The sequence below is a fragment of the Vibrio sp. YQ_11 genome (assembly GCF_043103065.1).
GTDB lineage: Bacteria > Pseudomonadota > Gammaproteobacteria > Enterobacterales > Vibrionaceae > Vibrio > Vibrio parahaemolyticus.
The window spans coordinates 1-57288 of record NZ_JBICJM010000009.1 but is presented as its reverse complement, the minus strand read 5'-3'; the positions used below and the strand labels follow the sequence as shown (position 1 = coordinate 57288).

General features: G+C 45.9%; 58 protein-coding genes and 1 pseudogene (1 of these 59 only partly in view). 37 read left to right on the top strand and 22 right to left on the bottom strand.

Annotated features, from left to right (window positions below):
• Positions 1-62 carry the start of a type I methionyl aminopeptidase gene (gene map / locus ACF8EG_RS06045; protein ID WP_005456732.1) on the bottom strand. Its footprint begins 817 nt before the window's first position, so only the first 62 of its 879 coding nucleotides appear in the window; its start codon is at positions 60-62; the stop codon falls past the left edge of the window.
• A gap of 397 nt (positions 63-459) precedes the next feature.
• On the opposite strand from map, the gene rpsB reads away from it, so the two are divergent.
• The 21 genes from rpsB (at position 460) to ACF8EG_RS05940 (ending at position 23141) form a co-directional block, all read left to right on the top strand.
• The gene (rpsB, locus tag ACF8EG_RS06040) at positions 460-1188 is read left to right on the top strand and encodes a 30S ribosomal protein S2 (protein WP_005456727.1); all 729 of its coding nucleotides are present in this window, start codon (positions 460-462) and stop codon (positions 1186-1188) included.
• Positions 1189-1319: 131 nt separating this feature from the next.
• Complete coding sequence (gene tsf / locus ACF8EG_RS06035) at positions 1320-2165, top strand: translation elongation factor Ts (RefSeq protein WP_005456729.1); 846 nt, start codon at positions 1320-1322, stop codon at positions 2163-2165.
• Positions 2166-2313: 148 nt separating this feature from the next.
• Entirely contained in the window at positions 2314-3045 is a 732-nt protein-coding gene (gene pyrH, locus ACF8EG_RS06030) for a UMP kinase (RefSeq protein ID WP_005484104.1), read from the top strand.
• A gap of 96 nt (positions 3046-3141) precedes the next feature.
• The gene (gene frr, locus ACF8EG_RS06025; RefSeq protein WP_005456723.1) at positions 3142-3699 is read left to right on the top strand and encodes a ribosome recycling factor; all 558 of its coding nucleotides are present in this window, start codon (positions 3142-3144) and stop codon (positions 3697-3699) included.
• Between the two features lie 96 nt (positions 3700-3795).
• Complete coding sequence (locus tag ACF8EG_RS06020) at positions 3796-4551, top strand: isoprenyl transferase (RefSeq protein WP_069507359.1); 756 nt, start codon at positions 3796-3798, stop codon at positions 4549-4551.
• 12 nt (positions 4552-4563) lie between these two features.
• On the top strand, positions 4564-5406 hold the full coding sequence (locus ACF8EG_RS06015) for a phosphatidate cytidylyltransferase (protein WP_005480977.1): 843 nt from the start codon (positions 4564-4566) through the stop codon (positions 5404-5406).
• A gap of 51 nt (positions 5407-5457) precedes the next feature.
• Positions 5458-6663 (top strand): 1-deoxy-D-xylulose-5-phosphate reductoisomerase, encoded by a 1206-nt coding sequence (gene ispC, locus ACF8EG_RS06010; protein ID WP_005456710.1) that lies wholly within the window; start codon positions 5458-5460, stop codon positions 6661-6663.
• Positions 6663-8021: a sigma E protease regulator RseP gene (gene rseP, locus ACF8EG_RS06005; protein ID WP_069507357.1), complete on the top strand. Its 1359-nt coding sequence runs from the start codon at positions 6663-6665 to the stop codon at positions 8019-8021. Before ispC ends, rseP begins: the two co-directional genes overlap by 1 nt.
• Before the next feature lie 44 nt (positions 8022-8065).
• Entirely contained in the window at positions 8066-10480 is a 2415-nt protein-coding gene (gene bamA / locus ACF8EG_RS06000; RefSeq protein WP_005456717.1) for an outer membrane protein assembly factor BamA, read from the top strand.
• A gap of 13 nt (positions 10481-10493) precedes the next feature.
• Positions 10494-11003, top strand: coding sequence for an OmpH family outer membrane protein (locus ACF8EG_RS05995; protein WP_005456715.1), 510 nt, complete (start codon positions 10494-10496; stop codon positions 11001-11003).
• Positions 11004-11009: 6 nt separating this feature from the next.
• Positions 11010-12041: a UDP-3-O-(3-hydroxymyristoyl)glucosamine N-acyltransferase gene (lpxD, locus tag ACF8EG_RS05990; RefSeq protein ID WP_015297139.1), complete on the top strand. Its 1032-nt coding sequence runs from the start codon at positions 11010-11012 to the stop codon at positions 12039-12041.
• Positions 12042-12212: 171 nt separating this feature from the next.
• A complete protein-coding gene (fabZ, locus tag ACF8EG_RS05985) occupies positions 12213-12665 on the top strand; it encodes a 3-hydroxyacyl-ACP dehydratase FabZ (protein WP_005456699.1) in 453 nt (150 codons plus the stop codon).
• A 1-nt stretch (position 12666) separates the two neighbouring features.
• Positions 12667-13455 carry an acyl-ACP--UDP-N-acetylglucosamine O-acyltransferase gene (gene lpxA, locus ACF8EG_RS05980; RefSeq protein WP_069507355.1) on the top strand — a complete coding sequence of 263 codons (789 nt, stop codon included), beginning with the start codon at positions 12667-12669 and terminating at the stop codon, positions 13453-13455.
• Between the two features lie 110 nt (positions 13456-13565).
• Positions 13566-14705 carry a lipid-A-disaccharide synthase gene (gene lpxB / locus ACF8EG_RS05975; RefSeq protein WP_069507353.1) on the top strand — a complete coding sequence of 380 codons (1140 nt, stop codon included), beginning with the start codon at positions 13566-13568 and terminating at the stop codon, positions 14703-14705.
• A 9-nt stretch (positions 14706-14714) separates the two neighbouring features.
• Positions 14715-15350 (top strand): ribonuclease HII, encoded by a 636-nt coding sequence (gene rnhB / locus ACF8EG_RS05970; RefSeq protein ID WP_020841167.1) that lies wholly within the window; start codon positions 14715-14717, stop codon positions 15348-15350.
• 82 nt (positions 15351-15432) lie between these two features.
• The gene (gene dnaE, locus ACF8EG_RS05965) at positions 15433-18912 is read left to right on the top strand and encodes a DNA polymerase III subunit alpha (RefSeq protein WP_005456698.1); all 3480 of its coding nucleotides are present in this window, start codon (positions 15433-15435) and stop codon (positions 18910-18912) included.
• A gap of 47 nt (positions 18913-18959) precedes the next feature.
• Positions 18960-19919 (top strand): acetyl-CoA carboxylase carboxyl transferase subunit alpha, encoded by a 960-nt coding sequence (gene accA / locus ACF8EG_RS05960; protein ID WP_005480969.1) that lies wholly within the window; start codon positions 18960-18962, stop codon positions 19917-19919.
• 76 nt (positions 19920-19995) lie between these two features.
• Entirely contained in the window at positions 19996-21312 is a 1317-nt protein-coding gene (gene tilS, locus ACF8EG_RS05955; protein ID WP_069507351.1) for a tRNA lysidine(34) synthetase TilS, read from the top strand.
• Between the two features lie 57 nt (positions 21313-21369).
• Entirely contained in the window at positions 21370-21681 is a 312-nt protein-coding gene (locus ACF8EG_RS05950) for a cytochrome c (protein ID WP_046265019.1), read from the top strand.
• 189 nt (positions 21682-21870) lie between these two features.
• Complete coding sequence (gene glnB / locus ACF8EG_RS05945; RefSeq protein ID WP_005436810.1) at positions 21871-22209, top strand: nitrogen regulatory protein P-II; 339 nt, start codon at positions 21871-21873, stop codon at positions 22207-22209.
• A gap of 86 nt (positions 22210-22295) precedes the next feature.
• Entirely contained in the window at positions 22296-23141 is an 846-nt protein-coding gene (locus ACF8EG_RS05940) for an endonuclease/exonuclease/phosphatase family protein (protein ID WP_021453177.1), read from the top strand.
• Positions 23142-23152: 11 nt separating this feature from the next.
• Here ACF8EG_RS05940 and ACF8EG_RS05935 read toward each other — a convergent pair whose 3' ends face one another.
• The 3 genes from ACF8EG_RS05935 to gloB form a co-directional block, all read right to left on the bottom strand.
• On the bottom strand, positions 23153-23839 hold the full coding sequence (locus ACF8EG_RS05935) for a YIP1 family protein (protein ID WP_005494291.1): 687 nt from the start codon (positions 23837-23839) through the stop codon (positions 23153-23155).
• On the bottom strand, positions 23836-25422 hold the full coding sequence (locus ACF8EG_RS05930; RefSeq protein WP_069507350.1) for a LysM peptidoglycan-binding domain-containing protein: 1587 nt from the start codon (positions 25420-25422) through the stop codon (positions 23836-23838). The genes ACF8EG_RS05935 and ACF8EG_RS05930 overlap by 4 nt, the downstream gene beginning before the upstream one ends.
• A 258-nt stretch (positions 25423-25680) precedes the next feature.
• Positions 25681-26439, bottom strand: a complete 759-nt coding sequence (gene gloB / locus ACF8EG_RS05925) for a hydroxyacylglutathione hydrolase (RefSeq protein WP_005456739.1) — start codon at positions 26437-26439, stop codon at positions 25681-25683.
• A gap of 38 nt (positions 26440-26477) precedes the next feature.
• Here gloB and ACF8EG_RS05920 point away from each other — a divergent pair, with 38 nt between their 5' ends.
• Positions 26478-27233, top strand: a complete 756-nt coding sequence (locus ACF8EG_RS05920; RefSeq protein WP_005481108.1) for a class I SAM-dependent methyltransferase — start codon at positions 26478-26480, stop codon at positions 27231-27233.
• A 4-nt stretch (positions 27234-27237) separates the two neighbouring features.
• Here ACF8EG_RS05920 and rnhA read toward each other — a convergent pair whose 3' ends face one another.
• On the bottom strand, positions 27238-27702 hold the full coding sequence (gene rnhA, locus ACF8EG_RS05915) for a ribonuclease HI (RefSeq protein WP_005484436.1): 465 nt from the start codon (positions 27700-27702) through the stop codon (positions 27238-27240).
• A 58-nt stretch (positions 27703-27760) separates the two neighbouring features.
• Between rnhA and dnaQ the strand changes: the two genes are divergently transcribed.
• Both dnaQ and ACF8EG_RS05905 read left to right on the top strand, forming a co-directional pair.
• Entirely contained in the window at positions 27761-28483 is a 723-nt protein-coding gene (gene dnaQ, locus ACF8EG_RS05910) for a DNA polymerase III subunit epsilon (RefSeq protein WP_005457782.1), read from the top strand.
• Positions 28484-28491: 8 nt separating this feature from the next.
• Positions 28492-29742: a TIGR03503 family protein gene (locus ACF8EG_RS05905; protein ID WP_069507348.1), complete on the top strand. Its 1251-nt coding sequence runs from the start codon at positions 28492-28494 to the stop codon at positions 29740-29742.
• 65 nt (positions 29743-29807) lie between these two features.
• Here the strand turns inward: ACF8EG_RS05905 and ACF8EG_RS05900 are convergent, their stop codons facing one another.
• Together ACF8EG_RS05900 and fadE are read right to left on the bottom strand one after the other, a co-directional pair.
• Positions 29808-31583, bottom strand: a complete 1776-nt coding sequence (locus ACF8EG_RS05900; RefSeq protein ID WP_020841162.1) for a SulP family inorganic anion transporter — start codon at positions 31581-31583, stop codon at positions 29808-29810.
• Positions 31584-31796: 213 nt separating this feature from the next.
• Positions 31797-34241, bottom strand: coding sequence for an acyl-CoA dehydrogenase FadE (gene fadE / locus ACF8EG_RS05895; RefSeq protein WP_069507346.1), 2445 nt, complete (start codon positions 34239-34241; stop codon positions 31797-31799).
• Between the two features lie 356 nt (positions 34242-34597).
• Between fadE and lpcA the strand changes: the two genes are divergently transcribed.
• On the top strand, positions 34598-35173 hold the full coding sequence (gene lpcA, locus ACF8EG_RS05890; RefSeq protein WP_005457680.1) for a D-sedoheptulose 7-phosphate isomerase: 576 nt from the start codon (positions 34598-34600) through the stop codon (positions 35171-35173).
• Positions 35174-35225: 52 nt separating this feature from the next.
• A complete protein-coding gene (locus ACF8EG_RS05885) occupies positions 35226-36071 on the top strand; it encodes a class II glutamine amidotransferase (protein WP_053343291.1) in 846 nt (281 codons plus the stop codon).
• A 79-nt stretch (positions 36072-36150) separates the two neighbouring features.
• Here ACF8EG_RS05885 and purN read toward each other — a convergent pair whose 3' ends face one another.
• The gene (purN, locus tag ACF8EG_RS05880) at positions 36151-36798 is read right to left on the bottom strand and encodes a phosphoribosylglycinamide formyltransferase (RefSeq protein WP_025506507.1); all 648 of its coding nucleotides are present in this window, start codon (positions 36796-36798) and stop codon (positions 36151-36153) included.
• A gap of 129 nt (positions 36799-36927) precedes the next feature.
• Complete coding sequence (gene purM, locus ACF8EG_RS05875; RefSeq protein ID WP_005457724.1) at positions 36928-37968, bottom strand: phosphoribosylformylglycinamidine cyclo-ligase; 1041 nt, start codon at positions 37966-37968, stop codon at positions 36928-36930.
• Between the two features lie 180 nt (positions 37969-38148).
• Between purM and upp the strand changes: the two genes are divergently transcribed.
• Positions 38149-38775 carry a uracil phosphoribosyltransferase gene (upp, locus tag ACF8EG_RS05870; RefSeq protein ID WP_005457783.1) on the top strand — a complete coding sequence of 209 codons (627 nt, stop codon included), beginning with the start codon at positions 38149-38151 and terminating at the stop codon, positions 38773-38775.
• 108 nt (positions 38776-38883) lie between these two features.
• On the opposite strand, the gene ACF8EG_RS05865 is transcribed toward upp, so the two are convergent.
• Complete coding sequence (locus ACF8EG_RS05865) at positions 38884-40137, bottom strand: uracil-xanthine permease family protein (RefSeq protein ID WP_005457676.1); 1254 nt, start codon at positions 40135-40137, stop codon at positions 38884-38886.
• Positions 40138-40566: 429 nt separating this feature from the next.
• Here ACF8EG_RS05865 and ACF8EG_RS05860 point away from each other — a divergent pair, with 429 nt between their 5' ends.
• Positions 40567-41769, top strand: coding sequence for a DUF2066 domain-containing protein (locus tag ACF8EG_RS05860; RefSeq protein ID WP_025795078.1), 1203 nt, complete (start codon positions 40567-40569; stop codon positions 41767-41769).
• 68 nt (positions 41770-41837) lie between these two features.
• On the opposite strand, the gene ACF8EG_RS05855 is transcribed toward ACF8EG_RS05860, so the two are convergent.
• Genes ACF8EG_RS05855 through ACF8EG_RS05840 form a run of 4 tightly spaced genes read right to left on the bottom strand, consistent with a single transcriptional unit; the run spans position 41838 to position 44725 of the window.
• Positions 41838-42281: a DUF2069 domain-containing protein gene (locus ACF8EG_RS05855; RefSeq protein WP_005457718.1), complete on the bottom strand. Its 444-nt coding sequence runs from the start codon at positions 42279-42281 to the stop codon at positions 41838-41840.
• 40 nt (positions 42282-42321) lie between these two features.
• Positions 42322-42906, bottom strand: coding sequence for an NAD(P)H:quinone oxidoreductase (wrbA, locus tag ACF8EG_RS05850; RefSeq protein WP_025795076.1), 585 nt, complete (start codon positions 42904-42906; stop codon positions 42322-42324).
• Positions 42907-43257 carry an arsenate reductase (glutaredoxin) gene (arsC, locus tag ACF8EG_RS05845; RefSeq protein WP_005457719.1) on the bottom strand — a complete coding sequence of 117 codons (351 nt, stop codon included), beginning with the start codon at positions 43255-43257 and terminating at the stop codon, positions 42907-42909.
• A gap of 16 nt (positions 43258-43273) precedes the next feature.
• Positions 43274-44725 carry a M48 family metallopeptidase gene (locus ACF8EG_RS05840; protein WP_005457720.1) on the bottom strand — a complete coding sequence of 484 codons (1452 nt, stop codon included), beginning with the start codon at positions 44723-44725 and terminating at the stop codon, positions 43274-43276.
• Between the two features lie 260 nt (positions 44726-44985).
• Between ACF8EG_RS05840 and ACF8EG_RS05835 the strand changes: the two genes are divergently transcribed.
• On the top strand, positions 44986-45222 hold the full coding sequence (locus ACF8EG_RS05835; protein WP_023624344.1) for a sulfurtransferase TusA family protein: 237 nt from the start codon (positions 44986-44988) through the stop codon (positions 45220-45222).
• Position 45223: 1 nt separating this feature from the next.
• Complete coding sequence (locus tag ACF8EG_RS05830; protein WP_025795075.1) at positions 45224-46294, top strand: AI-2E family transporter; 1071 nt, start codon at positions 45224-45226, stop codon at positions 46292-46294.
• Positions 46295-46417: 123 nt separating this feature from the next.
• Here the strand turns inward: ACF8EG_RS05830 and bcp are convergent, their stop codons facing one another.
• Both bcp and ACF8EG_RS05820 read right to left on the bottom strand, forming a co-directional pair.
• The gene (gene bcp / locus ACF8EG_RS05825) at positions 46418-46888 is read right to left on the bottom strand and encodes a thioredoxin-dependent thiol peroxidase (protein ID WP_005481097.1); all 471 of its coding nucleotides are present in this window, start codon (positions 46886-46888) and stop codon (positions 46418-46420) included.
• A gap of 16 nt (positions 46889-46904) precedes the next feature.
• Positions 46905-47447, bottom strand: coding sequence for a glycine cleavage system protein R (locus ACF8EG_RS05820; protein WP_005465166.1), 543 nt, complete (start codon positions 47445-47447; stop codon positions 46905-46907).
• 610 nt (positions 47448-48057) lie between these two features.
• On the opposite strand from ACF8EG_RS05820, the gene dapA reads away from it, so the two are divergent.
• Both dapA and bamC read left to right on the top strand, forming a co-directional pair.
• Complete coding sequence (gene dapA / locus ACF8EG_RS05815; RefSeq protein WP_005457716.1) at positions 48058-48936, top strand: 4-hydroxy-tetrahydrodipicolinate synthase; 879 nt, start codon at positions 48058-48060, stop codon at positions 48934-48936.
• Positions 48937-48988: 52 nt separating this feature from the next.
• Complete coding sequence (gene bamC / locus ACF8EG_RS05810; RefSeq protein WP_025795074.1) at positions 48989-50008, top strand: outer membrane protein assembly factor BamC; 1020 nt, start codon at positions 48989-48991, stop codon at positions 50006-50008.
• Positions 50009-50135: 127 nt separating this feature from the next.
• Here the strand turns inward: bamC and ACF8EG_RS05805 are convergent, their stop codons facing one another.
• Genes ACF8EG_RS05805 through ACF8EG_RS05790 form a run of 4 tightly spaced genes read right to left on the bottom strand, consistent with a single transcriptional unit; the run spans position 50136 to position 52576 of the window.
• Positions 50136-50339 carry a DUF2897 family protein gene (locus tag ACF8EG_RS05805; RefSeq protein WP_005494327.1) on the bottom strand — a complete coding sequence of 68 codons (204 nt, stop codon included), beginning with the start codon at positions 50337-50339 and terminating at the stop codon, positions 50136-50138.
• Positions 50336-51037 (bottom strand): M15 family metallopeptidase, encoded by a 702-nt coding sequence (locus ACF8EG_RS05800; RefSeq protein ID WP_020838652.1) that lies wholly within the window; start codon positions 51035-51037, stop codon positions 50336-50338. Before ACF8EG_RS05800 ends, ACF8EG_RS05805 begins: the two co-directional genes overlap by 4 nt.
• Before the next feature lie 32 nt (positions 51038-51069).
• Positions 51070-52206 carry a succinyl-diaminopimelate desuccinylase gene (gene dapE / locus ACF8EG_RS05795; protein WP_029829377.1) on the bottom strand — a complete coding sequence of 379 codons (1137 nt, stop codon included), beginning with the start codon at positions 52204-52206 and terminating at the stop codon, positions 51070-51072.
• A 19-nt stretch (positions 52207-52225) separates the two neighbouring features.
• Positions 52226-52576, bottom strand: coding sequence for an ArsC family reductase (locus tag ACF8EG_RS05790; protein WP_043038160.1), 351 nt, complete (start codon positions 52574-52576; stop codon positions 52226-52228).
• A gap of 294 nt (positions 52577-52870) precedes the next feature.
• Between ACF8EG_RS05790 and ACF8EG_RS05785 the strand changes: the two genes are divergently transcribed.
• The gene (locus tag ACF8EG_RS05785) at positions 52871-53158 is read left to right on the top strand and encodes a helix-turn-helix domain-containing protein (protein ID WP_005494336.1); all 288 of its coding nucleotides are present in this window, start codon (positions 52871-52873) and stop codon (positions 53156-53158) included.
• A gap of 34 nt (positions 53159-53192) precedes the next feature.
• Here the strand turns inward: ACF8EG_RS05785 and ACF8EG_RS05780 are convergent, their stop codons facing one another.
• On the bottom strand, positions 53193-53525 hold the full coding sequence (locus tag ACF8EG_RS05780) for a DUF4156 domain-containing protein (RefSeq protein WP_069507344.1): 333 nt from the start codon (positions 53523-53525) through the stop codon (positions 53193-53195).
• Between the two features lie 3 nt (positions 53526-53528).
• Positions 53529-53885, bottom strand: a complete 357-nt coding sequence (locus ACF8EG_RS05775; protein ID WP_020838654.1) for a DUF2956 domain-containing protein — start codon at positions 53883-53885, stop codon at positions 53529-53531.
• A gap of 144 nt (positions 53886-54029) precedes the next feature.
• On the opposite strand from ACF8EG_RS05775, the gene ACF8EG_RS05770 reads away from it, so the two are divergent.
• The 4 genes and pseudogenes from ACF8EG_RS05770 to ACF8EG_RS05755 form a co-directional block, all read left to right on the top strand.
• Positions 54030-54515, top strand: coding sequence for a DUF2919 domain-containing protein (locus ACF8EG_RS05770; protein ID WP_005484554.1), 486 nt, complete (start codon positions 54030-54032; stop codon positions 54513-54515).
• Positions 54516-54560: 45 nt separating this feature from the next.
• Positions 54561-55463 (top strand): Dyp-type peroxidase, encoded by a 903-nt coding sequence (locus ACF8EG_RS05765; RefSeq protein ID WP_005457759.1) that lies wholly within the window; start codon positions 54561-54563, stop codon positions 55461-55463.
• Between the two features lie 149 nt (positions 55464-55612).
• Complete coding sequence (locus tag ACF8EG_RS05760; RefSeq protein WP_020841156.1) at positions 55613-56746, top strand: flagellin; 1134 nt, start codon at positions 55613-55615, stop codon at positions 56744-56746.
• A gap of 263 nt (positions 56747-57009) precedes the next feature.
• Positions 57010-57288: pseudogene (locus ACF8EG_RS05755) on the top strand (flagellin); the annotation flags it as partial.

The following is a 57288-nucleotide window of genomic DNA, read 5'->3' as shown; positions in this document are numbered from 1 at the left end:
GCCAGCTTGCCCGCAATGCGCATGCGTTCGATTTCTTCAGCAGTTTTAATCTTGATTGACATTGGCTTTCTCTACTTATTCGTAAGCACGTAAACGTGCGAATGGCCGCATTCTATCAGACATCTGGCGGTTAACCCAAGCCAGTTAAGAATATGAGTCATTCTTACTTGAAGTGTAGTAATAGAATCTGGCCGAGAGTAGGGTAGCATTCCTGCTAATGTGACAAGTATAAGAAACAATTTTTACTAGCCATCTTGAGCTAAAATATGATATAAAGCGCGCCGGAATAGAGGACTGTTCTCTTCGCTCTGCAAAAGCTAAGCGGCGAAGCAAGCTTCATCCGATTAACCTTTTTATCTTTAAATCACACACATTCCGTCACATGTTCCGGGGTGCTGAGCAGAAGCTTGGTCGGAATTATGGGGGATGTGGAGGCCTAACCCCATAGAGGATTTTAAAATGGCAACTGTATCAATGCGCGATATGCTGAAAGCTGGTGTTCACTTCGGTCACCAAACTCGTTACTGGAACCCAAAAATGAAGCCATTCATCTTTGGTGCTCGTAACCGCGTTCACATCATCAACCTAGAAAAAACTGTACCAATGTTCAACGAAGCTCTAGCTGAACTAGCTAAAGTTGGCGAGAAAAAAGGTAAAGTTCTATTCGTAGGTACTAAGCGCGCTGCATCTGAAGCTGTTAAAGAAGCTGCAATCGCTAGCAACCAGTTCTACGTGAACAACCGTTGGTTGGGCGGTATGCTAACGAACTACAAAACTGTTCGTCAGTCAATCAAGCGTCTAAAAGAACTTGAGATTCAATCTCAAGACGGTACTTTCGACAAACTAACTAAGAAAGAAGCTCTAATGCGCACTCGTGAAATGGAGAAGCTAGAGAAATCTCTTGGTGGTATCAAAGACATGGGCGGCCTACCAGACGCTCTATTCGTAATCGACGCTGATCACGAACACATTGCAATCAAAGAAGCTAACAACCTAGGTATTCCAGTATACGCTGTGGTAGATACTAACTCTAACCCAGACGGCGTTGACTACATCATCCCAGGTAACGACGACGCGATCCGCGCAGTTCAACTATACCTAAACGCTGCTGCATCTGCAGTAACTGAAGGTCGCAACAAAGACGTTGCAGTAGTTGCTGAAAAAGACGGCTTCGTAGAAGCTGAATAATAGCGGCTCTGTGTCACACTTAGTTTATGTGAAACCTTGTTGTAGCATAGACTGAGTTATAGTTAGCATCGGGGGCCGACAATGTAGGCCCCTGTTTTTTACCTTATTTCGAATCAAACGAGGAATAGAGAATGGCAACTGTAACTGCTGCTCTAGTTAAAGAACTTCGCGAGCGCACTGGCGCTGGCATGATGGAATGTAAGAAAGCGCTTGTAGAAGCAAACGCTGACATCGAACTAGCAATTGAAAACATGCGTAAATCTGGCGCAGCGAAAGCAGCTAAGAAAGCTGGTAACGTTGCAGCTGAAGGTGCGATCATCATCAAAGAAGAAAACGGTTCAGCTGTTCTTCTTGAAGTTAACTGCCAAACTGACTTCGTTGCTAAAGACGGTAACTTCACTGCGTTTGCACAAGAAGTTGCAGCTGCAGCTCTAGCTTCAAAAGCTACAGTTGAAGAGCTACAAGCGCAATTCGAAGAAGCTCGCGTTGCTCTAGTTGCTAAAATCGGCGAAAACATCAACATCCGTCGCGTACAATACGTTGAAGGTACTGCAATCGCTTCCTACCGTCACGGTGAGAAAATCGGTGTAGTTGTTGCTGGTGAAGGCGACGCTGAAACTCTTAAGCACGTAGCAATGCACGTTGCTGCTTCTAAGCCAGAGTACGTAAACCCAGAAGACGTACCAGCTGACGTAGTTGCTAAAGAGAAAGAAGTTCAAGTTGAAATCGCTATGAACGAAGGCAAGCCAGCTGAGATCGCTGAGAAGATGGTTGTTGGCCGCATGAAGAAATTCACAGGCGAAATCTCTCTAACTGGTCAAGCATTCATCATGGAACCTAAGAAAACTGTAGGTGAAATGCTGAAAGAAAAAGGTGCTTCAGTTGCTACATTCGTTCGCCTAGAAGTTGGTGAAGGTATCGAGAAAGCAGAAGGCCTAAGCTTCGCTGAAGAAGTTGCACTAGCTCAAAAAGGTTAATCCTTAGAGACTTGTGTAAAGATTAGACCGTGGCCTTGGCTGCGGTCTTTTTATGAGCAGTAGACGATTAGCCGTGATGAATAACCATAAGCAAGCTTGTGATTATTCATGACTGTTAATCAACAACTCTCTTTGGAAGGTAAACTCCATGACTACGAACCCTAAACCAGCGTATCAACGTATTCTATTAAAACTGAGTGGTGAAGCTCTTCAAGGTGAAGACGGTTTTGGTATTGATCCTGCGATCCTTGATCGTATGGCACAAGAAGTTAAAGAACTTGTTGAACTGGGTGTTCAGGTTGGTGTAGTTATCGGTGGCGGTAACCTGTTCCGTGGCGCTGGTCTTGCAGAAGCTGGTATGAACCGTGTAGTGGGTGACCACATGGGTATGCTTGCTACAGTAATGAACGGCCTTGCGATGCGTGACGCTCTTCACCGTGCATACGTAAATGCGCGCGTAATGTCTGCAATTCCTCTTAAAGGCGTATGTGACGACTACAATTGGGCTGATGCAATTCGCGAACTTCGTCAAGGCCGCGTTGTAATCTTCTCAGCAGGTACTGGTAACCCATTCTTCACAACAGACTCTGCTGCGTGTCTACGTGGTATCGAAATCGAAGCTGACGTAGTTCTAAAAGCAACGAAAGTTGATGGCGTATTTACTGCTGACCCAGTAGCAAACCCAGACGCAGAGCTGTATGATAAGCTATCTTACGCAGAAGTTCTGGATAAAGAGCTTAAAGTAATGGATTTGGCTGCGTTCACACTTGCTCGTGACCACAAAATGCCTATCCGCGTATTTAACATGAACAAGCCAGGCGCACTACGTCGCGTGGTGATGGGCGAAGCAGAAGGCACGCTGATCAACTCTGACGCATAATTCTAATACGCCATCCAAGCAACGTTGGATGGCGTTTCGCTTTGCTCAACCCTTTTAAGCTTTCTTCAGGAAAGATGACATTTTTAAGGTGAAACCGTGATTAACGAAATCAAAAAAGACGCGCAAGAGCGCATGGACAAAAGCGTTGAAGCGCTAAAGAACAACCTTTCTAAAGTTCGTACTGGTCGTGCACACCCAAGCCTACTATCTGGTATCTCTGTTGAGTACTACGGTGCTGCTACTCCTCTTAACCAAGTAGCGAACGTTGTAGCTGAAGACGCACGTACACTAGCAATCACAGTTTTCGACAAAGAACTAACTCAAAAAGTTGAAAAAGCGATCATGATGTCTGACCTTGGTCTAAACCCAATGTCTGCTGGTACTATCATTCGCGTTCCACTTCCACCGCTAACAGAAGAGCGTCGTAAAGACCTAGTTAAGATCGTTCGTGGTGAAGCTGAAGGTGGTCGTGTTGCAGTACGTAACATCCGTCGTGACGCAAACAACGATCTAAAAGCGCTTCTAAAAGATAAAGAAATCTCTGAAGACGAAGATCGTAAAGCACAAGAAGAGATCCAAAAGCTGACTGACGTAGCAGTTAAGAAGATCGACGAAGTTCTTGCTGCAAAAGAAAAAGAGTTGATGGAAGTTTAATACTCCCACCTACATCACTGTTGGAAAACGCTGTGCTCACAGTGCAGCGTTTTTTTGTGTTAATCTATCCAACTGATGGAACTCAATTAACTCCCTATGCAAAATTCTCAAGCCTTCTCTGACTCCCTCCCTAAGCATATTGCCATCATCATGGACGGTAATGGTCGCTGGGCTAAGTCCAAAGGAAAACCTCGCGTATTTGGCCATAAAAAAGGCGTTAATGCCGTTCGTAAGACCATTGCTGCGGCTTCCAAACTTGGCATTAAAGCGATGACATTATTTGCTTTTAGTAGTGAAAACTGGCGTCGTCCGGAGGAAGAAGTTGGTCTTTTGATGGAACTGTTCATCACAGTCCTGTCTAGTGAAGTAAAAAAGCTACATAAAAACAACTTACAGTTACGTGTTATTGGTGACACAAGCCGCTTTAGTGAGCGCCTACAAAAGAAAATTGTAGAAGCGGAAAATCTAACGGCAAGCAACACTGGTATGGTGATTAACATTGCGGCCAATTATGGTGGTAAATGGGACATCACAGAAGCGGCTAAAGCACTAGCGCTTAAAGCTCGTAACGGTGAAATTCGTGTAGAGGATATTAATGAGCAGTTAATCACTGAGCATTTGACCATGGCAGACCTACCAGAGGTGGATCTTTTGATCCGTACTAGTGGCGAATGCCGCATCAGCAACTTCATGCTGTGGCAAATGGCTTATGCTGAAATGTACTTTACGCCAGAGTTTTGGCCAGAGTTTGACGAAGACAGCTTAGTTGAAGCTGTGACGTGGTTTATTAACCGTGAGCGTCGTTTTGGCTGTACTGGTGAACAAGTAAAGGCATTGATGACGGCTCAATAAGGACTAATTAGTTTGAAACAGAGAATAATAACAGCACTAATTTTAGCTCCCCTGGTTATTTTAGGTATTTTTAAGTTACCCCTAATGGGCTTTATTATCGCGTTGACGGCGATAACACTGTTAGGTTTTTGGGAGTGGACACAATTTACAGAAAGCAATTCTCGCATTGCTGCACTGATTCCGGCAGCCGTTGTTACCGGACTTAGTTTTCTCTTTATCTCACCTGACGCACATAGCTTAAACCATTTGAGTACACCTCATTATGTTGTGTTAGGGCTTGGTTTTGTGTGGTGGATTATTGCGAGCTTGATGGCAATTACTTACCCGAAAACCACAAAATCTTGGCAAGGCAATCTTGTTTTACGACATGTTTTTGGTTTTCTGACATTACTCCCTTTTCTTTGGAGTGTAATCATTCTAAGAGCCTCAGACATTTCGGTAGATCCATACCACGGTGCAAAGCTCGTAATGTACGTTTGCTTCTTGGTATGGGCTGCAGACAGCGGTGCTTACTTCGCTGGTAAAAGTTTAGGCAAGCGCAAGATGGCACCACATGTTAGCCCAAACAAAACGATTGAAGGTCTTATTGGCGGTATCATCGCGGCACTGATTGTTGGCTGGTTGTTTGCCGATTGGTTCAATATCCAGTTCACGAGCCCAATTCATATGATCATCATTACGTTGATCACGGTCGTGATTTCTGTATTAGGTGATTTAGTCGAAAGCATGTTTAAGCGTGTTTCTGGCATCAAAGACAGCAGTAACATCATTCCAGGCCACGGTGGCGTATTAGATCGCATCGATAGCCTGACTGCTGCATTTCCAGTCTTTGCTCTTCTATACTACGTATTCTAATTTATCGGGAGCGGCTTCATCGCTCCTGAATTTTTCTAACGGTCTTACATCATGCAAAAGTTAACGATTCTTGGTGCAACAGGCTCAATAGGTGCAAGCACCTTAAAAGTGGTTGAACAAAACCCAGAGCTGTTTTCTGTGGTCGCACTAGCGGCTGGCACTAACGTTGAAAAGATGGTGGCACTTTGTCGCCAATGGCAGCCTAAATTCGCAGTAATGGCGGATAAGGCTGCGGCTGTTGCTCTGCAATCAGAAATCCACACCATTTCACCAAATACAGAAGTGTTAGGTGGTGTTGATGCACTTTGTCATGTGGCTTCATTAGAAGAAGTAGATAGCGTAATGGCAGCCATCGTTGGTGCAGCGGGTTTGTTGCCAACCATGGCGGCCGTTAAAGCGGGTAAGCGCGTATTGCTGGCGAATAAAGAAGCGCTTGTCATGTCTGGACAGTTGTTTATTGATGCCGTTGAACAATACGGGGCAGAGTTGCTGCCAGTAGACAGTGAACATAATGCTATTTTCCAGTGCCTACCACAGCAAGTTCAAACCAATCTTGGCCGTTGTAACTTAGATGAGCATGGCATTTCTAGTATTCTGTTAACCGGATCTGGCGGTCCATTCCGTTACGCTGACATTGCCGATCTCGACAGCGTAACGCCAGCACAGGCAATCGCGCACCCTAACTGGTCTATGGGGCCAAAGATTTCGGTCGATTCTGCGACTATGATGAATAAAGGTCTTGAGTACATTGAAGCAAAATGGCTATTCAATGCGGCTCGTGACCAGTTAAAAGTGATTATTCACCCGCAATCCGTGATCCATTCAATGGTTCAGTATCGTGATGGTTCGGTACTGGCGCAAATGGGAGAGCCAGATATGGCAACACCAATTGCGTTGACAATGTCTTATCCTTCTCGTGTTGATGCCGGTGTAAAACCGCTAGACTTTACTCAAGTAGGTGAATTGACATTCTTGCAACCAGACTTTGCTCGTTATCCTTGTTTGAAGCTTGCGATTGACGCGTGTTACGAAGGGCAACATGCGACTACTGCTCTAAATGCAGCCAATGAAGTTGCTGTTGATGCGTTTCTAAATAATCGCCTTGGTTTTACAGATATAGCTCGCATCAATGAATTGGTTTTGCATAAAATCACCGCAAGCTGCAAACCTGAGAATGCGAATAGCTTGGAAAGCTTGCTAGAGCTAGATAGAATGTCTCGAACTATCGCCCTAGAAATTATACGCGAGCGTAGCTAATGACTGGTATTTTGTGGAATCTCGTTTCTTTTATCGTTGCACTGGGCATTCTCGTTGCCGTGCACGAGTTTGGGCACTTTTGGGTTGCTCGTCGTTGTGGCGTGAAGGTTGAAAGATTTTCCATCGGTTTTGGTAAGTCTATTTGGCGAAAAGTTGGTCAAGACGGAACCGAATACACTATCTCAATGATTCCTCTTGGTGGATACGTCAAAATGGTAGATAGCCGTGTTGACGATGTGCCAGAAAGTGAAAAACATTTAGCCTTTGATCAAAAGCCGCTTTGGAAACGAACGTCTATTGTTGCAGCTGGCCCTATCTTTAATTTCTTATTTGCTATTTTTGCTTATTGGTTGGTTTTCCTGATTGGTGTACCTGCGGTAAAACCCGTAATTGGTGAAGTTACGCCCAATTCGATTGTTGCTGAGGCAGGAATTGAATCTGGAATGGAACTAAAAGCAGTATCAGGCATCAAAACTCCGGATTGGGAATCAGTTAATATGGGATTAATTTCTCATATTGGTGATGACGCTATGACGCTAACACTGACGTCAGACTCAGAAGTTGGCGCTGAAGTGACGAAAACGCTGGACCTTCGTGACTGGAAATTTGATCCAGAAACCGAATCTGCGATGCATTCACTTGGCTTTGCTCCTTATACACCAGAAATCTATCGTGTTATTAAGCTAGTTTCTGAAGATGGTGCAGCCGAGAAAGCAGGTGTGCTTCCAGAAGATGAAATCATCGCGATTGGTGGTGAGCCTATCAATGACTGGAAACAAGTCGTAGATGCTGTACGCTCAAATCCAAATACTCCAATCGAGTTGACGGTATTACGCCGAGGCACTGAGCAATCACTAACATTAACACCAGACAGTCGTGAGCTGGCTAACAAACAAGTGGTTGGCTTTGCAGGTATCGCACCTGAAGTCGCAGAATGGCCAGAAAGTTATCGCTTCGAGCTGCAGTTTGGTGTATTCGAATCAATTGGTAAAGCGGTTGATAAGACAGGCCAAGTGATTGGTTTGACCGTCAGCATGTTGAAAAAACTGATTGTTGGTGATGTTGGTCTTAACAATCTGAGCGGCCCAATTTCGATTGCAAAAGGTGCGGGTGCGACGGCGGACTACGGTCTGGTTTACTTTTTAGGTTTTCTCGCTCTAATTAGTGTTAACCTAGGTATTATTAACCTCGTTCCGTTACCTATGTTGGATGGTGGTCATTTATTGTTCTTCGCAATTGAAGCCGTTATCCGACGCCCAGTCCCAGAAAAAGTACAGGAAATGGGCTTTAGAATTGGTGGTGCAATCATCTTCTCGCTCATGGCGTTAGCGCTATTTAATGATTTTACTCGTCTGTGATAGTTCAGAGACAAAAGCAGTAGCAAGGAATAATTAGAACAAGTATGGCGATTAAGCGAATTCTGTTTGCAAGTTTACTGGCGACCAGTGTATCTGCAAACGGAGCAGAGAACTTCGTAGTTCAAGATATTGAAATCGATGGATTGCAGCGTGTAGCACTTGGTGCGGCGTTGCTAAAAATGCCTGTACGTGTCGGTGATACCATTGACCAAGGCGATGTTGCAGAGATTATCCGCGCACTGTACGCATCTGGTAACTTCGAAGATGTTAAAGTGCTGCGTGATGGTGGCGTGTTGATGGTTCAAGTGAAAGAGCGTCCAACTATCGCAAGCATCTCATTCTCAGGCAACAAAGCGATCAAGGACGAGCAGCTACAAGAAAACCTGAATGCATCTGGCGTTCGTGAAGGTGAAGCGCTTGACCGTACTACGCTAAGTAACATCGAAAAAGGCTTGGAAGATTTTTACTACAGTGTTGGTAAGTACAACGCAACAGTGAAAGCGGTTGTGACTCCATTGCCACGTAACCGTTCTGACTTGAAATTTGTCTTCACGGAAGGCGTGTCGGCAAAAATTCAGCAAATCAACTTTATCGGTAATGAAGTCTTTTCGGATGAAGAACTTCTTTCTCGTTTCAACTTGAACGTTGATGTGCCTTGGTGGAATTTCCTCGCGGACGAAAAATACCAAAAGCAAGTGCTTGCTGGTGATATCGAAGCGCTGAAGTCATTCTATCTTGACCGCGGCTACCTGAAATTTAACGTTGATTCTACACAAGTTGCGATCTCTCCTGACAAGAAAGGGGTATACATTACTCTTGGCTTGGAAGAGGGCGAAGTGTACACCGTTAAAGATGTAAAATTCCGCGGTGACCTGATTGGTGAAGAAGCGACCTTCGAACGACTCGTTCCATTCGAAGACAATGAAACGTACAACGGTTCTCTTGTGACTTCGATGGAAGAAGGCATCAAGCGTGTGCTTGGTGAATCTGGCTACGCTTACCCTCAAGTAAACACCATCCCTGAATTTGACGATGAAAACAAACAAGTCTCCTTGGTTGTGAATGTTGATCCAGGTAATCGAATTTACGTTCGCGACATTCGTTTTACTGGTAATAACTCAACGAAAGATGAAGTGCTGCGTCGTGAAATGCGCCAAATGGAAGGTAGCTGGCTAAACTCCAAGTCGATTGAAACTGGTAAGACACGACTTAACCGTCTTGGCTATTTTGAAAACGTAGAAGTACAAACGGTTCGTGTACCAGGTAGTGATGATCAAGTTGATCTGGTTTACTCGGTTAAAGAAGCGAACTCAGGCAGTGTAAACTTTGGTGTTGGCTACGGTACCGAATCGGGCGTCAGCTTCCAAGTTGGTCTGCAACAAGACAACTTCTTAGGTAGCGGTAACCGCGTTGGTATCAACGCGATGATGAACGACTATCAAAAGAACGTGAGCTTAGACTACCGCGACCCATACTGGAACCTTGATGGTGTAAGCTTGGGCGGTAAGATTTTCTACGATGAATTTGAAGCATCGGAAGCGGGTATCGTTGACTATACCAACCAAAGTTATGGTGCAAGTTTGACATGGGGTTTCCCATTTGACGAACTGAACCGTTTTGAATTCGGCGTTGGTTATACCCACAACAAGATCGGTAACTTGTCACCTTACTTGCAGGTAGAGCAATTCTTGCAAGCTCAAGCAGACAATATCGACTCAAGCGGTGCGTTAAACACCAACGACTTTGATTTCAATATCTCTTGGACTCGTAACAACCTGAACCGAGGTTATTTCCCGACAGCGGGTAACCACCAACGTGCATTCTACAAGATGACCGTACCTGGCTCTGACGTTCAATACTTCAAAATGCAGTACGATGTGCGTCAGTACGTGCCTTTGACTAAGAAGCATGAGTTCACGCTCTTGTTCCGTGGTCGCTTAGGTTATGGTAACGGTTACGGTCAGACGGATGGCAACGATAACTTGTTCCCATTCTACGAAAACTATTACGCAGGTGGCTTTACGACACTACGTGGTTTCGGCTCTAACAGCGTAGGTCCGAAAGCGGTTTATCGTGATTACTCTGGCTCGAACAATGGTGCTGATACTGCTACAGACGATTCTGTTGGTGGTAACGCCGTAGCGCTAGCAAGTATCGAACTGATTGTTCCTACACCATTTGCGTCGGACGAAGTTCGCAACCAAATTCGAACCAGTATTTTCTTCGATATGGCAAGTATTTGGGATACCGAGTTTGACTATCGCGACTCTGGTGCAGAATATGGTGACCGTTACTACTACGATTACTCAGATCCAACCAACTACCGTTCATCTTATGGTGCGGCGTTGCAGTGGATGTCTCCAATGGGGCCTCTAGTCTTCTCACTAGCGAAACCAATTAAGAAATTTGATGGCGATGATGAAGAGTTCTTCACATTCACTATCGGTAGAACTTTCTAAAGAGGAAAATATTTTGAATAAAATGATCAAAGCGGCTGGGATTGGCCTTCTTGTACTGAGCTCTTCAATGTTTGCAAACGCAGCCGAAGCTGCACAGAAAATCGCTTACGTAAACACTGCTCAAGTTTTCCAAGCTCTTCCTCAACGTGAAGTCGTTCTACAAAAAATGCAGAAAGACTTTAAGAGCAAAGCTGATGAGCTGAAATCAATTCAAGCGCAAGCTAAAACCAAGATTGAAAAACTACAACGTGATGGTGAACTTCTAGGTCAGGAAGAAATTGAGAAATTGCGTATCGACATCGCGAAGCTAGACAGCGAATACAAAGTAAAAGCTCAAGCTCTAGAGAAAGCAAGCGCCCGTCGTGAAGCAGAAGAGAAAGCGAAGCTATTCAAAACAATCCAAGATGCTGTGAAGAAAGTAGCAGACAAAAAAGGTTACGACCTAGTTATTGATATTTCTGCACTGCAATACGGCAAACCAGAATACAATATCTCAGAAGACGTAATTAAAGCTCTAAAATAAGAAGTTATGAAAAAATTGACATTAGCCGAGTTGGCGACAATTACCGGGGGTGAGCTATTTGGTGACGAGTCACTCGTCGTTGGCCGTGTAGCTCCAATGGATAAAGCGCAAGAAGGTGACGTGACTTTCTTGTCTAACCCAAAATACGCAAAGCATCTATCTGAATGTAAAGCAACAGTGGTGATGGTGAAGGCAGAGCATAAGGACCAGTGTGCTGGTAATGCACTCGTCGTTGCTGACCCTTATGTTGCATTCGCTCGTGTTGTTCAGGCTATGGATACCACACCAAAACCTGCTGAAGACATTGCACCGAGTGCAGTGATTGCATCTGATGTGAAGATGGGTGAAAACGTTGCAATTGGCGCAAACGCGGTTATTGAAACGGGAGTTGAACTGGGTGATAACGTTGTTATCGGCGCAGGTTGCTTTATCGGTAAAAACGCGAAGCTGGGGAACAACACCAAGCTTTGGGCTAATGTGACAATTTATCATGAAGTATCATTGGGCGATGACTGTCTGGTTCAATCTGGCACAGTCATTGGCTCTGACGGTTTTGGTTATGCGAACGATAAAGGCGAGTGGATTAAAATCCCTCAGCTTGGTTCTGTGCGCATTGGTAACCGCGTCGAGATTGGTGCATGTACTACGATTGACCGTGGTGCACTTGAAGATACCATTATTGAAGATAATGTGATTCTTGATAACCAACTTCAAATCGCACATAACGTGCAGATCGGATATGGTACCGTGATGCCAGGTGGTACTATTGTCGCCGGCAGTACTAAAATTGGTAAGTACTGTCAGATCGGCGGCGCGTCGGTTCTAAATGGCCACATCACTATCGCAGATGGTGTTGCCATCACCGGTATGGGCATGGTAATGCGCAGTATCGAAGAAAAGGGTCTTTATTCATCAGGTATCCCATTACAGACGAACCGAGAATGGCGCAAGACGGCAACTCGTGTTCACCGTATTGACGAGATGAACAAACGCTTGAAAGCTGTTGAAAAACAGCTGGAGCAGAAAGAAGAATCTTAGTTCCATATTCTGAACAAAGACTCGCGAAACGCGGGTCTTTTTCTTCTATAATGACGCGCTATTAGTAGATTTATTATCAAGCTGGTATACACTTTGCAGGCATTTCCCAGTTTGCGGCCTTTGCCGCTGCCTTGCCATCTTGGTTAAGAGAATTGATATAGGAAGACGACTTTGACTACTGAAAAGAAAACGATGAACATCTCTGAAATTCAAGAGCTACTACCTCATCGCTACCCATTCTTATTGATCGACCGAGTGATTGACTTCCAAGAAGCGAAGTACCTTCACGCAATTAAAAATGTGTCGGTTAACGAACCTCAGTTCACAGGTCACTTTCCTCAACTACCAGTATTCCCAGGTGTGTTGATTCTGGAAGCTATGGCTCAGGCTACTGGCCTACTAGCATTTAAATCATTTGGTGCACCGACAGAAAACGAGTTGTACTACTTTGCGAGTGTAGACGGCGCGAAATTCCGTAAACCTGTGGTTCCTGGTGACCAAATGGTTATTGAAGTTGAATTTCTAAAAGAGCGTCGTGGCATTGCTGCATTTAGCGGTGTAGCAAAAGTTGACGGCGAAGTAGTGTGTTCAGCAGAGCTGAAGTGTGCTCGTCGAGAGTTTTAATATGATTCATGAAACCGCTAAAATCCACCCAGCTGCGGTGGTAGAAGAAGGCGCAAAAATTGGCGCTAACGTGACGGTTGGTCCTTTTACCTACATCACCTCAACGGTGGAGATTGGTGAAGGTACTGAAGTCATGTCTCACGTAGTAATCAAAGGCCATACCAAAATTGGTAAAGATAACCGTATTTTCCCACATGCAGTGATTGGTGAAGAAAACCAGGACAAGAAGTATGGTGGCGAAGATACAACCGTGGTTATCGGTGACCGTAATGTGATTCGCGAAGCGGTTCAGGTTCATCGTGGTACTGTGCAAGACAAAGCGACAACAGTGATTGGCGACGACAACCTACTGTGCGTGAATGCGCACATCGCGCATGACGTCGTAGTAGGCAACCATACTCACATTGGTAACAATGCGATTCTAGGTGGCCATGTAACAGTAGAAGATCACGCTGGTGTAATGGCACTTTCTGCTATTCACCCATTCTGTACGGTAGGCGCTTATGCATACGTTGGTGGTTGTTCTGCGGTTGTTCAGGACGTACCTGCTTACGTACTTGCTCAAGGTAACCATGCTACGCCGTTTGGTTTGAACCTAGTTGGCTTGAAGCGCAATGGTTTTGAGAAACAAGAAATTCGAGCACTACAAAAAGCGTACAAAGAAATTTACCGCTCTGGTAAAACGCTAGAAGAAGTGAAACCGATTCTTGCAGAAATGGCACAAGAATGGCCTGCAGTGAAGCGTTTTTCTGACATTCTAGAAACAACGGAACGTGGTATCATTCGTTAATTCACGAATGAATCAATAAGTGGAAAAGATCGCGCCCAATTAGGGCTGCGGTCTTTTTGTGTTTTATGGATAAGGAATCCCTTATCCATAGTACATAGGGCGAAATCGATATGGAAAAACCATTACGTATTGGCATCATTGCTGGCGAGTTATCTGGTGACACGCTAGGGGAAGGCTTTATCAAGGCAGTGAAAGAACGATACCCGAATGCAGAGTTTGTCGGCATCGGTGGGCCAAAAATGATCGAGCAAGGCTGTGAATCTCTTTTTGATATGGAAGAGTTAGCTGTAATGGGCTTAGTTGAAGTGCTTGGACGATTACCTCGTTTGTTAAAAATAAAAGCTGAGCTTGTTAAGTACTTCACCCAGAACCCGCCAGATGTTTTTGTCGGAATTGATGCGCCAGATTTTAACTTGCGTATAGAGTTAGATTTAAAGCAAGCAGGCATTAAAACCGTGCACTACGTGAGCCCTTCAGTATGGGCGTGGCGTCAAAAGCGTATCTTCAAAATCGAGGCAGCGACCAACCTGGTACTGGCTTTTCTACCGTTTGAAAAGGCGTTTTACGATAAATTTAAAGTGCCTTGTGAGTTTATCGGCCACACCTTAGCGGACTCTATCCCTTTGCAATCTGAGCAAGCGCCTGCGCGAGATCTGCTAGGGCTTGAACAAGACAAAAAATGGTTAGCAGTTTTACCGGGTAGCCGTGGTAGTGAGCTCAAGATGCTCTCTCAACCATTCATTGAGACGTGCAAGCTTCTGCACCAAAAATACCCAGGTTTGGGCTTTGTAGTTGCGCTAGTTAATCAAAAACGTCGAGAGCAATTTGAGCAAGCGTGGAAAGAGCATGCGCCCGAGCTTGATTTCAAATTGGTGGATGATACGGCTCGCAATGTTATTACAGCCTCTGATGCGGTAATGCTAGCATCTGGAACGGTAGCGTTAGAGTGCATGTTGCTTAAACGTCCTATGGTTGTTGGCTATCGCGTCAATGCCTTTACCGCCTTTCTGGCCAAGCGCCTATTGAAAACTAAGTACGTGTCACTACCCAATATTCTCGCAGATGACGAACTGGTTAAAGAGTATCTTCAAGACGATTGCACACCAGACAACTTGTTCAATGAAGTTTCTCGTTTGCTAGAGAGTGATAATAAGCCAATGCTTGATAAGTTCACCGAAATGCATCATTGGATTCGTAAAGACGCGGATCAACAAGCTGCGAATGCAGTATTGAAATTGATTGAAAAATAGAGAAGTACCATGGTCGCGAAAGCAAAAACGACAAAAGCAAAAGTAGAGCTCCCTCCGTTTGAATACCCTCAAGGTTACCAATTGATCGCCGGAGTCGATGAAGTTGGACGCGGCCCTTTGGTTGGAGATGTCGTCACCGCTGCAGTTATCCTCGATCCCAATAACCCAATCGAAGGCTTGAATGACTCTAAGAAGCTGAGCGAGAAAAAGCGTCTGGCACTGCTTCCTGAAATCAAAGAAAAAGCGCTAGCGTGGGCGGTAGGCCGTTGCTCTCCCGAAGAGATTGATGAACTGAATATTCTGCAAGCTACCATGGTTGCTATGCAACGTGCGATTGCGGGACTGAAGGTACAGCCAGATTTAGTGCTGATCGATGGTAATCGTTGCCCTGAGCTACCAATGGATTCTCAAGCTGTGGTGAAAGGCGATTTACGAGTGGCTGAAATCAGTGCCGCTTCCATCATTGCTAAAGTTGTGCGCGACCAAGAGATGGAAGAGCTGGATAAACAATATCCGCAATTCGGCTTTGCGAAGCACAAAGGTTATCCAACCAAAGCGCACTTTGAAGCAATTGAGCAACATGGTGTGATAAGCGAGCACCGTAAGAGCTTCAAACCAGTAAAGAAAGCTTTAGGCTTAGATTAATAAATTGGGTGGATTGGTGTTATAAACCCAGCCCCCTTTAGGTTAGAATCCCAAACAAAATAGAGTTACACGGTACCTGTTAATGTCAGATCCCAAGTTCGTCCACCTTCGTATTCACAGTGATTTCTCGATGGTGGATGGTATCAATAAAGTTCCACCGATAGTCAAGAAAGTCGCCGAGCTTGGTATGCCTGCCATGGCTTTGACTGACTTCACCAACTTATGTGGTTTGGTGAAGTTTTATGGCACAGCGCATGGCTCCGGCGTTAAACCGATCATCGGTGCAGATTTCAAAATGCAATCTGATGAATTTGGTGAAGAACTGACCCAGCTGACAGTACTTGCTGCCGACAATGCAGGTTACAAGAACCTCACGTTACTGATTTCCAAAGCGTACTTACGTGGCCACGTTCAGCACCAACCTGTGATTGATAGGGCGTGGCTGGCCGAGATGTCAGAAGGCTTAATCGTTCTATCTGGTGCTAAAAATGGCGATATCGGCAAAGCGCTGCTTAAAGGTAACCGTAAACTGGTTGAAAGCTGTGTAGAGTTTTACAAACAGCATTTCCCGGACCGTTTCTATCTAGAATTGATTCGTACAGGCCGTCCGGATGAAGAGACGTACTTGCACTTTGCCATCGATCTCGCTGAGCAACATGACTTGCCCGTGGTCGCGACAAACGAAGTGGTTTTCCTAAGTGCAGACCTTTTCGATGCGCATGAGATTCGTGTTGCGATTCATGATGGTTACACACTAGAAGACCCACGCCGACCAAAAAATTACAGCCCGCAGCAGTACCTTCGCACTGAAGAGGAAATGTGTGAGCTGTTTGCTGATATTCCAGAAGCGCTAGAAAACAGTGTCGAGATCGCTAAGCGTTGTAACGTGACCGTTCGTTTGGGTGAATACTTCTTGCCAGCCTTCCCAACAGAAGGGATGGAAGAAACTGAATTCTTGGTCATGAAGTCGCGAGAAGGTTTGGAAGAGCGTCTAGAGTTCCTATTCCCTAATGAAGAAGAACGCAAAAAGCGCCGTCCAGAATACGACGAGCGTTTACAAATCGAACTCGACGTAATCAACCAAATGGGGTTCCCAGGCTACTTCTTGATCGTAATGGAGTTCATCCAGTGGTCGAAAGACAACGCGATTCCAGTCGGTCCTGGTCGTGGTTCGGGTGCCGGTTCTTTGGTGGCCTACGCGCTGAAAATCACCGATCTTGATCCGCTTGAATATGACTTGCTCTTCGAACGTTTCTTGAACCCAGAACGTGTATCCATGCCCGATTTCGACGTCGACTTTTGTATGGATAAGCGTGACCAAGTGATTGATCACGTTGCCGAAATGTACGGTCGCGATGCCGTATCTCAGATCATCACATTCGGTACGATGGCGGCGAAAGCAGTAATCCGTGACGTTGGTCGTGTTCTTGGTCACCCATTTGGTTTCGTTGACCGTATTTCGAAACTGGTTCCGCCAGATCCGGGTATGACGCTAGAAAAAGCGTTTAAAGCCGAGCCTGCTCTGCCTGAGCTTTATGAGGCCGATGAGGAAGTTAAAGAACTCATCGATATGTGTCGCCTATTAGAAGGTTGTACACGTAACGCCGGTAAGCACGCGGGTGGTGTTGTAATTTCACCAACCACGATTACAGACTTTGCGCCAATTTATGCGGATGCGGAAGGGCATTTCCCCGTAACTCAGTTTGATAAGAACGACGTAGAAACTGCTGGTCTGGTTAAGTTTGACTTCTTGGGCCTACGTACTCTAACCATTATCGACTGGGCATTAGGGTTGATTAACCCGCGCTTGGAGAAGGAAGGTAAACCTCCTGTTCGTATCGAGTCGATACCTTTGGAAGATCCGGCTTCGTTTCGTTTACTCCAAAACTCAGAGACCACTGCGGTATTCCAGCTTGAATCGCGTGGTATGAAAGAGCTGATCAAACGACTTCAGCCTGACTGTTTTGAAGACATCATCGCATTGGTGGCCTTGTTCCGTCCGGGTCCGTTGCAATCGGGCATGGTAGATAACTTTATCGACCGTAAACATGGCCGAGAAGCGATCTCTTACCCCGATGAAAAGTGGCAACACGAGTCACTAAAAGAAATCCTCGATCCGACGTACGGCATCATTCTGTATCAAGAACAGGTAATGCAGATTGCGCAGGTTTTGTCTGGCTACACCCTTGGTGGTGCGGACATGCTGCGTCGTGCGATGGGTAAGAAAAAGCCGGAAGAAATGGCCAAGCAGCGTGCAACCTTCGAAGAAGGGGCAGTGAAGAACGGTGTTGATGGCGAGTTGGCGATGAAAATCTTCGACTTGGTAGAAAAGTTCGCAGGTTACGGTTTTAACAAATCGCACTCAGCGGCTTACGCACTGGTGTCTTACCAAACGTTGTGGCTTAAAACGCACTATCCAGCTGAATTCATGGCGGCGGTAATGACTGCCGATATGGATAACACCGAAAAAGTAGTTGGTCTGGTGGACGAATGCTTCCGCATGAAACTCACCGTGTTGCCGCCAGACATCAACTCCGGTTTATACCGTTTCAACGTTGATGAAAACGGTGCGATTGTTTACGGTATCGGCGCAATCAAAGGTGTGGGTGAAGGCCCTATCGATGCGATACTAGAAGCGCGAAACAAAGGTGGTCACTTTAAAGATCTATTTGATTTCTGTGCTCGTATCGATCTCAAACGTGTTAACAAGCGCGTCATCGAAAAGCTGATTTATGCAGGTGCACTTGACCGACTTGGCCCTCATCGAGCGGCGATGATGGCTTCACTGAACGATGCCGTTAAAGCGGCCAGCCAACATCACCAAGCAGAAGCCTTTGGTCAAGGCGATATGTTTGGTGTGTTGACCGATGCACCAGAAGAAGTTGAAAATAAATACACGCAAGTGCCACCATGGCCAGAAAAGGTTTGGCTAGAGGGTGAGCGTGAAACTCTCGGTTTATATTTGACCGGGCACCCCATTAACGCGTATTTAAAGGAACTAAACAAATACACCAGTTGTCGACTAAAAGACGCGACCCCAACACGTCGCGATCAATCGGTAACGGTAGCAGGTTTAGTGATTGCTGCGCGAGTGATGACAACCAAGCGAGGTACTCGCATTGGTATCATGACGTTGGACGACCGAAGTGGTCGAATGGAAGTAATGCTGTTCTCCGATGCACTTGATCGGTATGCTGAACTTCTCGAAAAAGACAGAATTTTGGTGGTTTCGGGACAGGTCAGCTTTGATGACTTCAACGGTGGCCTTAAAATGTCGGCGCGTGAAGTTATGGATCTCGGCAGCGCGCGCGAAAAATACGCACGTGGTCTGTCGGTATCAATTGATGCGAACCAGATCAATGATCAATTCTTTGAGCAGTTTAGTCGTATTTTAGAACCGCACAAAGCCGGAACCGTACCCGTCAATGTATACTACCAGCGTGCCGACGCCAGAGCGCGGTTAACATTGGGCACCGAATGGCGAGTAACGCCAAGTGATACATTAATAGACGATTTAAAACAGTTGCTTGGCAAAAGCCAGGTAGAACTCGAATTTAACTAAAAAATTCAGCGCAATATGTCAGACGCTGAGTCAACAAGGATTCATAGATGAGCCTAAACTTTCTTGAATTTGAAAAGCCAATTGCAGAACTAGAAGCGAAAATCGAAGCACTACGTGACGTATCACGTCATGGTGGTGATTCTGCAATTGACCTGGATAAAGAAATCGAACAGCTTGAGAAGAAGAGCCTAGAACTTAAGAAGAAGATCTTCAGCGACCTAGGTGCATGGGAAACAGCTCAACTGGCTCGTCACCCACTACGTCCATACACGCTTGATTACGTTCAACACGTATTTGAAGAGTTTGACGAACTCGCGGGTGACCGCGCATTCGCAGACGACAAAGCGATTGTCGGTGGTATTGCACGTCTTGAAGGTCGTCCTGTGATGATCATTGGTCACCAAAAAGGCCGTGAGACAAAAGAAAAAGTACGACGTAACTTTGGCATGCCAAAGCCAGAAGGTTACCGCAAAGCACTACGTTTGATGGAAATGGCCGAGCGTTTCAACATGCCAATCATCACATTCATCGACACAGCTGGCGCATACCCAGGTGTTGGTGCAGAAGAGCGTGGTCAATCTGAAGCTATCGCGAAAAACCTAAAAGTGATGTCTGGTCTTAAAGTTCCAGTAATCTGTAACGTTGTAGGTGAAGGTGGTTCAGGCGGTGCACTAGCTATTGGTGTAGGCGACTACGTGAACATGCTTCAGTACTCTACGTACTCAGTAATTTCTCCAGAAGGTTGTGCTTCAATCTTATGGCGTGATTCTGACAAAGCGCCTCAAGCAGCAGAAGCAATGGGTCTAACAGCTCCTCGCCTTAAAGAACTTGAGCTAATTGATGAGATCATCGAAGAGCCACTAGGTGGCGCGCACCGCGATCACGTTAAAATGGCTGAAAACATGAAAGCGACGCTACTTCGTCAGCTAGAAGATCTTGAGCAGCTAGATGAAGAATCGCTACGTGAACGCCGTTACCAACGTCTAATGAACTACGGTTACTGCTGATATCTCGCGAGATAACGGATAAAATAGAAAGGGTTGGACATATGTCTAACCCTTTTTTGTACCTATCGGATCGCTTATGGAATCGCTTTACCAGCAGTTTTCTCATGTATTGAACACCTATTATCAACCTCAAACGAAGGTCGTTGTCGCGTTTAGTGGTGGTATGGACTCGCGCTTGTTACTTGAGTTACTTCGCCGTTATCGAGAAGAAAACTCCCTCTCTTGCCACGCGGTTTATGTTCATCATGGTTTGAGTGAAAATGCGGACATTTGGGCCGATAAGTGTCAATTATGGGCGAAACAAGCAGGTATTTCGTGCTCGGTAGAGCGTGTGAACCTAGATACCAATAGTGGTGAGAGCATTGAATCGCTGGCACGTGAAGCGCGCTATGAAGCTCTGGCTCGTCATATCAATCGTGGCGACTTATTGCTAACAGGTCAGCATGCCGACGACCAAGTCGAAACCTTTTTACTCGCGTTGAAACGTGGAAGTGGACCTAAGGGCTTATCTTCGATGGCAGAAAGTATGCCGTTTGCTGGTGGCACATTAGTTCGTCCGCTACTTAACACCAAGCGCGAGCAGATAGAAGCGACGGCGAAGAACATTGGTTTGGAATGGGTAGAAGATGAAAGTAACCAAGACACGCGCTACGATCGAAATTTTTTACGTCATCGTATCGTCCCTGAGTTGTCTGATCGTTGGCCGAGTATTCATCAAGCCGTGCAACGAAGCGCAAGCTTATGTGCTCAGCAAGAAGCGTTATTGGATGAGCTCCTAGGTTCGGTGTTTGCGCGTGCTCTACAGGCGGATTTGAGCTTAAGCATTGATGAGTTAGTTATCCATAGTGAATTAGCGCAAGCGCGTTTGATTCGTATGTGGTTGAGTAAATTGAATGCAAACATGCCGAGTCAAACTCAATTGCGCTTGATTTGGCAAGAAGTGGCATTGGCACAACAAGATGCCAATCCAAAGCTTAAACTCAAACAAGGAGAGATCCGACGCTTCCAAAACAAATTGTACTGGGTTACGCCTCATGCCGATGTGACGAGTTGGCAAGGCCATATCCAAATCGATGAGCCACTGATTTTACCAGAGAGTTTGGGGACGTTAACGCTTAGTACGGGTTCTCATCAGCCAAATATTTCGCTGCCATCGCACCCCGAGTTATTGAGGGTTACTTTCAATCCCGAAGGTTTGGCGGCACACCCCACAACACGTAGTCGCAGTCGTAAACTGAAAAAGTTATTCCAAGAATACAATGTGCCAAGCTGGTTACGCCGTCAGATCCCGATTTTGATGTACAAAGACCAAGTTGTTGCAGTCGCAGACTTGTTTGTAGATCAAACATTTAGTGGCCAAGACTGTGAACTCATTTGGCGCAAGCCTTTGTAATTCATGTCACAATATCGACCATAACTATCTCAAATAAAAAAACGATTAGGTGAAGCAATGAATAGAGTAATGATCGGTGCAGTGGCTGCACTAACCATGTTGAGTGGACAAGCTCTGGCGGGTGATGCCGCTGCGGGACAAGCTAAAGCTGCAGTATGTGCGGCATGTCATGGCGCAGACGGTAACGCGACGATTCCAGGCTACCCAAATTTGAAAGGGCAAAACGAGCAGTACATCGTGAGCTCAATCAAAGCTTACAAAAACAAAGAGCGTAGCGGTGGTCTTGCTGCGGTAATGCAGGCTCAGGCGTCGCTGCTTTCTGATGACGATATTGCAAACCTTGCCGCTTACTACTCAAGTTTGAAGTAAGTAAAAAGCGCATTAACGCGTCGTTATCTTATTTCTACAAAACCAGAGCATTGCTCTGGTTTTGTTTTATCTCGAGTTAATAGACCTTATTGGGCTCAGGATTTTAGCCGATGAAGCAGAGACAAACATTGAATGTTATGAGACGCTAAACGATAATATGCGCAAACGATTGAAGCTTAAGGGATGAACATGAAAAAGATTGAAGCGATTATCAAGCCATTTAAATTGGATGATGTTCGAGAAGCACTTGCTGAAGTAGGCATCACAGGGATGACCGTTTCTGAAGTGAAAGGTTTTGGTCGTCAGAAAGGCCACACTGAGCTATACCGCGGTGCGGAATACATGGTGGACTTCCTACCAAAAGTGAAACTGGAAATTGTTGTTACTGAAGATGTAGCAGACAAATGCGTAGAAACCATCATCGAAACCGCGCAAACAGGTAAGATTGGCGATGGTAAAATTTTCGTAACGGATGTTGAGCGTGTGGTTCGTATCCGTACTGGTGAAGAAGACGAAGACGCGATTTAAGATTTCACTACAATTGCATTTTTGATTAAGCTAAAAGGGAGCCCAATAAGGCTCCTTTTTTATTTCATGCATTCAGGTACGCTCTCATGTTTAAGCGTTTTGTTCTCTCTTTAGCCTTTCTAATCATGGCTGCGGTAGTGAGTTTTCAAGTCATCTTTACCGTGCCAGAACACCCACAGATCATCACACAAACTGGTTCTGAAATTACCGAAGATATTCGATGTATAGAGTTTAGCGGAGCAAATGCTCTGGACGATAACGGTGAACTCAACCTTTTAGTTTGGAACATCTACAAGCAAAATCGCGCTAACTGGCAATCTGAGCTGGAGTTGTTCTCGGCAGATAAGCAATTGTTATTGCTGCAAGAAGCCAGCATGACAGACAGTTTTAAACAATGGTTGGTAGATGGCAGCTGGGTCAGCAACCAAGTCAGCGCGTTTAAAGCGTTAGGCAGCGGAGCTGGCGTGATTAGTATTGCTCAAAAGCAGCCAATTAAAGCATGCGCGTACACGTCAAAAGAACCGTGGTTGCGTTTGCCAAAATCGGCGTTGTACAGCCAGTATCGTTTAAGTAATGGTGAGAGCTTGGCCGTTATCAATGTGCATGCGATCAACTTTACCGTTGGAACGGAAGAATATACTTCGCAACTTTCTGCGCTTGAGACGCTACTTAAACAACACAGCGGGCCAATCGTATTTGCTGGTGATTTTAATAGTTGGAGCGAATATCGGATTACGGCCATGAAGCAGGCCCTGAGGGAAGCAAATTTGAGAGAAGTACAGTTCTCGCCAGATCATCGTACGCAGTTTATTACGGGCTTGCCGCTAGACCATGTGTTCTACCGCGGATTAACGCTGAAAAATGCGAAAGCGCCGCAGAGCGACGCTTCCGATCATAATCCATTACTGGTGTCGTTTACGCTTAACGATTAGCGTTAGTCAGCTTAAGCGATAACGATGTACAACGCCCAAATCACGTAAAACGCGATCCAAGGCAGGCTCGAAATCACCAGAGCCTGTCCGCGTTCAAATTCAGTCCACGTTAATACCACGCCGTAACCTAGAACAATGTACCAAGGCAACAGAAGTGGCAGTGAGCTAGCAAAGTGAGACCATTCGTTGGTGAGTGGCAACTTCAGTAAGCCATTGAGACTGTTGAGATCCGCCGCATAGGTCATTACCTGACCATGTTTCAATAGTAAGCTTGCGTAGCTTGCAATGTCGCCCAATACCGCTGGAAACAAAATGGCGCACGATGCCGCAAACCATTTCCAATAACCGTATTGTTGTTTACTTGCTTTAGTCGCAAGGAAGAACCAAAACGCAAGCAACAAAAGCGTCGCAAAGCGATTGAACACGTCATTAATGATCGCACTTGCCATCAACGTGTTTGGTTCCAATAGCTCAATCTGCTGTGGGTCGATTTGTTGGAACTGTACAGTGAGTTGGTCACTTAACCACGTAAAATCAACGTTCGAAAAGTACGCGCCCCAAAATAGGAATGGGCTTAGCATCAAAAAGATGAAAGGTTGCCATCCCCAACCACCACGCTGATAAAGCGCAAGAAAACAAGAGGTTGGAGAACGGAATATATCCAACAACATTACGAGTGGGTTACTTGACGGGTTCATACACTTACCTTAGTTACATCTACGTACAGCTTAAGTTTTTGACCCGGTTTTAGGTACTTCTGCTTATGCAGTGAGTTCCATTTTACGATGTCGTTGCTCTTCACCTTGAATTTGCTTGCGATGCCACTGATGGTGTCGCCAGAGCGAACGTTGTAGAACACGGTACGAATCACGGCGCCTTGGTCTGATTTTTTCCAAATCACCAGCTTTTGACCGACGCGCAGGGTATCTTTTGGTCCCATGCCGTTCCATTTTGCTAGCGATTTGTGTGAAACCTTGTTGTCACGAGCGATAGACCACAAACTTTCACCCGATTGCACAACGTGTGACAGTTTCAGCTGGCCACGAGCTTGCGATTGCGTTTTGTTCAAACGGTTTTGCGCTGTAAGTGCGTACTTTGAATCGTCTTTGGTTGACGTCGGAATAAGTAAGTACTGACCAATGCGAATGTTGTTGTTCGACAGGCCGTTAGCACGACGAATCACTTTTGAGGTCGTACCGTATTTCTTCGCCAACATACTCAACGAGTCGCCAGGTTTGACTTTGTAACGCGCGACTTTCATGCCTTTACCGCGATTGCTCTCAACTTGAGTTAAGAACGCATCCTTCTTCTCCACAGGAATAAGAAGCTGATGAGGCCCTTCTGGTGCGGTGGACCATTGGTTGTAGGCAGGGTTGTAGCTTTGCAGCTCTTTTACCCCGATGCCCGCGTAATCAGCAGCGATAGCGAGATCCAGTTGTTCTTTCGGATCGACTAACGTCAGCACTGGTTTGTTTGGGATAGATGGAATGTCGATACCGTACTTTTCTTGGTTTGCCACCACGTCCGCAAGAGCGAGAAGTTTTGGCACGTAGCTACTGGTCTCTTTTGGCAGATCTAAAGAGAAAAAGTCGACAGGTTTACCCAATTTTTTGTTCTTACGGATAGCACTAGATACACGACCGCCGCCACTATTGTAGGCTGCGATTGCGTGTTCCCAGTTTCCATCAAAACGTTCATTTAATTGAACAAGATAATCCAATGCAGCATCGGTAGAGGCAGCGACATCGCGACGCCCGTCATACCAGTAGTTTTGTTCAAGCCCCATCATTTTCCCGGTGCCTGGAACAAACTGCCACAAACCTGCTGCGCTACCGTGCGAGTAGGCGAAAGCGTCAAATGAGCTTTCCACAACCGGTAGAAGAGCAAGCTCCATTGGCAACCCACGTTCTTCGATACGTTGCGTGATCATGTAAAGAAATGGCGCTGCACGTTTAGATACCGTGTACAGGTGGTTTGGGTGTTTCAAATACCACGTACGGTAATAATCCACTTTCTTGTTGTTTGGGATGTCCATTTCAAGCTGCATAGCAATACGTTGCCACACATCTTCTTGTTCCTGAGGGGAGAGAACTTTTGGCGTATCCTTGGCAGAATCTTTCGCCAAAGATTGTTTGTTTTTAGATTTAGTCTTACTGGCATTCTGCTTAGCAGTTTGCTCTGACTTGTTGGTTTCTGGAGTTGGAGTGGTGGACGAATTTGGCAGAGTCAATTGACAGCCAGATAATAACAACACCAACGCCCAGCTATACTTCAAACGCATGGGTTCAGCCTATTTAGGGCCTTTTTATCTTCTCCTGCCTGTCGCGCAGCCTAAGTTGCGTGGCAGTCGTGAGATAATAGACATCTTTTAACACTAACTAATATTCAATAGAGGCGGAGAGCTTCTAAAATTATGCATGAGAGCGACATTCAAGTTGATTTATATCGACCCCAAACGTAAGAGAAGCGCCAGTGGCGCTTCCCAAAAAATCAGCCCCTGATAATACTGGGGTCTTGCAAACTTACAAGCAGAAAATGGTTAAAATTCGTTCTTCCACTCACGCAAAGCAGTAAAAACCGAGCATGGATCGCTATTTTTAATGCGGTTCGCGACAGACTTAACAACGTCTGGATTGGTGGTACGCAAGAATGGATTAATCCACTTTTCTTTTCGCAGCGTTGTAGGAAGGGTAGGAATGTTTAGTGCACGAAGGCGGTTCACATCGTCTCGGTATTGACGTAGTTGCTCGTTATCAGGTTCCACAGCCAGCGCAAAGGCAACGTTACTCGCTGTATATTCATGCGCGCAGAACACCTGTGTTTCTTCTGGAAGCGCTGCAATTTTGCTCAGAGACTCAAACATCTGCTCTGGTGTGCCTTCGAAAATACGACCGCAACCAGCAGAAAATAGCACGTCACCACAAAATAGCTTGCTATCGCCCACATACCCTATATGACCGAGTGTGTGCCCTGGCAAACCGAGCACCAAGAAGATTTCGCCGAACAGCTCAAGCTTATCGCCTTCTTCCATAGGAGTTGTTAAGGTCGGAATTGGCTCCGCTTTCGGGCCGACAACGGTGACGTGAGGAAATGCACGAACTAAATCTGGAACACCGCCAATGTGATCGTTGTGGTGGTGTGTAACTAAGATCGCTTCTAAAGTTAATTCGTTAGCCTGCAAATAATCTAATACTGGCTGTGCATCGCCTGGATCGACCACGGCGCAACGCTTGTCGCTATTTTGTATCAGCCAGATGTAATTATCATTAAATGCGGGTATGCTTTTGATCTCTAACACGATTCGTTCTCCGTCACCCTTTTTAAGTCAGGTGGTTAATGAAACCAGCACTCAGCAACAAAACTTTACCGCACCCATCGACTTGGTCAGCGATGAACAATGGGCCTTGGGTGCTTGAGTCAATCCAGACCCGACTTGATGAATGGTGTCCGAAATTGTTCGGCTACCATATGCTCAAACTGGGCGGGTTGAGCTGTGAGCTAACCAGCTGTAATTGTAATATTCAACACCAAGTCAACGTAGATATCCAGAACCCGTTGCACAATGTTATCGCAGATGGTTACGAATTGCCCTTTTTGGAAAAAAGCTTTGATGTCGTGATACTTGCCCATCAGCTTGATTATGCAAGTGATCCACATCGTCTGCTGCGAGAAGTAGACAGAGTGATGATGGATGATGGCTGCTTGATCATTACGGGTTTTAACCCAATTAGCTTTACTGGTTTAGCGAGTTTGTTCCCATGGCGTAAAAATAACTTGCCGTGGAGTGGACGAATGTTTACTTCGAGCCGAATCAATGACTGGTTGGGGTTACTCAATTACCAAGTAATTCATTGTGATCGTTATGCGCTGTTTCCTATGACACGTTATCGCACCATGTGGACTTGGTTAGAAAACAGCTTGGGGGATTGGGCTTCTCCGGCGGGGAGCTTGTACTATATCGTCGCTCGTAAACGAACGTACCCTCTCAAGCCAATCAAACCACATTGGCGTCTAAAGAAAAAACTGACGCCGCTTGGCGTGATGAACCGAGAGGGATTTGGTGTGAAGAGAGTGTCGAGCCAGCGCTACTAGCGTATTAAGATGGCTGGTAGCCTGTATCTTCTTCTGTTGGGTTTTCTGCTGCTGTGCGGGCGAGTTCATCACAGATTTCGTTTTCTCTGTGTCCAGCATGGCCTTTAACCCAATGCCAATCCACTTGGTGGCGTGCCGTTTCTTTATCCAGTGCTTGCCATAAATCGGCGTTCTTCACGGGCTTTTTATCTGCGGTTTTCCAGCCGCGTTTTTTCCAGTTGTGAATCCACTGCGTGATCCCTTGGCGCACGTACTGACTATCGGTCGTCAGCGTGACACGGCACGGCTCTTTCAGTGTTTGCAGGGCGACAACAGCGGCTAACATTTCCATGCGATTGTTGGTGGTGAGGGTGTAGCCTTTGGAGAGCGTCTTTTCTACGTCTTTGTAGCGTAAGACGATGCCGTAGCCACCAGGGCCTGGATTTCCTAAACAAGATCCGTCTGTGAAAATCTCAACGTGTTTGGTCATATTTTTGGTACTATTAGCCGAAACATTTAATAAAGCATAGTCTGACATACATAACCTTATGAATACCAGCAGCAATTCTGAACATAATCGCATTGTCGTTCTCGATACCGAAACCACAGGTATGAACCAAGAAGGTGGTCCGCACTACTTAGGTCACCGCATCATCGAAATCGGTGCCGTGGAGATCATCAACCGTAAGCTGACTGGTCGTCATTTCCATGTGTACATTAAGCCCGATCGTGAAATTCAACCTGAGGCGATACAAGTACACGGTATTACCGATGAATTCTTGGTAGATAAACCGGAATACGCGAGTATCCACCAAGAGTTTCTTGATTTTATCAAAGGCGCAGAACTGGTTGCGCACAACGCGCCCTTCGATACTGGCTTCATGGATTATGAGTTTGAAAAACTCGATCCAACAATTGGTAAAACCGACGATTACTGCAAGGTGACGGATACGCTTGCCATGGCGAAGAAAATCTTCCCGGGCAAGCGCAACAACCTCGACGTATTATGTGAACGTTACGGCATTGATAACTCGCACCGTACACTCCACGGGGCATTGCTCGATGCGGAGATTCTAGCCGACGTTTACCTACTGATGACTGGTGGGCAAACGAGTCTAGAATTTAACGCCAACAAACAAGAAGGCGGGGTAGAAACCATTCGCCGCATTGAAGGAAGAAAAGCACTAAAGGTTTTGCGTGCAACTGCCGATGAATTAGAAGCGCACCAGAAAAGATTAGAACTGGTAAACGACTGTATTTGGCACCAATAGGAGAAGCTATGTTGAGGGCTTTGTCGGTCGCTATTTTAGCGATCTGGAGTTGTTTCGCATTTGCCGCGAGCGAGTCCGCCATGTCTTTGTTGGATAACCGTTTTCGTGTCGACCCGACCATCGAACAGATTACTTTTCTGGTTTATCGTGAACAAAGTTCTCAACCTGTTGTGTTAGTTCGTCCAGATGGTAAAAAATATTACGCGTGGGGCTCTTACGACAACGTTCGTTGGTATCAAGAACCATCACTCGACATCATTTCAGTCGATAACCCAATGCCCGGTCCTTGGCAAGCTGTGGGGAAAGTAACCCCAAAAAACAACATCCGCTTAATTTCACATCTCAAGCTCAGCACCGACGTATTCCCTAACCGTCTCTATAACGGAGAAGCGCTCAAGTTCACTGCGCGTTTAACTTCAGACGATAAGCCGCTTGTCCTGCGAGACTTTCTCGACCGCGTCAACTTGCGAGTCACCTTTACTAAGTTTGTCGAAAATGAAGACGAACTGATAAAAGAGGCACGCCCAGTGCCGATGATCATTGGCGAATTTTCTGATGATGGTCGCGGTCTGGATGAACAAGCGGGCGATGGTGTATTCACCGTTCAATTACCTATCGAAGTGGAACCGGGCAAGTACCGCGCACGAATCACTTCTGGTAACGGCGTATTTTTGCGTGCGCAAGAACAGGTGATTTTGGTGTACCCAAACCCAGTGTCACGTACGTTTATTCAATCTCGTAGCCCAGAGAAACCACACCAGCTGGTAGTTAGCGGTGAGCAAGGTATGATTGCTCCCGGTTCTATCGCGGTAAATGTCGAGCAAAATGCACCTGATGGCTTTATTACCTACAGCCAAGGTCAAGTGTCACAGGATGGTATGAAAACCACCTTGAACTTGGATAACGATCCTGAACTGGGCAAGTACTCATGGCGCGGAGAAATCTTTGCAACGGATTTCGCAACCCAGCGTGCACTGGTGTTTCCTATTCAAGAACAAACCTTCAGTGTCGTTGATGAAGTGGATTTAGAAGCAGCCCGCATCGCCAAAGAAGCAGAGCTGGCCGAGCAACGCCGTATTGAGATGGAAAAACGCATCATTGCAGAGCGCGAAGCAGAGCGTAAACGCAGCATGATCATCATTGCGGTCGGCAACGTAGTGATGCTTTTGATTGCTGTTGTGGCTTGGATTGTGTGGCGCAAGTTAAAAGCGAAACGACAAGCCATGCCTGAAATGCAATTGGAAGTGCCAAAGAAATAAGGCAGAAGAGTTAGAGAAAGAACGGAGCCCATCGGCTCCGTTTTTTGTTTATCTTAGATTATCGCTTAAGCCACTTCTGGAATTGGCTTTGGTGGTTGTTCCAAATCAGGTTCTTTTTGCACGGTCGGAACAATCCCTTCACCGACTGCACTGAGGTAGCTACCACTGAGTTTGATCGCAAGGTACATATCGGCACGCAGCAAAATCCCGCCTTCGCTGGTGCTTATTCCCGTTAACTCACACCATTGACGCAAGCGGCGTTTTCTTCCCGCGAGGACTAATCGTATTCCTCTTTTCTTGAGCACTTCGTGAATGTCGGCCAATGTCGCCATGACACTCAAATCTAGGTGAGTAAAGCTTGATACGGCATCGACTACGACACAGCTGACATCTTTGTTTTGCTCTGCGTGCTCTAGTAAACGACGCTTAAAGTACGGCGCATTAAAGTAGGTCAACGGTGAGTTGAAGCGATAAATCACCATTCCCGGAATTGGAGACGCTTTTCCGGTTTCATCAATGGTGCGAATGGTGCCTTTTTCATCCAGACCCAGTAGTTGGTCACTTGGTCGCATGACGATGCGTAAAAACTGAAATAGACCTAATAGAACGGCCAGCGTGATACCCGGAATAACCCCAATCACTAACACGGAAATAAAGGTAATGATGGCAAGGTAAAAGGCATCTTTGTCACGTGTTTTCAGTATCCATATGGCTTTGAGGTCAAGCAGTGACAGTGACGCGATGATGAGTACCACGCCGAGTGACGCAATAGGGATGAACTGTAACGGCTCGTAAATAAAGACCGCGATAATAGCAATGGTGATGGCTGCCACAATAGATACCAATTGTGATTTTCCCCCATTGGCGTCGTTAACGGCGGTACGAGAATCTGCGCCGCTGATGGCAAAGCCTTGCGAGAAAGCAGAAGCAATATTGGCAAAACCCAATGCCTGAAACTCTTTATTAGCGTCAATGTCGTAGCCGTTCTTCGCTGCGAAGCTGCGCGCGGTCAGCATCATGCTGACAAAGCTAACGATCGCTAAGTTTAACGCTGGCACGACGAGCTCACGCACTTCGCCAAGCTCAAATTGTGGGGCTTGAAATTGAGGGAAACCACCTTGAGTTAAGCCGACTACGGCCACGTCCATTTCTTGTAAGTGCAGTAGCCAAACCGATGCTGTAGTAACCAGTATGGCAAGCATTGCTGCAGGCCAAGTAGGACGGTAGCGTTTGGTTACCAAATAGACCACCACAGTCGCTACACTTAACGCAACTGTTGGCCAATGAAGTTCTGCCAAGCGTTGTGGAGCTTCCCATAATCGTTCAAGTAGATAGCGTTGTTCGTATTTCAAACCCACGACTTTCGCAAACTGACCGACAATGATGGTCAACGCCACGCCGTTGAGTAGCCCTAAGAGGATTGGGCGGGAAAGAAAGTCAGCAAAAATTCCCAGTTTGAAGCGGCTGGCCAGTACACACCAAATACCTGTCATGGCTGTCATGGTCATCACGAGCTGCCAGTGTTTGGTTGGGTCGCCAGCGGCAATTGGGGTAACGACGGCGGCGATGACGGCACAGGTTGCTGCGTCCGGGCCAACAATGAGTTGCCGGGAAGTGCCCATTAAAGCGTAAACCAGCATCGGCAGCACGCATGAGTAGAGGCCGACGATAGCAGAAACGCCAGTTAGCTGTGCATAAGCAATAGCAACAGGTAGTGCAACAGCAACAACAGAAAATGCTGCTCTAAAGTCGTTCACGAGCCATTCTTTTTGATAGTTTTTAAGTTGAATGAGTCCTGGGAACCACTGAGCGAATAAGAATCTAGCCAACAGATTTTCCATATATGTGGTTGAGATACGGTAAAGTATACATCGTTAATGGGTAAGGTCTGTGAGCTATTTATCACTCATATCGCGATCAATTGGTTTGGCTGTGGTTACAACGGTTGTCTGAGAGTGAGCATCGGATGCGTCGAAAGGGAGGGGGCGTTATTTGGAGTCAGAGCACAAGAAAACGGGAGCCAAAGCTCCCGTTTTTGTCTTTCTTATTGGTTTTTAAGCAACGCTATCCATTTGAGGGTAAAGTGGCTTTGCTGCCAATAGTTCCGGCTCAAAATCGTCAACGTTAATGGTATCGAGACGATGTTGCTCGGCTTCTCTCAGCAGTTCTGCTTCTTCTTGAGTGATCACGCCTTGCTCTAGACCTTCTTGAGCAATCATGTCCAAGCGGAGGAATGGACGACGTTTACCTTGCGCTTTACAAACTTTGTCGAACACAGGCTCAGCTTGAAGAATCACAGACAGTGCTAACTCAATCTTACCTGCTGGGTTGTGCTCTGTTGGCTCTAGGTACTGGCCACGGCCAATGCGCGAACGTGTTGCACTTGGGGTTTGTAGAATACGTGCCACTTTGCTGTCTAGCTTGTCACTTGGTGCTTTGCGTACACGACCGAATGGCATAATCAGAACGCGAAGTGTGCGGCCAATGACTTTGTTCGGGAAGTTTGCTAGGAACTCATCAACGGCGATTTCTGCTTGTTTTAAGCTATCTTGTAGGCCCCAGTGAACCAAAGCCAAATCTTCAGCTGGACGACCATCTTGTTCAAAACGTTTTAGCGTCGCGGAGCTTAGGTATAGCTGACTGAGAATGTCACCTAAACGCGCAGATAAACGCTCTTTACGTTTCAACGAACCACCAAGCACAGCCATTGAGATATCAGACAGAAGCGCTAGGTTGGCACTGTAACGGTTTAGCTGTTGGTAGTAGCGTTTCGTTGCATCTTTAGTCGGTGCCGATGAGCCGAGACCATCGCTCAAACCAAACCAAATACTGCGAACGAGGTTACTCATGGTAAAGCTCACATGGCCAGCTAACGCTTTGTCGAATTTCTCAACCGCGTCGCTCGCTTCTGAGTAAGCTGCGTTCATTTCTTCAAGTACATATGGGTGACAACGAATCGCACCTTGACCGAAGATGATCATCGAACGAGTCAGAATGTTTGCACCTTCTACCGTTACGGCGATTGGAGAGCCTTGGTAGCCACGAGCGAGGAAGTTCGAAGGGCCTAAACAAATGCCTTTACCGCCGACAATGTCCATCGCGTCAATGATGCTTTGTTGACCGCGGTGGGTACAGTGGTACTTCACGATTGCAGAGATAACCGATGGCTTTTCACCTAGGTCGATACCTGCAACAGTTAGGTTGCTGGCCGCATCCATGACATATGCATTACCGCCAAGACGCGCCAATGGCTCTTCAACGCCTTCCATGTGACCGATTGGTTGTTTGAACTGACGACGAATGCGAGAGTATGCACCCGTTGCCATCGCAGCCGATTTGATACCACCCGTCGAGTTAGAAGGTAGCGTGATGCCACGGCCGACCGACAGACATTCCACCAGCATGCGCCATCCTTGCCCTGCCATTTTCTCACCACCGATGATGAAATCGATAGGAACGAAAATGTCTTTACCACGGGTTGGACCGTTCTGGAATGGCACGTTTAGTGGGAAATGACGGTTGCCGATTTCTACACCTTTCACATCCGTTGGGATCAGCGCACATGTGATACCAAGATCTTCTTTCTCACCAAGCAGACCTTCTGGGTCACGCAGTTTGAATGCAAGGCCAAGTACCGTCGCAACAGGCGCAAGCGTGATGTAGCGTTTGTTCCACGTTAGACGCATACCCAACACTTCTTTGCCTTCCCATTCTCCTTTACAAACGACGCCGTAATCTGGGATTGAGCCTGCGTCTGAGCCAGCCTCTGGGCTAGTTAGCGCGAAACATGGGATTTCTTTACCTTCGGCTAGGCGAGGTAAGTAATAGTTTTTCTGCTCTTCAGTGCCGTAGTGTTGCAGTAGTTCACCAGGGCCTAACGAGTTTGGAACACCAACGGTAGATGACAAAACGCCAGAAACTCCCGTCAGCTTTTGCAGTACCAAAGATTGAGCGTATGCAGAGAACTCTAGACCACCGTACTTTTTCTTGATGATCATGGCGAAGAATTTGTTGTCTTTCAGATACTGCCAAACTTCAGGTGGTAAATCCGCGAGTTCATGCGTTACTTGGAAGTCGCTGACCATAGCACACACTTCGTTTACTGGGCCGTCTAAGAACGCTTGCTCTTCAGCGCTAAGTTTTGGCGCTTGAATTGCGTGTAATTTTTCCCATTCAGGTTTACCTTTGAATAGCTCAGCTTCCCACCATACTGTACCAGCATCGAGAGCTTCTTTTTCAGTTTGCGACATCGCAGGTAGCACAGTCTTAAACAACGCCAGTGCCTTACGGCTAATAAGCGATTGGCGGATACCAGAAACGGCAAAGACCGCGATTGCAAGCACATACAGTGCCCAGCCAATAACGCCAACTGAGCCTGTGATAGTCAGCACTAGCATGGCAGCAGTTAGTAGGCTGACGGATTTAACGAGTGACATTCTGTGGTAAAGCGTAATGCCTAACACAACAGCCATCGCAACGATAGAGAGCAAGATGTCCATATAATTTTTCCTTTTCAGACTTTATAAATGTTGTACGTCTGTATTTTGGTAAGAGGTCTAACCAGTTGGTGTAAGTGTAATAAAAATATTAAGGAAATGTAAAACGAAAGATTGAGTAAAAAGTGATCTAAGTAGAGTTAAAATTCTAAAGTTGCGAATTGAGTGATGGTTTCGTAAGCAAGTTGACAAGTTTATTACTGCCACCAATCCAAATCTGGAGGTTCACTATCGACACTAATTCTCGTTTGTGGGTAAACTCAGTGTTATGAAATGTCCGGTGCTAAAATGGCATCAGAACCATTTACTAAGGCGAAGCGAATGCGCATTTACGCCCGAAATAATAAAGAGAACGTCTTATGTACCAAGATCTGATTAGAAGTGAATTGAACGAAGCTGCTGAAGTGCTCAACAAATTTTTAAGCGATGACCATAACATTGCTCAAATCGAAGCGGCAGCGAAGATGATTGCCGATTCTTTTAAGCAAGATGGTAAGGTGCTGTCGTGCGGTAACGGTGGTTCGCACTGTGATGCAATGCACTTCGCAGAAGAGCTAACAGGGCGTTACCGTGATAATCGCCCAGGATACGCTGGTATTGCGATTTCAGATCCAAGCCACCTTTCTTGTGTCAGTAACGATTTTGGTTACGACTTTGTCTTTTCTCGTTACGTTGAAGCGGTAGGCCGCAAAGGTGATGTTCTGTTTGGTTTGTCGACATCTGGCAACTCAGGCAATATTCTTAAAGCGATTGAAGCTGCGAAAGCGAAAGGCATGAAGACCGTCGCACTGACGGGTAAAGATGGCGGTAAAATGGCTGGTCTTGCTGATGTTGAAATTCGTGTACCACACTTTGGTTATGCAGACCGTATTCAAGAAGTACATATTAAGATTATTCACATCATCATTCAGTTGATTGAAAAAGAGATGGAATAATTTTCTGCAGCCACTTTTTCGGCTGTGGTTTAGGTAAGGAGTTCGTTAAACGATGTGTGAATTGCTCGGCATGAGCGCCAATGTTCCAACGGATATCTGTTTCAGCTTTACAGGGCTGATGCAGCGTGGAGGTCGTACTGGCCCGCACCGTGATGGTTGGGGAATTACTTTTTATGAAGGTAAAGGTTTTCGAACCTTTAAAGATCCAAAACCAAGCTGTGAGTCCCAAATCGCTGAATTGGTGCAAAACTATCCGATCAAAAGTCGTGCGGTTGTGAGTCATATTCGCCAAGCAAACCGTGGCGGAGTGAATTTAGAAAATACGCACCCATTCACACGTGAGTTGTGGGGCAAGTATTGGACCTTTGCTCACAATGGCCAGCTGTCTGATTACCAAGATCTGTACACTGGGCGCCATCGTCCTGTTGGTCAAACAGACAGTGAGCTTGCGTTTTGTTGGCTGCTAAAGCAGATGGAAGATCGATATCCAGAGCCTCCTCAGGACATGGAATCTGTTTTTCTCTACATCGCTAAGTGTTGCGATCAGTTCAAAGAAAAAGGCGTGTTCAATATGTTGCTCAGCGACGGCGAATTTGTCATGACGTATTGTACTAATCACTTGTATTGGATTACGCGTCGCGCACCGTTTGGCAAGGCCGCTTTGCTAGATGAAGATGTGGAGATCAACTTCCAAGAAGAAACAACACCAAACGATGTTGTTTCTGTCATTGCAACTCAGCCTTTAACCGGCAATGAGACTTGGCATCGAATGAAGCCCGGTGAATATGGTTTGTTTCACCTTGGTGAACTGATCCAAAACAATGCATCTGATTTGAAAGATGTGCCATTTGCAGCGCCCAAACCGGGTAATCAAGCTCCGACCGAACCGTTGGAATAACGACGTTTCTAGACATCAAGTTTTCCAAATAACAAAAAGGCAGTCACTCGACTGCCTTTTTTGATGCGTTAAAAAGTACTTATTCTTCTTCAGCGGCTGCGTAGCCATGAGGGCCGAGTTCTTTGCCATCTAACCAAGCTCTGCCATCTTGCATGATTAAACGCTCTTCAACGAGCCATTTAGTCACGATAGGGTAAATGGTGTGCTCTTGAGTTTGTACACGCGCAGCGAGTGCTGCTGCATCATCATCTTCAAATACTGGCACTTTTGCTTGAAGAACTACGGGACCACCGTCTAACTCTTCTGTGACAAAGTGAACACTTGTACCGTGCTCTTTGTCTTTGGCGTCAATCGCGCGCTGGTGGGTGTGTAAACCTGGGTATTTAGGTAGAAGAGAAGGGTGAATGTTGATCATCTTACCGAGATAGTGCGAAACAAATGCACCGCTAAGAATGCGCATGTACCCAGCAAGAACGACAACATCGGGCTGATACTTGTCAATTTGTTGCATCAACTCGGCATCGAATGCCTCGCGTGACTCGAACGCTTTAGGGTCAACAAAGTGGCCATCAACACTAAATTGTTTTGCACGTTCTAGACCGTATGCGTCAGATTTATTAGAAAATACTGCTGCAACGTGTGCGTTAGGCATGCTGTTTTCACAAGCTTCTAAAATGGCTTGTAAGTTACTGCCGTTACCTGAAATTAGGACCACGATGTTTTTCATGATGTTGGGGCTGCCTTGATATTGTAGGTTCTATAAATTACCTACTATTAGGATGGTTTTCGATGTTCCAGATAGCAGAATGAGGACGTGGCGTCCTCATTCATTTTATTTTTTAGCGTGATTCACAAGTTAGTTGATTTCAACTTGCTCTTCATTTGCTTCTGCTTGAGCAATTTCACCAATCACCCATGCGTTTTCGCCTTCTTCTTTAAGAAGTGCAACCGCCGCGTCTGCTTGGTCTTTTGGTAGTGCAACGACTAGACCAACACCACAGTTGAACGTACGGTACATTTCGTGTGTTTCAACGTTGCCTTTCTCTTGCAGCCATTTGAAAATGATTGGCCATTCCCAGCTGTTACCGTCGATAACGGCTTTTGTGCCTTCAGGCAGTACGCGAGGGATGTTTTCCCAGAAACCACCACCCGTAATGTGAGAAATCGCGTGGATATCGTGTTTCTCAATCATCTTAAGTGCGGATTTGATGTAAATCTTCGTTGGTTCTAGTAGGTGCTCACCGATAGTGCGACCTGCTAGCTCTTCGTTTTTATCTGCGCCAGAAACTTCTAGAATCTTACGGATCAGTGAGTAACCGTTTGAGTGTGGACCGCTTGAGCCAACAGCGATAAGTGCGTCGCCTGCTGCTACTTTAGTGCCGTCAATCACGTCTTCTTTTTCTACTACGCCTACACAGAAACCCGCAACGTCGTAGTCTTCGCCTTCGTACATGCCTGGCATTTCAGCGGTTTCACCACCGATAAGCGCACAACCAGCTTGAACACAGCCATCAGCAATACCAGAAACCACGTCTGCTGCTGTGTCTACATCTAGCTTGCCAGTCGCGTAATAATCTAGGAAGAATAGGGGCTCTGCACCTTGAACGATGAGGTCGTTTACACACATTGCCACTAGGTCGATGCCTATAGTGTCGTGCTTGTTCATATCCAGTGCTAGGCGAAGTTTTGTGCCTACACCGTCAGTACCAGAAACCAGTACAGGTTGTTTGTATTTGGTTGGCAATTCGCATAAAGCGCCAAAACCACCGATACCACCCATCACTTCAGGGCGACGAGTACGTTTCACCGCACCCTTAATACGATCTACAAGCGCATTGCCTGCATCAATATCGACACCAGCGTCTTTATAGCTAAGAGAAGAGTTGTTACCACTCACAGGGAAGTCCTCGGTATTTAAGTTGGATATGAAAACGGCGCTATTCTACCAGTGGTTAAATACAGATAGCAAACGTTTGCGTCGGTTTTTTTCTTTAGTGATATATCCTGAAATACCTGCGAAAATCATGTATAATCTGAAGGTTTGTTTAAATATTGCCAACTATAGCCGGAGATGGACATGAAAGTTGTTGAAGTAAAGCACCCTCTTGTAAAACACAAAATTGGTCTAATGAGAGAAGGTGACATCAGCACAAAGCGTTTTCGTGAGTTAGCGACAGAAGTCGGTAGCCTACTTACTTACGAAGCGACAGCAGACTTTGAAACAGAGAAAGTAACCATTGAAGGTTGGAATGGTCCGGTAGAAGTTGACCAAATCAAAGGTAAAAAAGTAACAGTAGTGCCAATCCTACGTGCAGGTCTAGGTATGATGGATGGCGTTCTTGAGCACATGCCAAGCGCTCGTATCAGTGTTGTTGGTATTTACCGTGATGAAGAAACACTTGAGCCAGTACCTTATTTCAACAAGCTAGCGTCTAACATTGATGAGCGTATTGCTCTAGTTGTTGACCCAATGCTAGCAACTGGCGGTTCTATGATCGCAACTATCGACCTACTAAAAGAGAAAGGCTGTCAGTCAATTAAAGTTCTTGTTCTAGTTGCTGCTCCTGAAGGTATTGAAGCACTAGAAAAAGCGCACCCAGACGTTGAGCTTTACACTGCGGCAATCGATGAGAAGCTAAACGACAAAGGCTACATCGTTCCTGGTCTTGGTGATGCAGGTGATAAGATTTTCGGTACTAAGTAATTAGTTACTCCGAATAAAACAAAGGCTTGGTTTTCACCAAGCCTTTTTTGTTGCTGTTTATTTATTTAGAAAGGTTAAAGTGCGCCACTTAAAAGTCGCGCAGTCGAATTACTTCGCGCTTTCTTCTTCCATTTGAGCGTTATCAACCACGTGGTTTTCACCAAGGTCGTGTGGCAGCACTAGGTTAAGAAGGATTGCCACGATACCACATAGGCTTACACCTTGTAGGCTGAACTCGCCGATACCGAAAGCCATACCACCGATACCAAATACCAGTGTTACTGCAACGATCACTAGGTTACGAGATTTGTGTAGATCAACGTTGTTCTTAATCAGCGTATTCAAACCGACGGTTGCGATAGAACCGAACAGAAGAATCATGATGCCGCCCATTACTGGCACAGGAATGGTTTGCAGAATCGCACCTAGCTTACCTACCAGCGCAAGAACAATAGCGGTAATAGCAGCCCAAGTCATGATTACAGGGTTGAAAGCTTTGGTCAGCATTACCGCGCCTGTTACTTCACTGTAAGTAGTGTTTGGCGGCGCACCAACCATTGATGCTGCAATTGTCGCGATTCCGTCACCCGCGATAGTGCGGTGTAGGCCCGGTTTCTTCAGGTAGTTTTTACCCGTTACATTTGAGATAGCCAACATGTCACCCACGTGCTCTACCGCAGGAGCGATTGCAACTGGGATCATGAATAGAATCGCGTTGATGTTGAACTCAGGCATGGTGAAGTTGGGCATTGCAAGCCAAGCTGCTTGAGCCACAGGTGTAAAGTCAACCACACCGTAGAATAGGGATACTGAATAGCCCGCCAAAATACCACCCACGATAGGAACCAGTTTTAGGAACCCTTTTGCGAACACGCTAAGTGCAATCGTCGTTAGCAGCGAAACCGCAGAGATAATGACCGCAGCATCGCCATTTACTAACTGAACCGCACCGTCGCCCGTTTTACCTACCGCCATGTTAACTGCCGTTGGCGCAAGGCCAAGGCCGATAACCATGATCACGGGGCCAACTACAACCGGTGGCAAAATCTTATGGATAAACCCTACACCACGCACTTTGATCATCGCGCCAAGTGCAACGTAAACCAAACCTGCCGCCATCAAGCCACCCATAGTTGCACCAATACCCCAAGTTTGGATACCGAACATAATAGGAGCAATAAACGCAAAAGAAGAGGCAAGGAAGATTGGGACAGAACGTTTAGTGATTAATTGGAAGAGGAGAGTACCGACACCGGCACCAAAGAGGGCTACGTTTGGATCGAGACCAGTCAGAAGCGGCACGAGCACGAGAGCACCAAAAGCGACAAAGAGCATTTGAGCGCCTTGTAACGCATTTTTCATAATAATTCCCTATTTCAAAGATACGCAGACAAATCCGACGAATTCTATCATCCTGCAATCGTTTGCAACGTTGCTTAGATCAAACTTTCGAATGAATTTATCATCCAAACGAATGTTTTGAGAGTTGGTTGCTTGCAAAATGGACGATTTTACGAGTCCAAATTAAGCCATTCAAAGAACATCGATGTGCTGTGAGCTAATAAGCGCTCTTTAAAATGAAGCTTCAAGAGCAATGAATATCAGGTTTTATGTCTTTCAATATGCATCGATATGAGTTCATGTTGATGGGGTAACGTTAATTAATCACCTAGTGATGCAAAAAACGGCATTAACTTGGTCAAACTACAAACAATTCACTCAGTACGCGCCTTGCTCAAGGTTTGATAGTTGCTTATTATGCGGGTTCTTGTTTAGAGGATTATGAAAACTATGCGCTATTTAGCTCTCTTACTGATCGGTTGGTTGTCCCTGCCGGTGTATGCATTAACTCAGGTAGATATCTATCGTGCCGAAGTGGTTATCGACAGTGAGCAGAACGACGGTGAGTCTGCGGCTCGTGAACAAGGTATGAAAGATGTGATTGTTCGAGCGACTGGTTCTCAATCTTCTCTAAGCAACCCTGTTATCCAAAAGGCGCTGAGTTCTAGCTCTCGCTATATTTCTCAGCTTGGGAAAAGCCAAGTTGATGGTAAAGCAAGTCTTAAAATGTTGTTTAACAGTGGGCAAATTCAATCGCTTTTGACTCAAGCTCAGTTGCCTTCATGGTCACCGAATCGTGCCAATATTTTGGTTTGGCTGGTGGAAGAGCAAGATTACGACCGCGCAATTGCATGGGAACATTCTGATTCTGCCAACGTTGCTGCGTTGAAAAAAGCAACGGAAGCTCGTGGCCTTCCAATTACGATTCCTGTTGGGGATTTTGACGATGTCACGGGCGTAAACACGTCTGATCTTTGGGGCGGTTTCATTGAACCGATTAGCCAAGCCAGCCAGCGTTACCCAGCGGACGCGGTATTAATTATTCGTGCGCAAGGCGAGCAGATTCGTTGGACTTTGTATGACCAAGCGCCTGCAAAGATTATTGATGCGCAAACTTCTCCACGCAGCGGGTCGGCAACAGGTGCAGACGCTATTTCCGCAATGGTGGATGGTATTGCTGATTACTACGCAAGTAAAAACGCCGTTGTTGTCTCAGGCAAGTCTTCTAAAGCTGTGAACGTGAAAGTGTTAAATGTAACGTCTGCTGCTGATTTCTTCCGTTTAGAAAATGCACTTACCAAATTGAATTCAGTGGCGGGCACTGAAATCAAGCGTGTACAAGGCAGTGAGTTAACGCTGACTATTCATTTGCTTGCTTCACAACAAGCATTTGAGCAAGAGGCTTCGTCTATCTCACAATTGATGGAATTTGAAGATCCACTCGGTGACGTTGAAGAAGTGACGCCATCGGAAGATCAATCGGTAGAAACTCTACCTTCAGAGGCTCAAGCTGTAGAAGGGCAACCAAAAACGTTGGTTCAAGCCGTTGAGGAAACTGTGCCAGCAGCGCAAGTACAACAGCCTGTTGTGATTCCTCAAGTGCAAGATCAATACGATCTGATTTATGAGTGGAATTCTACTTCGCAAAGTTAATCCGCGTTTGGGCATAGAATAAAGAAAGAGTCGCAATTGCGACTCTTTTTGTTTTTGAATCAGAGAAGTTATTTATTGAACTTCGCTTTTTCTTCTTTTTCTACTTGTGACAAGCGTTTGAGTTTAAGGCCTAGCTCTTTTCCTCGAGCACGAGCAAATAAAATATTGCCAGCAAAACCAAGAGAGGTAAGCACCAGCTCAACCGCTGCCAACCACCGTTCACCACCGTCCACGTACAAGATAGTGAGGGCGTGCAAGAAATACAGCATCAAGACAAAGTTCGCCCATGCATGCGTGTAAGGTTTGCCCGCTAAGATGCCAGGTAAAGGTAGCAATAACGGAATACACCATGCAATCGCGAGTGTTGTGCTACTCAGATGAGGGTGAGGAGATAAAGCGAGTTGCCAAATCGCGACCCATGCTAATAAAGCTAAGTTGCCGAACAAAGCGAGGTAGCGATATGTTTTTGCTTGAGCACCAAGAGGTGGTTGTTCTTCGAAAGAGTCAGACATCGATTCTCTATCCTTGAATTGATACCAATTCTACTGATTATTAATACTGGTATTCGTGACAAGCTTTGAGCTTTAACGCTGCTGTTGCTAGTCGTTTACCTAATTGTTGTGCCAGGCGAGTCTCCTCCGCTGTGAGACTTGGTTCGTGTCCTACACTGCTGGCACCGTAGGGTGTGCCACCAGATTGGGTCGAATGCAGCTCTGGTTCAGCGTAAGGAATACCAAGTACCATCATCCCGTGATGCAGTAATGGCGTCATCATACTTTGAAGTGTGGTCTCCTGACCGCCATGCATCGAAGATGATGAGGTAAATACACAAGCTGGCTTATCGATTAAGTCACCGCTAACCCACAAAGGGGTGGTTTGATCCCAAAAGTGCTTTAAAGGCGCTGCCATATTGCCAAACCAAACGGGACTACCGAACGCTAGACCGTCGCACTTTTTCAGTTCCTCTAGAGTAACAATTGGATCGGAAGGGGTATGTGAGTGAGGTGACAATTCTTCAACTGTACGCAAAATTGCTTGGCATTGAGGAGTCGATTCGACTCCTCTTGCTATCTGTCTTGCCAGTTGTTTTGTTGAGCCATGACGGCTGAAGTACAAAATAAGGATCTGGCAATCCATTTATAGAATATCCAACACTTGCTCTGGTGGGCGACCAATTTTAGCTTTGCCGTTTGCTACAACAACTGGACGTTCGAACAATTTTGGGTTTTGCGCCATCGCTTCGAACAATTGTTCGTCACTTACTGATGCTTCGCCTAAACCAAGTTCTTTGTAAACGTCTTCTTTTGTACGCATCATTTCACGTACTGATGAGAAGCCGAGTTGAGCGTATAGCGCTTTTAGTTCATCCACATTTAGTGGCGTGTCTAGGTATTTTACGACTTCCGGTGTAACACCATTTTGCTCAAGTAACTCAAGAGTTTGACGGCTCTTTGAGCAACGTGGGTTGTGATAAATCACGACTGACATGGTTTTCTCCATTTCGTTATTGTAATGCCATGAATCGATCTCGTTGGATCATGAGTTGGTCGATACGAGCATCGTATCGCGCTTGTTCTAAGCTACCCAATTCGGCCATTTTACTTGCTTCACTGTAATATTGAATCGCTTTATTCCAGTTTGCTCTTAGTGCCAGAATTTCCGCGCGTGCTGCAAGCTCTTCATCACTACGTCCAAGGGCATGATAGCCTTTCGATAATAGTTGCCAGCCATTGCTATCTTCTGGGTTATCGTGTGTATAACGCTGAAGTGTACGCACCGCTTGATCATTTTGGTTTGCTTCAAGCAACGCGTTGGCGTAGTTAATTGTTAATACTTTGTTTTGAGGATTACGCTTTAGCGCGCTATTTAGTAACTCAACGGCTTTTTGTGGCTGTTTTTTCTCGATGTATAGATCGGTCATTGCATCTAAATAGAATGGGTTTCCCGGATCTTGCGCTAACAGTTTTTTCAAAATCGGTTCTGCTTGTGATAAGCGTTTGTTGTCCAGATGAACCAGCGCTCGGCCGTAATCAAATGACGGCATGATGTCCGCTGAAGCTTTCTTTTGAGTACGCTCAAACCAACCTAGTGCGGCTTGTCCGTCGATACCGGCATATCGCGCCACAATGCGTGCGCGCGCCAAATGGTAATCGATAGAAGGTGCAATGCGCATTGGGGGATAGGCTTGTGCACGTTGACGGCTATCTGCTACACGGTCTTCTGGTAAAGGGTGAGTCAGTAGCATTGGTGGCGGTTTACTCGCGTAGCGGTACTCATCAGCTAAACGTCCAAAGAAACGCGGCATTGCTTGCACATCAAATCCTGCTTTCGCCAAGGTTGCGATACCGAAGCGGTCGGCTTCTTTCTCGTTTGAGCGAGTGTAGTTGATTTGGCTTTGCATGTTGCCTGCTGTTGCGGCGGTAATCGCTGCCATGCCAGCTTCTGGTGAAGCAATCGAAAGTAACAATGCACCAGCAAGCGCGGCTAAAGTCGCTGGAGAGCGCCTTGCTTGGTCTTCCATACTGCGCGCTAGGTGGCGCTGTGTTACGTGCGCAATTTCGTGCGCGACAACGGATGCGAGTTCACTTTCGCTACGAGCATGAAGAAATAGCCCTGAGTGCAATGCAACGTAACCGCCAAAAAAGGCAAAGGCGTTGATATTACGATCACGAATCATGAAGAAGTGGAACGGCGTTTTTACATCGTTCGCATTAGCAACGAGGCGGTGTCCGAGGGAATCGATATATTCGTTGATGACCGGATCGTTGACGATAGGCTTACTGGCTCTGAGCATGCGCATGTACGCGTCGCCATAAATCAACTCTTGGTCTATAGAAAGCGTGCCGCCAGCTGCCGTACCAATATCAGGCAAGTCGATGCTATTGGCGTAAGTCGTTGGTGAACTGATTGCAGCAGCAAGGCACAAACAAACGAGCGAGCGAGTGCGTTTTAACATACGGTTTAAAGATTCTCCAAAATACCTAAGTACGTGGTTGGAGGTCGAGTACCTCACAACATCACCACTATACTTTATGGTCATCCTCTAGGATGAATAGGCTAGCACTAAGACCAAAAATAAATGAATTGGTTTCGTAAATTGTTTTATATCCGAGTCATTTCAGCATGCGGTTAAATCATGTCAGAAGTGCTAGCACCAGCTCAAAAAGCCGTTACAATACAACCCTATCATAAGTGCAGAGCAATACAATGGAATCCATGTTACTTGATTTGCGCGAGCAACGCTGCCCAATGGCGCTGTTACTTGCCAAGCGTCACGCTGCTGAGGTCTTTCAGGATGAAGAATCGCAGTATCATCACCTTGTCATTCAAGTGGTGGATAACAGCTCTAAACGAGACATTGTGAATTACCTTCGTACTCAAGGGTACGTGGTTGATTGCCAATCTACACCAGAGCACTACACATTGACTGTTTTCAATAAGGAATCCGCATAAGATGTTCGAAATGGTAAGTCGTTGGTATCAACGCCGCTTCTCAGATCCCCACGCAGTAAGCCTTGTCGCCATTTTGCTGTTTGGTTTTATCACCATTTACTTCTTTGGGCATTTGATTGCGCCATTGCTGGTGGCGATCGTATTGGCATATCTCCTAGAATGGCCAGTGGTTAAATTGTCTCGTATGGGTGTGCCTCGCACCTTATCAGTGATTATTGTTCTGCTGATTTTTATCAGCATCATGTTGATTGCCTTATTTGGTTTGGTTCCGACGATCTGGACTCAGGTTGGCAACTTAATCAACGATATTCCGAACATGTATAACGGGCTGCAAAAGTTCATCATGACGTTGCCTGAGCGCCATCCGGAACTGGCGAACCTACAAATTGTAGAAACCGTCGTGACCAACGCAAAAAACCAAGCACTAGGTTTGGGTGAAAGCGTGGTAAAAGGCTCACTTGCATCGTTAGTTAGTATTGCCACATTGGCGGTGTACTTGATTTTGGTGCCGCTGCTGATTTTCTTCCTACTTAAAGACAAAGAAGAAATGCTTAGAATGGCGAGCGGCATTTTGCCGAAAAACCGTAAGCTGGCGAACAAAGTTTGGCACGAGATGAACGAGCAAATCTCGAACTACATTCGCGGGAAAGTGCTGGAAATCTTGATTGTTGGTGGCGTGAGCTATGTAACATTCGCGATTCTAGACCTACGTTACTCCGCGCTCTTGGCCGTTGCTGTAGGCTTGTCGGTATTGATTCCATATATTGGTGCAGCTGCGGTAACCGTACCGGTTGCGATTGTTGGTTTGTTCCAATGGGGCATGACGCCACAATTCTACTGGTTGTTGGTGGCTTACGGCATCATCCAAGCGCTAGATGGTAATGTGCTTGTGCCAGTTCTATTTTCAGAAGCGGTTAACCTTCACCCGGTTGCGATTATTGTTGCGGTACTGGTGTTTGGCGGTTTATGGGGATTCTGGGGAGTCTTCTTTGCGATCCCATTAGCGACGTTAGTGAAAGCCGTTTGGAATGCGCTACCAAGCACCGAAGAGAGCGAACCCGTCCAAGAGTAACGCGTTCGACATTGAGCAAAGCTCCGTGATTATTCGATTGAATAAAAAGCCCAGCAATCAATGCTGGGCTTTTTCGATTCTTAGAACGTTAACTCTTAACGTATGACTCTAAACGAGCTCGTATTAGGCGTTTTCGTTTAGGTAGTTCAGAACCACTTCGTGGTGATCTTTCGTTTTGAACTTGTTGAATACGTGCTCAATCACGCCTTCTTCATTAATTAAGAAGCTGATGCGGTGAAGGCCATCGTAAACTTTGCCCATAAATTTCTTTTCGCCCCACACACCGAATTGTTCAGCAACAGCGTGATCTTCGTCAGACAGTAGCGTGAAGTTTAGCTCATCACGTTCAATGAACTTTCCTAGGCGCTTAACTGGGTCGATACTGACACCCAGAACAACCACGTTGTGCGCATCTAGTTCTGCTTTTACATCACGCAGGCCCTTTGCTTGCGTGGTACAGCCTGGAGTCATGGCTTTTGGGTAGAAATAGAAAAGGACTTTCTTGCCTTTAAAGTCATCAAGAGTAACAGTATTGCCGTCTTGGTCGAGCAAAGAGAAGGCTGGCGCTGGCGAGCCTGCTGTCAGCGTATTCATTATAATTTCCTTTACTTTATAGTGTGTTTTTAATGAAATTCAGAGAACCTTGTACGTTGAGCGACTTACAAAGTTCATCAAAATCTTCTTGTAATTGCATCAGGTTGCAATCGGCACTGACCGATGCGGTGATCGCAATATGAAATTGGTCAGCATCAAGCTGCAGTTTGGACTTGCTAATGGTTTGTGCGCTGAGCGAATCTAAGCCAATTTGCTGGTCTGCGAAGAACTGAGTAAATTTCTCTGTCAGTCCTGGGCGATCTTCAGATTCGATAAAGACTTCCATCGTGTAACTGTTGTCGAGCAGCTCGTGCGCAGACGTTCGCTTCATGATGGTGATTAGGTCATGCTCTTGCCCTAATAGTGGTAGCTGTGTTTCAACACGAGTGATGTGACTGGCATTTCCAGTCAGTAGCATGATCAGAGTAAATTCATTGCCAAAGATAGCGATGCGGCTATCAACGATGTTACAACCAGCTTGAGTCACGAGCTTAACCACTTGGTTACAAATGCCCGGACGATCCGTTCCAACTGCTGTAAGTACCAGATGTTGCTTCATAAATAAGCTTCTTGTCCTTTCTTCAATAGAGAGATGTTAGCACAGATATCGAAGAGAAATATCGAGTGAGTTCTTTTTTTAGTTCGTAGGATAATTGAGATTAAAAAAGGTGAAGTGCTAAGTAGTGAGTATGGGGTAGACTGGGAGACAGAAGGCCATCGAGCAGGGAAAATGCCGAAAATAAGTACAATATGAGCAGTGAAAACTTGGCGAGCCTCTATCAGTGGTTTATTTGGCGCTAAACTAGCCTTTTTATTCACTAAAACCTGACTTGATAAATGTCGCTAAAGCGTATATTTCTGAGCGTAACAATAGGCCGCAAAAATTCTTTGGTGAAGTTACCCGTGGCTTGTCGCCTAGATAATTAAAGGCTCATACCCAAGTCATTCTCACTAAAACAAGCCTTTCTGGGCCGCTTAGGCACAAAACCATATAACCAAGACGATTATCAAAATTGCTGGGAATAAGACCAAATTGCGCAATTAAGTTGCTAGACCTCTAACAACTGATAATTATTCATTCATTTGTACTTTGTAAGCGAGTTTACGCTCTTGTGTTTTTCAATCGCATTACAGTACCATGCAGAAAGAGTTAAATGAGGGAGATAAACATGTTTTCAGGAAGTATCGTAGCGCTGATTACACCATTCAAAGCAGATGGTGAAGTAGATTTCGACGGTCTACAAAAGCTAGTAGAGTACCACATCGAAGCGGGTACAGACGGTATTGTGGCAGTAGGCACGACAGGTGAGTCAGCGACACTGACCATTGAAGAGCATGTAAAGGTCGTTAATAAAACTGTTGAGTTTGCCAACGGTCGCATCCCTGTGATTGCCGGCACGGGTGCAAATGCAACCCACGAAGCCGTGACATTTAGCAAATTACTCGCGGATTCTGGTATCGCAGGTTTCTTGAGTGTGACGCCTTATTACAACAAACCAACACAAGAAGGTTTGTTCCAGCATTACAAAGCGATCGCAGAAGCGAGCGACGTACCTCTAATTTTGTACAATGTACCGGGTCGTACTGCCGTAGATCTGCAACCTGAGACAGTGGCACGCTTGTCAAAGCTTGATAATATCGTTGCTCTAAAAGATGCGACGGGCGATTTGAGCCGAATTGCACTTCACCGTGAACTTTGTGGCGAAGATTTTATCTTACTAAGTGGTGATGATGCGACGGGCTTGGAATTCGTGAAACTGGGCGGCAATGGTGTTATCTCGGTAACGAACAATATTGCAGCGAAAGACATGGCAGACATGTTCCATTTGGCAAGTGAAGGTAAATTCGAAGAGGCAGAAATCATTAACCAACGTTTGATGACTCTGCATAAAAACCTATTCGTTGAATCAAGCCCGATCCCAGTAAAATGGGCAGCGCATAAGCTGGGTTTGATTGAAGAAGGTGGCTTGCGTCTTCCTTTAACCGCACTTTCTGAAAAATCGCAGCCGATCGTGGAACAGGCGTTGACAGACGCAGGTATTTACTAGGATTGAAGTTCATACTGGGGGCGATTAAGCCCTCAGTGTTTTAGGAGTATAGATGAAGCTTTCAAGCCAGTTAGTGTTAAGTTCATTAGCTGTATTCGTATTGACTGCCTGTTCAGGTGGTGCCAACCAACGTCGTCAAGCAAAAGACGATTTCGAGTATTTGAACACACCAGCTCTAGAGGCATGGAACGTTCCGCAAGGAGCTCAACCTCAGTTCTACCCAAACTATGACATCCCTCAGGGCAGTTATGCGGGTGGCTTAGGGAAGTCGGTTGATATCCGTCCACCTCAGCAAGTACTTGAGTTGATTCCTGGTGCGCGCCTAGATCGCAGTAGTAACGGTGAAGTGACACTTTGGCTATTGCGCAAAGATGAGCTAGATAAAGTTTGGCAAACTGTGCAAGGCATGGTTGAAGCAAGAAAAATTCCAGTGGAAAGCCAAACCGATTCTCGAATCGAGACAGGTTGGGTAACGTGGAACTCTCCTGACGAAGAGCTAGAAATTGGTAGCCGATACGAGATCTCTCGTGCAGAAGCAAATGGCCGACACGGTTTCAAAGTGAGCTTAATTGACTGGCGTGAAGGCGATCAAGTTAAGGAAGTGACTGCGACTAACCGCGAGCGTTACAACGTGTTCATGACTAACTTAGTAACGGCTCGTTACGATCAAGAAGTTCGTGAAGAAGCGCAGCGTAAAGCTCAAGAGTTGGTGAAACAGATTCCTGTCACGATGGGCAAAGACCGCAGTGGTCTGCCTGTTATCATCGCTCGTGCGCAATACAATGTATTGTGGCAGCGTTTACCGAACATTTTACCTAAGATGGGTTTCACGATTGAAGAGCGCAGCCAGTCACAAGGTACGGTAACAGCGAAGTATGCATCTCCAGATGATGAATTCTGGAATGAAATTGGCGTGAAACCAGTCGACCTAAAAGCAGGTAAATACACCTTCTTGCTAGGGGACTTGGGCAACCGAACTTCTATTAACATTACCGATTCATCAGGCAAACCTGTTGATGAAGAGTTCTTGAAATCTCTAGTGCCAGTTCTTGGTGCGGTGGTGAAAGAGTAAGTTAGATAGTTGAAGTAAAAAGGGACCATTCGGTCCCTTTTTTGATCGTTTTTCGTTGCTCGGAGCATAGTCCAAGTCACAGCATTCAGACGCTTAACTCAATTAGCAAGAGCGACTAGAAAGCCGCTTATTTTTGTTCGTGTTTGTTACTTTCATCGTCGCCGTAACGTTCTTTATCTAGTTCGTTTAGACGATCCAAATCGTTCTTGCGACCTTTATCCATCTGGTTGAACTTCATTTTGGCGGTGTACTTCAGAGCGGCAATGTTCCCGATGATCACACTCAAGACCACAATGATGATCACCCAAGGGTTGGTAAGAAATTCGATCATAACGCCTCCGGTGGTGGGGTGATATTGCGAATATAGGTAGATAAGATGCTATCTAAATTATTCAGTATCGATTCTAACCCTGCAATGTTGTGTTGTTGATTTTGTCGAACCAGCTCATCTTTTAGCATTTCGGCGTTCAGTTGAGCAGCACATTGTTGACCGATGGCTTTGTGGCTAATGTGCCAAGGTTCAATGGCGACGCCACCTAAATCTTGCAGATAGGGGAAGAAAAAGCCGAACTCATCAATGTGATCTTTTAACCAACAATAAAACGCCAGCTGATGACCTTCTAGATATTCCCAAGGTTCCAATTGCAGCTTGGTGTCTGGTGGAAGTAAGTTGCGAGCATACACATCGAAATCACACCCCCAATGATGACGACTTCCTCCTGGCAATGCCGACCAGCGAAGAATGGCCTTTAGTTTTTCTTCGTCACTTAACGCAGTCTTATTTAAAGGCTGCGAGTTCGAATCCAAAATCGGCAACTCGCCTTCGTACTTCCCATTCCAAATTGCGCGCTGGCGAGAAAAGTCTCGAAAGCCACTGGCAATTTCCATTTTAAATCCCGCTTTTGTTGCTGCTTCGATCATATTGAGCAGATCGTTCGCGACATCGGGATGCATTAAAAAAGCCTTCTGACCAACCATGGTTGATTGAAGGTGAGAATCGGTCGTTCCGGTGAGTTGCGCAGGAGTCATGGTATGCTCATCAATGGGTTAACTACGTGCGATTACTTCGCGAGTAGGTGTTTTAAGGTGTTTTCGTACATGTCAGTCAACTTCTCAAGATCGTCCACTTTTACGCATTCGTTCACTTTGTGAATCGTGGCATTGACAGGTCCAAGCTCAACAACTTGACCGCCCATGCGAGCAATGAAACGTCCGTCTGACGTACCACCCGTTGTGAGTAGCGCAGGTTTGGTGTTGTTCACTTCCGCTACGGCAGCGACCACAGCATCAAGTAGAGCACCCGTGTCTGTTAAGAACGGGTCGCCGTTGAATGTCCAGTGTAGATCGTAGTTGAGATCATGCTTATCCAGTGTTTCTGTTACGCGCTGGACGATAGTGTCATTGTTCAGTTCGGTGCTAAAACGTAGGTTGAATTGAACGTTGAACTCGCCAGGAATCACGTTGGAAGCCCCTGTACCCGCAGATACATTGGGAATCTGGAAGCTTGTTGGCGGGAAGTAATCATTGCCTTTATCCCACTCTGTTGTTGCCAGTTCGTGGATGGCAAGTAGCGATGCGTGAACAGGGTTATTAGCGAGGTGAGGGTAGGCCACGTGGCCTTGTGTGCCTTTTACGGTTAGGTCTCCGGTAATCGAACCACGGCGACCATTTTTCACAACATCACCCACAATTTCTGTACTAGAAGGCTCACCAACGATGCACATGTCGATGTTCTCACCACGTTCCATCAGCGCTTCTACGACGCGAACGGTACCGTTAATGAAAGGACCTTCTTCATCAGAAGTGATCAAAAAGCCAATCGAGCCTTTGTGATCTGGGTGCTCGGCAATGAAGCGTTCAACGGCCACTACCATCGCCGCCAAAGAGCCTTTCATATCGGCCGCACCGCGACCATGAAGGTAACCATCAATGATGGTTGGCTCAAACGGTGGTGTATCCCATTGTTCTAGCTTGCCTGCGGGTACAACGTCTGTGTGACCTGCAAAAGCAAACAATGGTGCTTCGTTACCGCGACGCGCCCAAAAGTTGGTGGTGTCTTCAAACACCATAACTTCAATTTCAAAACCGAGCGCTTTTAAACGTTCGATCATTAGGTCCTGACAACCTGCATCTTCAGGTGTTACGGACTGGCGGCTGATCAGGTCTTTTGCAAGTGTCAGTACTGGACTGTCTGTCATCCTTGAGTCTTCCTTACATTTATGAATTAAAAATCGTAGCGTATTGGTCTGCTTTGAAGCCGATATGGAGTTGGCCGTCTACGTTCAGAATTGGGCGCTTAATCATCGCTGGGTTGTCAACCAGCAGCGCAATAGCATTTTCTTCGTTAAGCGTGTCTTTTTGTTCTTGAGTCAGTTGGCGGAATGTGGTGCCACGTTTGTTGAGAACTTGTTCCCAGCCTAGCGCCTGACAAAATTCAGTCACCATTTGAGCATCAATACCTTGTTTGCGGTAGTCGTGAAAATCAAACGTAATGTTTTCAGCTTCCAACCATTTCTTTGCTTTTTTGATGGTGTCGCAGTTTGGAATGCCGAACATGGTAATTGTCATAATGTTTCCTTTTTTATTCTGTTTTTACTCTCTAGAGCGCAACGCGCTTTGGGGAGGTATTTCTTGGCTGATTCAGCATCCTATCAAGAAGCAATCAAACTGACAAAACGCTGTGGAGAATAATTTTCATATAGAAGTGGATAACTGGTCTCACATGCCAAAACAGAACTTAATTTGGCATAAAGCGGATAAAAAAACGCCTAAATCAAGTGGAAAAGTCGAGTTATTGATCAAACGCAACATCTTACTTGGCAAAAACGAAATAATGATTCAGCACAATTTTAGGAGGTGTCAATGGAATTGAGTCCTGTTTTTGCAAGGCGGCTATATTTGGCCTTGTTGGTGGAAAACCTAGAAAGGCCGAATGTGCCAAAGTTGATCGAAAAAACGGGGTGGCCTCGTCGTACAATTCAAGATGTACTAAAGGCATTACCGGGGATCGGCATTGAACTCATATTCGTTCAAGATGGCCGACGTCATAATGACGGCTATTACCAACTTTCGGATTGGGGACCTTTTGATAGCCAATGGGTTTTAGATCGGGAGAGAGATATCGCTAGCAGTCTTGGATTTCGTGCATAAGCCAGCAATCGCTGGCTTTTTTCATATCTAGGCGTCACTCATTGCAGAGGTAAGCAGAACCCAGCACGCTAAATGAGGTGATGAAATCTTGCGGAGAAACCATGAACACAGTGTCCGCGTCAATGGCCGCAGCATTGTTTTTTAAATCATTCATCGCCCCTTGCATCATCGCGTCATTGGTCATGAAAATGTAGTTATACCAATGGCCCTCGCTTCCAGTGACTTCACCTTTGTATTCGCATCGCTCAGGGTTGAACTGACCGTCAATGCGAATATGAACATCTTGGCTTTGAGCATGAATCACGTGAGAAGGCATCGTACACCCAGCGAGAAGTACGACAAAAAATCCAAGTAATACCTGTTTCATCCGTTATTTACCCAACATAATGTAAGCCGCAAAGCCAATCCAACTTAACGCAAGTAGCGCCCAAGGCAGCTTACTTGAGAAGTGGTTTGGCGAATCATCCGTGATGTTATCTGACTCGATAACATCTTCTTCATGTTGGCGCAGCTTTTCACGCTGCTGTTTTTTCTTTGCTTTATCTGCTTGACGATTTCGCTCTTTTTGCTGTTTTTTGTATTGAGCGATGCCTTTTTCGATACCTTGAGCAATCAGTTTGGTTTGTTCTTTCGTTTGACCCGGTTTCTGTGTCGCTTTTGCGATCTTCATGGCTTCGGTTTGAGTTTCTAGAGAAGGAACTGGGGTTGCAGGGGTTCTTTTTTTCATGTTTCTCATCGACGTCACTGTAAATCTGCGTTTAGTTTACCTGCGTAAGATGATGAAATGAACTTTAGTTCTCATCTTTGCTTGCTTGCAACTCTGAATCGATCGGTTAAAGTGGCGTTTTTATGAAACTAAGAAGACGATATTGTGCGCTACTCATTTGACCAATATGACGCTCATGGATTTTTGAAAGCGCCTATTCTTGTTTGGCTAGGATGGATGTTTCTGGCTCGCTCTTGGGTGGTTTTTGCAATGGCGGGTGTCAGCCGAGAAAGCGGCAGCAAGCTTTTGTCCATTGTCTATCCTGATTCCAGCACGTTGTATTTAGGTTTGTCGATTGGTATTCCAAGCCTGTTATTGATGTGGCTGATGGGATTGCGTCACCCAGATCGTGGTTGGGTAAATCAAATAACGCGATATGGCCGTGAGATGACTTTGATCTTGTGCGGTATTCAACTCGCTCAGACCATGTATCATGTGTACCTAGAACATGGTGTATTCAATTGGGCAAATGCTCTAACCATCACCTTATTAACTTGGTTTATGATCTATCTTCTCAACGGAAGATGGGTAAAAGACTGTTTTAACGTGCCACAGCTTGAGCACGATGCGAAACAGCCTTCAAAAAATTAAAAACAATAATTTCCCGCAATGGGGCAAAGTATAGAGGATACCTCAATGTCACAAGCTCAAACGGCGATCGTGCCAGAAGCAGGGCCATTTGCACTGTACACTCAACTAAAAGTGAACCAAAACCGTGAAAACGTATTGGCGAAACTGAAAGCGCTTCCTGAGCTGGTTAAAGACTTAAACAACAGTCAACCGGGCGCTAATCTGACGATTTCCATCGCATTCACCAAATCATTCTGGCAGCACCTAAATATTGACGCACCAGAAGAGCTGATTGATTTTCCACAACTTGGTGAAGGCGACATTATTGCGCCAACAACAGATGTTGATGTGCTTATTCACTGCCACTCTACTCGCCACGATTTGCACTTTTACGTACTGCGCAAATTCCTAACCGATATCGCAGAAGATGTGACGGTCGTGGATGAAACGTACGGCTACCGCTACCTAGATGCACGTGACATGACGGACTTTATCGACGGCACAGAAAACCCGAAAGGGGACGCTCGCGCTGACGTAGCATTGGTAAAAGATGGCCCATATGCTGGTGGCAGCTATGTTATGGTTCAACGTTTTGAGCACAACTTGCCAGCTTGGAATCGCCTAAATATCAAAGCTCAAGAGAAAGTGATTGGTCGTACCAAACCCGATTCAGTCGAGCTAGAAGACGTACCGGCAGCATCTCACGTTGGTCGAGTTGATATTAAAGAAGAAGGCAAAGGTTTGAAGATTGTTCGTCATAGCTTGCCATACGGCACAGTGACTGGCGCGCACGGTCTGTTGTTCATCTCTTACTGCAATACCCTTCACAATATCAAAGTGATGCTAGAGAGCATGTACGGTGTAACCGACGGTAAAACAGACCAACTGCTTCGCTTCACTAAAGCAGTAACAGGCGCTTACTTCTTCGCTCCTTCACAAGAAATGCTAGCAGAACTGGCCATTAAGTAATTAATAGTTAACAGCTTCCAAAGCCCTCCATTCGGAGGGTTTTTTGTTTTCTATTCTCTCATTCCAATCTCTTTTCAAAAAACGCTAAATCTTTCTGTTGCTTGGTCGATAAGTACCCAAAGCCTTAATTTATTTGGAGTCTGTGTCTCTTGGCTATCACCGTTAATACCAATGTTGCAGCACTTGTCGCACAACGTCATTTGACCAGTGCAACGGATATGCTGAATCAATCCATGGAGCGTTTGTCTTCAGGGAAGCGTATTAACAGCGCAAAAGATGACGCGGCAGGCCTGCAAATCTCCAATCGTCTGCAATCACAAATGCGTGGTTTGGATGTGGCGGTTCGTAACGCTAATGATGGCATCTCTATCATGCAAACCGCAGAAGGCGCGATGAATGAGGTGACGAACATCATGCAACGTATGCGTGATTTGTCGCTTCAATCGGCTAATGGCTCAAACAGCCAAGCCGAGCGTACGGCGTTGCAAGAAGAAGTCACCGCGCTAAACGATGAGTTAAACCGCATTGCGGAAACCACATCTTTTGGTGGACGCAAACTGTTGAATGGCACATTCGGCAAATCGTCTTTTCAAATCGGTGCAGCTTCTGGTGAAGCCGTACAGATTGAGTTGAAATCGATGCGCACTGACGGGTTGGACATGGGGGGCTTTAGTTATGTCGCTCAAGGGCGTGCTGATTCTGATTGGCAGGTAAAAGAGAACGCCAATGATCTGACGATGTCTTTCACCAACCGTTCTGGCGAGACGGAAAAAATCCAAATCAATGCCAAAGCTGGTGATGATATTGAAGAACTCGCGACCTACATTAATGGCCAAACCGACAAAGTGACGGCTTCTGTTAATGAAAAAGGTCAGTTACAGATCTTTATGGCAGGAGAAGAAACCGCCGGAACGATTTCATTCTCAGGAGATCTTGCGAGTGAGCTTGGGATGTCGTTGAAAGGTTATGATGCGGTCAATAACCTGAACATCACAACCGTTGGTGGGGCGCAGCAAGCTGTCGCTGTACTAGATACGGCGATGAAATTTGTCGATAGCCAACGTGCCGAGTTAGGTGCATATCAAAATCGCTTCAATCATGCGATCAATAATCTAGATAACATCCACGAAAATTTAGCGGCATCGAACAGTCGTATTCAAGATACTGATTACGCCAAAGAAACCACGCAAATGGTGAAGCAGCAGATCTTGCAACAAGTCAGTACCACTATTTTAGCCCAAGCTAAACAGGCGCCAAACCTCGCACTTACCTTGCTTGGTTAGGCGATTTGGATTCTTAATTTCAACGCAAAATCAGGTTGTATCGACAGCTCGAAAAGAAGCTTTAGCGAAAAATTGAAGTTTTTTTGCTTTTTTATCTGCTTCATCACGATTCCCTTTCCAAACGAACTTTTTTCAAAAAAATCCAAAAAATTCCCTAAAGAAATCAGGTTGAGCGCCGTTAATAAAAGTAACTTTGAGAGAACTACTTGGTTTTCCGAGACGTCGGAAACCGCTACATCGGAAAATCAATTGGAGAAATCACCATGGCAGTGAATGTAAACACTAACGTATCAGCGATGACCGCTCAGCGTTACCTAAACAACGCAAACTCAGCACAACAAACCTCAATGGAGCGTTTGTCTTCAGGTTTCAAAATCAACAGCGCAAAAGATGACGCTGCGGGTCTACAAATCTCGAACCGTTTGAACGTACAAAGCCGTGGCCTGGATGTGGCTGTTCGCAACGCGAACGACGGTATCTCTATTGCACAAACTGCTGAAGGTGCAATGAACGAGACCACCAACATCCTACAACGTATGCGT

Excerpts from the sequence above, each read along its gene's own strand:
- dapE (WP_029829377.1), bottom strand. The coding sequence starts at position 52,206 with ATGACAGACAGTCCAGTACTGACACTTGCAAAAGACCTGATCAGCCGC.
- ACF8EG_RS05940 (WP_021453177.1), top strand. The coding sequence starts at position 22,296 with ATGTTTAAGCGTTTTGTTCTCTCTTTAGCCTTTCTAATCATGGCTGCG.
- rpsB (WP_005456727.1), top strand. The coding sequence starts at position 460 with ATGGCAACTGTATCAATGCGCGATATGCTGAAAGCTGGTGTTCACTTC.
- fadE (WP_069507346.1), bottom strand. The coding sequence starts at position 34,241 with ATGGACATCTTGCTCTCTATCGTTGCGATGGCTGTTGTGTTAGGCATT.
- dnaE (WP_005456698.1), top strand. The coding sequence starts at position 15,433 with ATGTCAGATCCCAAGTTCGTCCACCTTCGTATTCACAGTGATTTCTCG.
- ACF8EG_RS05840 (WP_005457720.1), bottom strand. The coding sequence starts at position 44,725 with ATGTTAAAACGCACTCGCTCGCTCGTTTGTTTGTGCCTTGCTGCTGCA.
- ACF8EG_RS05800 (WP_020838652.1), bottom strand. The coding sequence starts at position 51,037 with ATGACTCCTGCGCAACTCACCGGAACGACCGATTCTCACCTTCAATCA.
- lpxB (WP_069507353.1), top strand. The coding sequence starts at position 13,566 with ATGGAAAAACCATTACGTATTGGCATCATTGCTGGCGAGTTATCTGGT.
- dnaQ (WP_005457782.1), top strand. The coding sequence starts at position 27,761 with ATGAATACCAGCAGCAATTCTGAACATAATCGCATTGTCGTTCTCGAT.
- ispC (WP_005456710.1), top strand. The coding sequence starts at position 5,458 with ATGCAAAAGTTAACGATTCTTGGTGCAACAGGCTCAATAGGTGCAAGC.
- arsC (WP_005457719.1), bottom strand. The coding sequence starts at position 43,257 with ATGTCAGTCGTGATTTATCACAACCCACGTTGCTCAAAGAGCCGTCAA.
- ACF8EG_RS05830 (WP_025795075.1), top strand. The coding sequence starts at position 45,224 with ATGTTCGAAATGGTAAGTCGTTGGTATCAACGCCGCTTCTCAGATCCC.
- ACF8EG_RS05885 (WP_053343291.1), top strand. The coding sequence starts at position 35,226 with ATGTGTGAATTGCTCGGCATGAGCGCCAATGTTCCAACGGATATCTGT.
- ACF8EG_RS05905 (WP_069507348.1), top strand. The coding sequence starts at position 28,492 with ATGTTGAGGGCTTTGTCGGTCGCTATTTTAGCGATCTGGAGTTGTTTC.
- glnB (WP_005436810.1), top strand. The coding sequence starts at position 21,871 with ATGAAAAAGATTGAAGCGATTATCAAGCCATTTAAATTGGATGATGTT.
- wrbA (WP_025795076.1), bottom strand. The coding sequence starts at position 42,906 with ATGGATTGCCAGATCCTTATTTTGTACTTCAGCCGTCATGGCTCAACA.
- lpxD (WP_015297139.1), top strand. The coding sequence starts at position 11,010 with ATGAAAAAATTGACATTAGCCGAGTTGGCGACAATTACCGGGGGTGAG.
- tilS (WP_069507351.1), top strand. The coding sequence starts at position 19,996 with ATGGAATCGCTTTACCAGCAGTTTTCTCATGTATTGAACACCTATTAT.
- ACF8EG_RS05835 (WP_023624344.1), top strand. The coding sequence starts at position 44,986 with ATGTTACTTGATTTGCGCGAGCAACGCTGCCCAATGGCGCTGTTACTT.
- ACF8EG_RS05855 (WP_005457718.1), bottom strand. The coding sequence starts at position 42,281 with ATGTCTGACTCTTTCGAAGAACAACCACCTCTTGGTGCTCAAGCAAAA.
- lpcA (WP_005457680.1), top strand. The coding sequence starts at position 34,598 with ATGTACCAAGATCTGATTAGAAGTGAATTGAACGAAGCTGCTGAAGTG.
- rnhB (WP_020841167.1), top strand. The coding sequence starts at position 14,715 with ATGGTCGCGAAAGCAAAAACGACAAAAGCAAAAGTAGAGCTCCCTCCG.
- bamA (WP_005456717.1), top strand. The coding sequence starts at position 8,066 with ATGGCGATTAAGCGAATTCTGTTTGCAAGTTTACTGGCGACCAGTGTA.
- rseP (WP_069507357.1), top strand. The coding sequence starts at position 6,663 with ATGACTGGTATTTTGTGGAATCTCGTTTCTTTTATCGTTGCACTGGGC.
- ACF8EG_RS05775 (WP_020838654.1), bottom strand. The coding sequence starts at position 53,885 with ATGAAAAAAAGAACCCCTGCAACCCCAGTTCCTTCTCTAGAAACTCAA.
- ACF8EG_RS05785 (WP_005494336.1), top strand. The coding sequence starts at position 52,871 with ATGGAATTGAGTCCTGTTTTTGCAAGGCGGCTATATTTGGCCTTGTTG.
- ACF8EG_RS05805 (WP_005494327.1), bottom strand. The coding sequence starts at position 50,339 with ATGATCGAATTTCTTACCAACCCTTGGGTGATCATCATTGTGGTCTTG.
- lpxA (WP_069507355.1), top strand. The coding sequence starts at position 12,667 with ATGATTCATGAAACCGCTAAAATCCACCCAGCTGCGGTGGTAGAAGAA.
- ACF8EG_RS05820 (WP_005465166.1), bottom strand. The coding sequence starts at position 47,447 with ATGAAGCAACATCTGGTACTTACAGCAGTTGGAACGGATCGTCCGGGC.
- bamC (WP_025795074.1), top strand. The coding sequence starts at position 48,989 with ATGAAGCTTTCAAGCCAGTTAGTGTTAAGTTCATTAGCTGTATTCGTA.
- ACF8EG_RS05780 (WP_069507344.1), bottom strand. The coding sequence starts at position 53,525 with ATGAAACAGGTATTACTTGGATTTTTTGTCGTACTTCTCGCTGGGTGT.
- ACF8EG_RS05765 (WP_005457759.1), top strand. The coding sequence starts at position 54,561 with ATGTCACAAGCTCAAACGGCGATCGTGCCAGAAGCAGGGCCATTTGCA.
- ACF8EG_RS05865 (WP_005457676.1), bottom strand. The coding sequence starts at position 40,137 with ATGAAAAATGCGTTACAAGGCGCTCAAATGCTCTTTGTCGCTTTTGGT.
- ACF8EG_RS05900 (WP_020841162.1), bottom strand. The coding sequence starts at position 31,583 with ATGGAAAATCTGTTGGCTAGATTCTTATTCGCTCAGTGGTTCCCAGGA.
- rnhA (WP_005484436.1), bottom strand. The coding sequence starts at position 27,702 with ATGACCAAACACGTTGAGATTTTCACAGACGGATCTTGTTTAGGAAAT.
- ACF8EG_RS06020 (WP_069507359.1), top strand. The coding sequence starts at position 3,796 with ATGCAAAATTCTCAAGCCTTCTCTGACTCCCTCCCTAAGCATATTGCC.
- ACF8EG_RS05930 (WP_069507350.1), bottom strand. The coding sequence starts at position 25,422 with ATGCGTTTGAAGTATAGCTGGGCGTTGGTGTTGTTATTATCTGGCTGT.
- ACF8EG_RS05950 (WP_046265019.1), top strand. The coding sequence starts at position 21,370 with ATGAATAGAGTAATGATCGGTGCAGTGGCTGCACTAACCATGTTGAGT.
- ACF8EG_RS05790 (WP_043038160.1), bottom strand. The coding sequence starts at position 52,576 with ATGACAATTACCATGTTCGGCATTCCAAACTGCGACACCATCAAAAAA.
- ACF8EG_RS05860 (WP_025795078.1), top strand. The coding sequence starts at position 40,567 with ATGCGCTATTTAGCTCTCTTACTGATCGGTTGGTTGTCCCTGCCGGTG.
- upp (WP_005457783.1), top strand. The coding sequence starts at position 38,149 with ATGAAAGTTGTTGAAGTAAAGCACCCTCTTGTAAAACACAAAATTGGT.
- bcp (WP_005481097.1), bottom strand. The coding sequence starts at position 46,888 with ATGAATACGCTGACAGCAGGCTCGCCAGCGCCAGCCTTCTCTTTGCTC.
- dapA (WP_005457716.1), top strand. The coding sequence starts at position 48,058 with ATGTTTTCAGGAAGTATCGTAGCGCTGATTACACCATTCAAAGCAGAT.
- purN (WP_025506507.1), bottom strand. The coding sequence starts at position 36,798 with ATGAAAAACATCGTGGTCCTAATTTCAGGTAACGGCAGTAACTTACAA.
- ACF8EG_RS05920 (WP_005481108.1), top strand. The coding sequence starts at position 26,478 with ATGAAACCAGCACTCAGCAACAAAACTTTACCGCACCCATCGACTTGG.
- accA (WP_005480969.1), top strand. The coding sequence starts at position 18,960 with ATGAGCCTAAACTTTCTTGAATTTGAAAAGCCAATTGCAGAACTAGAA.
- pyrH (WP_005484104.1), top strand. The coding sequence starts at position 2,314 with ATGACTACGAACCCTAAACCAGCGTATCAACGTATTCTATTAAAACTG.
- ACF8EG_RS05935 (WP_005494291.1), bottom strand. The coding sequence starts at position 23,839 with ATGAACCCGTCAAGTAACCCACTCGTAATGTTGTTGGATATATTCCGT.
- tsf (WP_005456729.1), top strand. The coding sequence starts at position 1,320 with ATGGCAACTGTAACTGCTGCTCTAGTTAAAGAACTTCGCGAGCGCACT.